This window comes from Citrobacter sp. Cpa228, from assembly GCF_030333085.1.
Classification (GTDB): domain Bacteria; phylum Pseudomonadota; class Gammaproteobacteria; order Enterobacterales; family Enterobacteriaceae; genus Citrobacter; species Citrobacter pasteurii.
Window position 1 is genome coordinate 57672 of sequence record NZ_JAOWGQ010000056.1, and the last position, 57671, is coordinate 115342.

Genomic DNA, 57671 nt, shown 5'->3' on the forward strand with positions numbered 1-57671 from the left:
TCACATTCCAGCTGCGCGTAAATCAATCCACGATCGCGTATTTCATACGGATCCTCAGGATTAAACTGCAGTAATGCTTCGCTGGCTCGCAGCGCCAGTTCCATTTGCCGCTCTTCCATCAGTGATGATTTCAGCGTGTCGAGCAGTTTGCGGATCACTTCCGCGTTATCCGCTTCATCCAGGTCCTCGTTAAATAACTCCGCAACCGGGCTGATATTCCCCTTCAACCACACTTCCAGCGTGTGTTCATTTAATGTTTCGCCATTGAACGGATTGATTAGCCACATTTCGCCATCGAGCGATTCAATACGCAGGATGAGTTGTGTCGGGAAAATCACCGGTACCAACGGCAGTTCCAGTCGGTTGGCAATCCACAATAAGATCGCCCCCAGCGACACAGCGCTGCCCTGACGGTTTTTCAGAACCTGGTCAAGCCATAGTGCATCAGAAAGACGATAGACGCCGTGGGTGTCCGTAAAACCCCATTCGCCGTAAAAAAGTGCCAGCAGTTTTTCCAGTTGCTCATCCTGAGACAGGAGCTGGCTAATTTCTTCTTGCGCCAGACCAACCAGACGTTCCAGTTCGTCATAGACAGTTTGTGTTGGAAAATCCAGACGGATAGACTCCGACGCCAGGATCATCCCATCACACAACGGCGCTTTATTAAATTCGAAATCAGCTAACGACCTCATGACTTACCCCAGTAACGGTATTTTTGTGGTGGCGAGTTTAATGATGATGTACAGCACCACCAGCGCCAGCGGAAATGCGATTAATCGCGCCTGCTGGCTGCGCGCCCGACGGTAATCGAGCGCAATAAAACCCAAAACGATGTAAATGATAACCCCAAACAGCTTTTCAGTCAGCCATGTCCCCTGTTCGGTGAATGGCAGGATGTGCGTTTTAGCGATCAACGCCACGCCGCTGAGAAGTAAAACGGTATCAATGATCGGTGGCAGAATACGCGTCCAGCGCGATGATGCAAGGCGCGTATTGGTAGAACGCCACCAAAAACGCAACGTGAGTAGCCCGACAGAAAGCGCGATGCTAACGAGATGAATAGTAAGTAGTGTGCTGAACGAATTCATGATGGGATGCGCCCAAGCGTAATCCGCTCGTTGCCGCCATAGTCACGACAGGTTTCAACCGCCTGGTAACCTGCGCGGGTAAACGCGTCGCGTACCGCCTCACCCTGCTGCCAGCCATGTTCCAGCAACAGATAACCGCCGGGCGTTAGCATGTGTCGAGACTGGTCAATGATATGCACGATATCCGCCATACCCTGCTCGCCCGCCACCAGTGCCGATAGCGGCTCAAAACGTACATCGCCCTGCGCCAGGTGCGGATCCTGCTCATCGATGTACGGCGGGTTACTAACGATCATCTCAAACTGCTGCCCCTGCAAAGCACTAAACCAGTCGCTTTGCAACACACGCACATTGTCGATGGCCAGATGCTGTTTGTTGCGGTTTGCCAGGTCTACAGCATCCGGCATGCGGTCAACCGCGGTCACCGTGCAATCCGGACGCTCAGACGCCAGCGCCAGCGCAATGGCGCCCGTACCGGTTCCCAAATCGAGAATACGACACGCAGAGGCAGGCAGACGAGCCAGCGCCTGCTCAACCAGACACTCGGTATCCGGGCGTGGAATAAGCGTAGCCGGAGACACAAACAGCGGCAGCGACCAGAACTCGCGCACGCCGGTCAGATGTGCCACCGGCTCACCCCGCTGACGGCGTTCCAGTAATGTATCGAGCCGTTGACGCTGCGCCTCAGTTAACACCGTTTCGCCGAACGCCAGAATATAGGTTCGCCCTTTGCCTGTGACGAACTCAAGTATGATCTCGGCGTCACGACGCGGGCTTTCGCTTGCCTGTAATTGGCTTATCGCTTCACGCAGCCAGTGCTGATAATCCATTAATCCTGCTCGGACAACGCCGCCAGTTGGTCGGCCTGGTATTCCTGGACAATTGGCTCAATAAGCATATCCAGTTTACCTTCCATCGCTTCATCCAGACGGTAGAGCGTCAGGTTAATGCGGTGATCGGTCACACGCCCCTGCGGGAAGTTATAGGTGCGGTTGCGATCGCTGCGATCGCCACTGCCCAACAGGTTGCGACGTTCAGAGGCTTCCGCCTGTTGACGCCTGGCCACTTCGGCGGCACGAATACGCGCCCCCAGCACCGACATCGCTTTCGCTTTGTTTTTATGCTGCGAACGTTCGTCCTGACACTCCACCACGATGCCGGTTGGCAAGTGGGTAATACGAATAGCGGAGTCGGTGGTGTTAACGTGCTGACCCCCAGCGCCGGATGAGCGGAAGGTATCAATACGCAGATCGGCTGGGTTGATATCCGGCAGTTCTGCTTCCGGCAGTTCCGGCATCACCGCGACCGTACAGGCAGAAGTATGGATACGTCCTTGAGATTCGGTCGCCGGTACGCGCTGTACGCGATGGCCGCCGGACTCGAATTTCAGTCGACCATACACGCCATCACCGCTGACTTTGGCAATAATTTCTTTGTAGCCACCATGTTCGCCTTCGTTGGCGCTCATGATCTCTACCCGCCAGCGACGCGATTCAGCGTAACGGCTGTACATGCGGAACAGATCGCCGGCAAACAGCGCCGCTTCATCACCACCGGTTCCCGCACGCACTTCGAGGAAGGCGTTACGTTCATCATCAGGATCGGTTGGCAGCAGCAGAACCTGCAGATGCTGTTCCAGTTGTTCACATTTTTCTTTTGCTTCGCGCAGTTCATCCTGCGCCATTTCACGCATTTCAGGATCGTCGAGCATCATCTGTGCCGTTTCGATATCGTCCTGAACCTGTTGCCAGTCCGTAAAACAACGGGAAACATCACTTAATTGCGCATATTCGCGCGACAATGCACGAAAGCGTTCCTGGTCTGCGATAGTTCCCGCATCACCGAGCAGCGCCTGAACTTCTTCATGGCGTTCATGCAGGGCTTCCAGTTTGGCAACGATAGAAGGCTTCATAGGCGTAAATGCACCCTGTAAAAAATGAGATTGGTGTACTGCTACTCCAGCCCGAGGCTGTCGCGCAGAATATTCAGGCGTTCACTGTCCCCGTCACGGGCGGCCTGTTGAAGTGATTTGGTTGGTGCGTGGATCAGGCGGTTAGTCAGCTTCCACGCCAGGTCCTGCATAATGGCTTGCGCATCACCGCCCTGTTCCAGAGCAGCCAACGCTTTGGCGGTCAGTTCATCACGGATTTGTTCAGACTGACTGCGATAATCGCGGATGGTCTCGCTTGCGCTTTGTGCTCGCAGCCAGGCCATAAACTCGCTGGTTTCCTGCGCAACGATGGTTTCCGCTTCCACGGCGGCCGCTTTGCGCTGCGCCAGGTTATGCGAAATGATGCTTTGCAGGTCGTCAACACTGTACAAATAGGCATTGGACAGTTTGCCCACTTCCGGTTCAACGTCGCGTGGTACCGCAATATCGACCAGCAGCATAGGCTGATTACGGCGATTTTTTAGCGCACGTTCGACCATCCCCTTGCCAATAATAGGCAGCGGGCTGGCGGTAGAGCTGATAATAATATCGGCATCCTGTAAGCGGGCATCAATATCGCTCAGCGAAATCACCTCGGCACCGACTTCATCGGCCAGCACCTGCGCACGCTCACGTGTGCGGTTAGCGATGATCATCTTCTTCACTTTGTGCTCACGCAGATGTCGCGCCACCAGCTCGATGGTCTCGCCAGCACCCACTAACAACACGGTTACCGTGGAAAGGGATTCAAAGATCTGCCGCGCCAGCGTACAGGCAGCAAAGGCGACTGAGACCGCGCTGGCACCGATATCCGTTTCTGTGCGTACACGTTTCGCAACGGAGAATGATTTCTGGAACATACGTTCCAGCGCACTGGCGTTCAGGTGGCCTTTTTGCGAGTCCGCAAAGGCTTTTTTCACCTGCCCCAGAATTTGTGGCTCGCCGAGCACCAGTGAATCCAGACCGCTGGCAACGCGCATCAGATGGCTGACAGCATCGTTATCCTGGTGCCAGTAGAGGCTACTGCGCAGATCTTCTTCGTTCAGATTGTGGTACTCACACAGCCAGCGAATCAGCGCTTCCTGCAGGTTATCCTGCTCTTCTACGCTGAGATACAGCTCTGTGCGGTTACACGTCGACAGCACTACCCCGCCCTGCACCATTGGCTGCGCAAGCAGGCTGTCCAGCGCCTGATCGAGCGTGTCCGGCGAAAACGTTACGCGTTCTCGCAGCGATACAGGTGCCGTTTTATGGTTAATACCAAGCGCTAAAAGGGTCATGTGTGCGGGAATAGTACCAGCGTTGATAAGGTTAGACTGCGTGCATCATACAGGATGCGTGCGGCCAATAAAAGAGACTGCCCCCTTTTGGAGTAATAGCTTACGGTTTAAATTAAGATAACGTGACCGTAGACGATATTCACGGTCGGCGCTAGCATTAAGGGTTATAACTGCAACCGCTGGCATGATTTTGCCGGATGGCGAAAAACGTGTCTTTTCCAACCTGCGGATTCAGTTTGTAGGCCTGATAAGCGCCGCGCCATCAGGCAATTAATGCACCGTATTACAAGGATTTGTCATCATTATGACCCTGCCTGATTTTCGCCTGATCCGTCTGTTGCCGCTGGCAAGCCTGGTTCTTACCGCCTGTACGCTCAACGCGCCGAAAGGTCCCGGTAAAAGCCCCGATTCTCCGCAATGGCGCCAGCACCAGCAGGAAGTGCGCGCACTGAACCAATATCAGACACGCGGTGCGTTTGCCTATATTTCCGACCAGCAGAAAGTGTATGCCCGCTTTTTCTGGCAGCAAACTGGCCAGGATCGCTATCGCCTTCTGCTGACCAATCCGTTGGGTAGTACCGAACTGGAACTGAACGCGCAACCGGGCAACGTCGAACTCGTCGATAACAAAGGGAAGCACTACACCGCTGACGACGCCGAAGAGATGATTGGCAAACTGACCGGCATGCCTATTCCATTGAACAGCCTGCGCCAGTGGATCCTGGGTCTGCCGGGAGACGCCACCGATTATAAACTCGACGACCAATATCGTCTGAGTGAAGTGAATTACAGTAAAGACGGTAAAAGCTGGAAAGTCGTGTACAGCGCCTATGACAGCAAAACGCAGCCAGCGATGCCGGCGAACATGGAACTGTCCGACGGCTCCCAGCGCATTAAGCTGAAAATGGATAACTGGATTGTGAAATGATGACCCACTGGCCCTCTCCGGCGAAACTGAATCTGTTTTTATACATCACCGGACAGCGTGCGGACGGTTATCACACGCTACAAACGCTGTTCCAGTTTCTCGATTATGGCGACGAGATTAGTATCAACGTACGCAGCGACGGTGAAATTCACCTGTTAACGCCCGTTGATGGTGTTGAGCATGAAGACAACCTGATTGTGCGCGCCGCACGCTTGCTCATGAAAACCGCCACGGAACGTGGTCGCCTGCCAGCCGGCAGCGGCGCAGACATCAGCATTCATAAGCGCCTGCCGATGGGCGGTGGTCTGGGCGGTGGCTCATCGAATGCCGCCACCGTTTTAGTGGCACTGAATCATCTGTGGCAGTGTGGGTTGTCTGTAGATGAACTGGCAATAATGGGTTTAACGCTGGGCGCCGACGTACCGGTATTCGTACGCGGTCACGCAGCCTTTGCTGAAGGCGTAGGAGAAATCCTGACGCCGGTCAATCCAGCAGAAAAATGGTACCTGGTCGCCCATCCTGGAGTCAGTATTCCAACGCCGGTGATTTTTAAAGATCCTGACCTCCCGCGCAACACGCCAAAAAGGTCAATAGAAACGTTACTAAAATGTGAATTCGGCAATGATTGCGAGGTTATCGCAAGAAAACGTTTTCGCGAGGTTGATGCGGCGCTTTCCTGGCTGTTAGAATACGCGCCGTCGCGCCTGACTGGTACAGGGGCTTGTGTCTTTGCTGAATTTGACACTGAGTTCCGTGCTCGCCAGGTGCTTGAGCAAGCCCCGGATTGGCTCAAAGGCTTTGTGGCGAAAGGTGTAAACCTCTCCCCATTGCACAGAGCGCTACTCTAAATCATTTGGGTTTCAGGAAGATGGCGAGATGACGAACCGCCAGACACATACAAAAATATGTGACTGGTGCGAGAAATTGATGCCAGCACATGAAACGTGACTGATGACGAGTAAGCCGGGCAAGCTGAGTTGCGGTGACAACGTCACCCCGTTCCAGACGTTGCATCGCGCTCTTTAATACACCGCCTGGAGAGGATACTGCCTGGCCCGCACAGTTTTCGGCAGATTCTTTCCACCAATGGACGCATGCCTGAGGTTCTTCTCGTGCCTGATATGAAGCTTTTTGCTGGTAACGCTACCCCGGAACTAGCACAACGTATTGCCAACCGCCTGTACACTTCACTCGGCGACGCCGCTGTAGGTCGCTTTAGCGACGGCGAAGTCAGCGTACAAATTAATGAAAATGTACGCGGTGGTGATATTTTCATCATCCAGTCCACTTGTGCCCCAACTAACGACAACCTGATGGAATTGGTCGTTATGGTTGATGCGCTGCGCCGTGCTTCCGCAGGCCGTATCACCGCCGTTATCCCTTACTTCGGCTATGCACGTCAGGATCGTCGCGTACGTTCTGCTCGTGTTCCGATTACCGCTAAAGTCGTCGCGGACTTCCTGTCCAGCGTTGGCGTTGACCGCGTCCTCACCGTTGACCTGCATGCTGAACAGATCCAGGGCTTCTTTGATGTGCCGGTTGATAACGTATTCGGTAGCCCGATTCTGTTAGAAGACATGCTGCAGCTGAATCTGGACAACCCGATTGTGGTTTCTCCGGATATCGGTGGCGTCGTGCGTGCCCGCGCTATCGCTAAACTGCTGAACGATACCGATATGGCTATCATCGATAAACGTCGCCCACGTGCGAACGTTTCTCAGGTGATGCACATCATTGGTGACGTTGCGGGCCGTGACTGCGTGCTGGTTGATGACATGATCGATACCGGCGGTACGCTGTGTAAAGCAGCTGAAGCGCTGAAAGAGCGTGGTGCTAAACGCGTATTTGCTTATGCAACTCACCCGATCTTCTCAGGTAATGCGGCAAACAACCTGCGCAATTCAGTAATTGATGAAGTCGTTGTCTGTGACACCATTCCACTGACCGACGAAATCAAAGCACTGCCAAACGTGCGTACGTTGACTCTGTCGGGTATGCTGGCCGAAGCGATTCGTCGTATCAGCAACGAAGAATCCATCTCTGCTATGTTCGAGCATTAATCGAGCCAGGCTCAAAAACCCGCTGCGGCGGGTTTTTTTATCTGTAATATTTATTTGTATGACTTTTGCCTCCTTCACCTGCCATTCAGTTGACAGATGATGCGCCCATGGATGAAACATTATTGTGAACAGATTATTTTCCTCACATGTGATGCCTTTCCGCGCCCTCATCGACGCTTGTTGGAAAGAAAAATATACCGCTTCTCGCTTTACCCGCGACCTGATCGCCGGGATAACGGTTGGGATAATTGCCATCCCACTGGCGATGGCGCTGGCAATCGGTAGTGGCGTTGCACCACAGTACGGCTTGTATACCTCAGCCGTGGCTGGGATTGTTATTGCCCTCACCGGGGGCTCACGCTTTAGCGTATCAGGCCCCACCGCCGCCTTCGTGGTGATTCTGTATCCGGTGTCGCAACAGTTTGGGCTGGCAGGTCTGCTGGTCGCCACGCTCATGTCCGGGATATTCCTGATCCTCTTCGGCCTCGCTCGCTTTGGCCGCCTGATCGAATATATTCCGGTGTCCGTTACGTTAGGTTTTACCTCAGGTATTGGTATCACCATCGGTACCATGCAGATTAAAGATTTTCTTGGCCTGCAGATGGCTCATGTGCCAGAGCACTATTTGCAGAAGGTTGGCGCGCTGTTTATGGCCCTGCCAACCATCAACGTGGGTGATGCCGCGATTGGCGTGGTAACGCTGGGGATCCTGATTGTCTGGCCGCGTCTGGGTATCCGATTACCGGGCCACCTTCCAGCACTACTGGCAGGCTGTGCGGTAATGGGTATCGTGAACCTGACTGGCGGCCATGTCGCCACCATCGGATCTCAGTTCCACTATATTCTGGCTGACGGCTCACAGGGCAATGGTATCCCACAGCTGCTGCCGCAGCTGGTTTTACCGTGGAATATGCCGGAGTCAAACTTTACCCTGAGCTGGAGCTCGTTACAGGCGCTGTTACCGGCAGCCTTCTCGATGGCAATGCTCGGGGCAATCGAATCTCTGCTGTGCGCCGTCGTCCTCGATGGGATGACCGGCACCAAGCATAAAGCCAATAGCGAACTGATTGGTCAGGGTCTGGGTAATATTGTCGCCCCATTCTTTGGTGGTATTACCGCCACCGCCGCGATTGCCCGTTCAGCAGCTAACGTTCGTGCCGGCGCAACGTCGCCAATTTCTGCGGTCATTCACGCGATTCTGGTGATCCTCGCCCTGCTGGTTCTGGCACCGCTGCTCTCCTGGCTACCCCTTTCGGCGATGGCTGCCCTGCTACTGATGGTGGCATGGAACATGAGCGAAGCGCATAAAGTTGTGGATCTGCTGCGCCACGCGCCAAAAGACGACATCATCGTCATGCTGATGTGTATGTCTTTGACGGTGCTGTTCGATATGGTTATCGCCATCAGCGTCGGTATTGTTCTCGCTTCGCTGCTGTTTATGCGCCGTATTGCACGCATGACGCGTCTGGCTCCGGTCAACGTAGACGTACCAAACGATGTACTGGTACTACGCGTTATTGGCCCGCTTTTCTTTGCCGCAGCAGAGGGACTCTTTACCGATCTCGAATCTCGCCTTGAAGGCAAACGCATTGTGGTGCTGAAGTGGGACGCAGTACCGGTGCTGGATGCCGGCGGTCTGGACGCCTTCCAGCGTTTTGTTAAACGCCTGCCGGAGGGTTGTGAGCTGCGTATCAGTAATCTGGAGTTCCAGCCGCTACGCACCATGGCGCGCGCGGGTATCCAACCCATTCCTGGTCGTCTGGCGTTCTTCCCGAACCGTGATGCCGCGCTGGCAGATATTTAATCATACTATGTTACCGGCTTGCGCAGGCTTGCCGGTAACACTTCTCTTCTGTAAACGCGTCTGAGTTGCTATTATCCAGTTTCCCTTGTTCTGATGATATCTGCAACGATGAACGCTGATACTGCATTTATATTCCGTGAAATAACTGAGGCTGATATTTCGTCCGTTCAGTCGTTTATTATCCACCATTTAAATCTCTATTTTAACGCTAACCGACCAGCACCTGAACCGCATGCAGATGTATTAAATCTGCGCTCACACTACCTCCATCAACCGCGAAATCTGTTGCTCGGCGCATGGAATAACCGACAGCAACTTATCGCTACGCTGGCGGTTTGCCAGTACGATGACCGAATACCGGCACTGCGTGGACGCTATCAATTATCCTCAACCGCGGAAATTTGTCGCTGCTACGTCGCACAGGAATATCGTCGGCAAGGCATAGGCAGTCAACTTGTTCTGCTGGCGGAACAATTTTGCGACCAGCAACAATATAAAACACGCTATCTGCACACCCACCATTTTTTACCTGGTGGCTATCAATTCTGGTTGCGAAATCACTTTACCGTCTATTTTGATGAAGGTGGCGAGCAGCAAATCGTGCACATGGAAAAACATCAATAAAATGTGACGCCGCGCAAATAATTAAATATCACAGTAAATTTCGCTATTAATCGTGGTCAGCCCGGCAAAGAAAACATTAATTGATCAACATCAAACAATTCTCATTTAGTTTATCGACTTTTGTGCTTTCCACATAATTAATGTCACAAGCACAAAAGCAACAAATTGATTTTATTGAATTAAAAACAAAAAGCGGCATCAACCCTACTTATTCAAGCGGTTGACGGAGCTATTCGATACCGATAAAGTCCCCACCGACAGTATTTCAGAATCTATTTATCATTTTGAAACGGAATATGGTGCGGATTATTTTAATCTTATGCCATAGCTGCCCCCGCAACTGTAAGCGGAAACTGAATATCACTGTGTCGTGGATTATCCACGACAGGTCACTGTAAAGAACGCATTTATGGGAAGGCCGATATTCAGATTGCCGCGAGCCAGGAGACCTGCTGTCAAGGTTGTATACATTGAGTGGACGGGATGGTCCATGGGGTGATTTATTTGACGAATGAGTAATATAATTTCTGAACAAATTGGCAACAATATGTTTTATTTTCATATTATCTTGCCCGCAGTTCACGATTAGATGTCATCTATCGTCATGTGCCTGTCCCGAATTTATGGAACGAAATGAACCATGACCAGACGTTCAGATTCTGGCATGAACGGGACAACGCTAATGCACGCAAAATTAACCTCTGCTTATTGCAAACTTTCACTTCTGGCACTGACTGGCGCAGCACTCTTCCTGACCAGCAATATGGCTTCTGCGGCTAAAACAGAATATCCACTAACGATCAAAAACTGTGGTAGGGATATTACGTTTAATCATGCGCCAAAACGCGTGACTACCGTTGGACAAAACAGTACTGAAATCCTCTATTCCCTGGGTCTGGCCGATCGTGTTGTTGGGACATCACTGTGGTTTAGCCCGGTACCTGAACAATACAAAGCGGCGAATGACAAGATTGCGGTCATTGCGCAAAACATCCCGAGTTTCGAAGGGATTATTGCGAAAAAACCGGATCTGGTGGCCAGTCAGTTTGAATGGCAGATTGGCCCTGCGGGCACAGTTGCTTCTTACGAACAATTTAGCGAATTACACGTTCCGGTTTATACCGCCCCAGCCGACTGCGCTAAAGACAACGAAGACGGCGGTGACGGCGTGCGTAAGAGCATGTTTGATATCGCCATGGTCTATCAGGAAATTGCCGACCTGGCGAAAATTTTTGATGTACAGGACAAAGGCGATGAGCTGATTGCCAGCCTGAAAGCACGTGAAGCCGCCGCGAAAGCTAAGATTGCCGGTATGGACAACCACGTATCTGCCGTCTTTTGGTTCTCCAGCGCCGACCTGCAGCTTGACCCTTATGTCGCCGGGAAATTTGGTCCCGCGGCGTGGATAGCGCAATCTCTTGGGGTGAAAAATGTCATTGATTCCGCTGAAGAGTGGCCAACGGTAGGTTGGGAAACCATTGCCAAAGCCAACCCATCGGTCATCGTCCTCGGCGAAATGGGCCGTCGCCGCTTCCCGGCCGATGACTGGAAAGTCAAAATGGAATACCTCACGTCCGATCCTGTTACCCGCCTGATCCCGGCAGTGAAAGAAAACCACCTGCCGGTGATCGACGTGCAGACCATGAACGCGGGTATCAGAACCATTGACGGGCTGGAAAAACTCGCCGATGCGCTGGTGCAATATGGTCTGGCGCACCCTCAGACGACTCACTAACTCTCGTCGCGCGTTATGCCTTATGCGGGCATAGCGCCCTTTCGTATTCCGGGAAGTCGTAAACAATGAGCGAATTACGCAGGACGCGTCATGCCATGAGCCAACTTGCCAGCCGGACGCTGTTCCACACGCTGTGGGTCAGCATGGTGATGTGCGGCGTCCTTCTGGCGGGCATTTCAATCGGTGAGACGGTTATCCCGTGGCGGCATGTCAGCCATACGCTGGCAAACCGCTTGTTTGATACACAGTATGCGGTGGATGCGCTTGATGCCGGGATTATCTGGAACTACCGCCTGACCCGTGCGCTGGTTTCCGCCTGCTGCGGAGCCTGTCTGGCGGTTTCAGGCGTGGTTCTCCAGTCGTTGCTGCGCAATGCGCTGGCCGAACCTTACCTGCTGGGTATTTCTGCCGGAGCCTCAACGGGCGCGGTGCTCATCGCCCTGACCGGACTTGGCGCAGGGATCATTTCCATGTCGCTTGGCGCGTTTATTGGCGCGCTGACGGCATTTCTGTTTGTCGCGCTATTGGCGATGGCGGCAAGGGGCAAAAGCGGCTCGGCCACCACGCAAATCATTCTCGCCGGGATTGCCAGTTCGCAGCTCTTCAATGCCATTACCTCGCTCATCATTACGCGTTCAGCCAATGCCGAACAGGCTAGAGGCATCATGTTCTGGCTGCTGGGCAATCTCAGTGGGGTACGCTGGCCGGATGTCGTGCTGGCAATCCCTACTGCGCTGATAGGCATCATCGTTTGCTTTTGCTATGCCCGCCACCTGGATGCTTTCTCGTTTGGCGCGGAATCGGCGGCATCGCTGGGCATTCCCGTAAAACGCACCCGTGGCGTACTGATTGCCGCCGTGACAGGGATGACGGCCATCATGGTGTCAATCGTCGGCGCTATTGGCTTTGTCGGACTGGTCATTCCCCATGCTGCGCGATTACTGGTGGGAAATCAGCACCATCGCCTATTGCCCGTTAGCGCACTTATTGGCGCCATTTTCCTCATCGTCGCGGATGTTATTTCACGCACCTTACTTCCAGGACAGGTCTTGCCGATCGGCGTGATTACCGCACTGGTCGGCGCACCTGCATTTGCCATCATTTTGATACGAGGGAATCCGGGGAAATGACCGCTAATCCTGTGGTAAACGCCCAGCATCTGTACTGGGAAGTCAAAGGCAAAGCCATCGTCAATGATGTCTCTTTTCAGGTCTCACGCGGCGAGTTTGTCGGCATTATCGGCCCCAATGGTTCCGGGAAAACGTCGCTGATTTCGCTCCTGGCAGGTTTACTGAAACCGTCTTCCGGGCACGTTACGCTAAACCATCAGGATATTCGTCGTTATTCACGCCGCCATCTGGCGCAAAAGGTGGCACTGGTTGAACAACAGGCTGAAACCAGCGAGCGTCTTACCGCCATTCAGGCGGTTTCGCTTGGTCGCACGCCATGGCTGAGCCTGCTGTCACCGTGGTCGAGGAAAGACGACGATATTGTGCAGACGATGCTGGAGAAAGTCTCCCTACAAAACATGCAGCATCGCTGCTGGCATACCTTCTCCGGCGGAGAGCGTCAACGTCTGCACATCGCCAGAGCGCTGGCACAACAGCCGCAGGTACTGCTGATGGATGAGCCGACAAACCATCTTGATATCCAGCATCAGATTGGCCTGCTCAATCTGGTTAAACGTGAAAAACTCACCGTCATCGCCGCCCTACACGACCTGAATCATGCGGCGATGTTCTGCGATCGCATCATGGTGATGAAAGCCGGACAGCTGGCGATGCAGGGGCGTCCTGCCGCCATTTTTACCCGTGAAAATCTTAATAGCTGGTTTGGGATCGATGCGATTGTCGAACACGCCCCCGACGAAGCGAACTGTTTTATCCGTTACCAACGCCCCGCGTAAACACCGAAAGGAACCGCAATGAAACGTGTTAAGCAAAGTTTACAAATCTTATGCCTGTTAGCCTTCACCTCGACGGCTTTTGCACAAACCTACGAAGTGCTGATGAAAAACCGCGGTACAGGCGGCCCGATGGTTTATGAGCCGGACTATCTGGCGATCCAGCCAGGTGATAGCGTGAAGTTTATCCGCAAACATAAGAGCCACAATGCCGCGTCGATTGCCGAACTCTCTCCCGCCGGATATCCCGGTTTTATCGGCAAAATCGATGAAGAGATTGAAGTGAAATACGACAATGCAGGTTTCTACGGCATCAAATGTTCACCGCACTACGCACAGGGCATGATCATGCTGATTAAAGTCGGCGATGCCGTGTTACCCGACAGCTACCGCGCGTTCAAAGCCCCTGGTCTTGCCGATAAGCGTTTTCAGGAAATTTATACCCGCATCGATAAACAGTAACGCCGTCATAAAGGGAGAATAACGGTGGTGGATAAAAAAACGCTTAGCGAAACAATCCAAACTCAGCGACGCGATTGCCTGTGCAAGCTGACAAAATTTGTCGGCGCAGCGGGCGTGACCGCCGCCGTCTGGCCACTCATTTCCGCGCTGGGTCCGGATGATAAAACTGTGGCGGAAAATGAACCCGTTGATGTCTCCCTCGCTGGCGTAACCGCAGGCCAGACGGTGAAGCGTATCTGGCAGGGAAAACTGATCCTGATTCGCCACCGCACGGCGGAGGAGATCGCCGCGGCGCGGCAAGCTGATCTGCGTCTACTGGCCGATCCACAGGCGGATAGCGAGCGGGTGGCAGCGGCACATCCACAGTGGCTGGTTGTACAAGGTTACTGCCCCCACGCGGGTTGTGTACCCAATGCCAACCCCAACGGACAGGGCTGGGTTTGCCCGTGTCATGGTTCCGAGTTTGATACCTCCGGGCGCGTGACGCGAGGCCCGGCCACGGCGAATCTGGCCATCCCTGACTTTAGCGTGTCGGCTGACGGCCTGAGTCTGCGTATTGGTACGAAGGATGCCTGAGATGAAATCCGCTTATCCGTCCCCCCCGTGGTATCACCTGCAGTTTCGTCTTCCTGTCCCCCGCTCAGTCGCTGGCGTGTGGATTTTTGCTATCGGTCTCATATTGCTGGTCATGCTGGGCGTGCAAATGCTCTCCGGTATCGTGCTGGCTATGTTCTATGTGCCTACAGCAGGATCCGCTTTTGACTCTATTGTTCATATTCTGCGCGCGGTCAGACACGGTGAGTTGGTGCGCAATCTGCATGCTATTGGCGCATCGCTTTTTTTCTTCGCCTGTTATCTGCATATTTTCCGGGCAATGTATTACAACGTCTACCGCAAACCCTATCTGAAGATGTGGGCAATCAGCGTGACGCTGTATGTGCTATTGATGATCACCGCGTTTCTCGGCTATAGCCTGATTTGGGGGCAAAAAAGCTACTGGGCCGCTACGGTCATCACCAGTTTCGCCCGCGCGGTACCGTTTATTGGCGATACGCTATATACCTTTTTGGTCGGTGGCTATATGCCCGGCACACCGACATTAGGCCGTTTTTATGTCCTTCACTTTATCATCCCCTTCGCCATTGTCGCGGTTACGATATGGCACGTCCGTACCGTCCAGTCGGCTTTTGCCCACGCGCGGAAGAAAACATTTTCGCCCAAAGAGTCTCAGCGTGTGTTGTTCGATTTTCGCATCACCGAAAACGATGCTATCAAACTCACCCTCTTTTTAATGCTGTTCGCCTGGTTTCTGTTTTTCGCGCCGCACTATCTCAGCAGCGCCGATAACTTTATCCCGGCAGACCCGACACTCACACCGGCTATCGTCGCGCCTGAATGGTACTTCCTGCCTTTTTTCTCCATTCTGCGCTGCTTCCCCAATGAACTGGCAGGCATCACTGCGATGTGCGCGGCGGTACTGATTTTCTATTTTCTCCCCTGGCTGGATACGTCACACGCACGGTTTCGTAATAACAGTCGGCTGGTTAAAGCCATTTTTTGGTTTTGGGTCGCCAATGCGCTCTTTCTGGGTTGGTTGGGCTCAAAAGCATTGGTCGGGCCGGACTTAGTTGATGGTTTTAGCGATGACGATGGCTGGACACGCGCGGCGTCTCAGCTTTCAACACTTATTTATTTTGCATGGTTTCTGCTTGTGCTGCCGTGCCGACGTTTACTGGAACGACAGGGCTGACATCATGGCGCGATTTTTAACCACTGTAACTCTGACTCTGGCTCTTTTCTTGAGCAACGCGATTGGCGCACAGCTACCCACCGCGCAGACATGGTCGTTTAGCGGCGTGAGCGGTAAACACGATAGCGAACAACTGCGACGCGGGCTGCAGGTCTATGAAGAGAAATGCCGGGCCTGCCACGGTATGAAATATCTCACTTTCAAAACGTTAACTAAAGCTGGAGGGCCGCAACTCAGTGAGGCGGAGGCCAAAACACTGGCCAGCGGCTACGTCTTCGCGACAATTGAAGACGACGGTCAACCCGGCGAACGGGAAGGCAATCTGAACGATGTTTTCGCGTCACCTTATCTGAATGAACAGGAAGCAAAATACCTTAATAATGGCGCGCTGCCGGTTGACCTGAGCTATATCGTTCGAGCGCGAACCTACGACCGCGGGTTTCCGCGATTTTTACTGGATGCGTTCACCCCCTACACCGAGCAAGGCGCTGATTACGTTTATGCGCTGCTGACCGGGTATGCAACCGATGACCCGGAGATGAAAACCAACCGTTTTTTCCCAGGCGGGATAATTAATATGCCTAAACCGCTGGCTGACAATGACATCACCTGGGCTATGCAAACGCATGCTCCCCAAACAGAAGAGCAGTACGCACGAGATGTCACCGCGTTTCTGGCGTGGGCCGCTGACCCGCTGCTTGAGAGCAGAAAACACCAGGGAGCGATCGTGATGGGATATCTGGCGAGTATGCTGGCGCTATTAGCACTGTTACAGCGCATGCGATCCCGCTCGCGCAGCAACGAGAAAAACTAACGACCAGTCAGCGAAACGCTGGCTGGTCTGCAGGTTATGTCAGCACTTAGCTGTGGCGTTGGCTATTATTACGACGGCAACGTTTGTCGTAATGGCGAACCCACCAGTAGCGGTCACTGATTTGTTCATGTCCGCCGACGCGGGCACCCGCCAGCCAGAGGACGCCACCAACAAAAATACTGAGCACGGCACCATGTGCGAAAAACTGTGGCAGATTAAATTGCGGTAACTGGTTTAAAATAGAGTAACCAACACCACCAACCATCACCACCAACCCTAAAGCCATGAGCACGTTACCGAGTAACGAAGCGTTTTTGCGTTTCATGTGTCACCTCCGGAACTTTGGGTTGTTACAGGGAATACCCCTAATCCTTATGTGTAAAGTATAGACAACACTGCCATTCGCAAGTGCGCCTGTGATCACAAATACAAACACCAACGCAACAAAACTTTACAAATAAGCTACTGAACACCCTCAATTTCCAATAGTCCATTCCTGCAATTATTCAGTTTTCGGTGCGACCCACGCAGTTTTTTGTCAAGCGCGTCGGCAAACAGTAAACTACACGCCGGTTATAGACACACTCAGGACAAATAACGTGGCGATTAAATTGATTGTCGGCCTGGCGAACCCCGGCGCAGAGTATGCGGCAACGCGACATAATGCAGGCGCATGGTACGTCGATTTACTGGCAGAGAGACTCCGTGCCCCGCTGCGCGATGAGCCGAAATTCTTCGGTTACACCTCCAGAGTCACGCTCGAAGGTGAAGATGTCCGCCTGCTGGTACCGACCACATTTATGAATCTGAGCGGCAAAGCCGTTGGCGCGATGGCCAGCTTTTATCGCATTAACCCTGATGAAATTCTGGTCGCCCACGATGAATTAGATCTGCCGCCCGGCGTCGCCAAATTTAAGCTCGGCGGCGGTCATGGCGGACATAACGGCCTGAAAGACATCATCAGCAAGTTAGGCAATAACCCTAATTTTCATCGTTTACGCGTTGGAATCGGCCATCCGGGCGATAAAAATAAAGTTGTCGGTTTTGTTTTAGGCAAACCGCCTGTTTCAGAACAGAAGTTAATTGATGAAGCCATTGACGAAGCGGCACGTTGTACCGAGATTTTATTCAAAGATGGACTCACCAAGGCAACGAGCCGGTTACACACCTTTAAAGCGCAATAAGCAGCGATGTGCGGCATTTTTCTCGCGTGCTGTGTATAATAGGCAAAGTTATTTACATTTCTACAATCTGTTTTCCATAACAGGTTGAATATCAAAAGATTAAGGTGATTTAAACATGGGATTCAAATGCGGTATCGTCGGTTTGCCAAACGTAGGCAAATCCACCCTGTTCAACGCGCTCACAAAAGCGGGTATTGAAGCGGCAAACTTCCCGTTCTGTACTATCGAGCCGAACACGGGTGTTGTTCCGATGCCCGATCCTCGTCTGGATCAACTGGCCGAAATCGTCAAACCGCAGCGTATCCTGCCAACCACAATGGAATTTGTGGATATCGCAGGCCTGGTAAAAGGCGCATCCAAAGGCGAAGGCCTGGGTAACCAGTTCCTGACCAACATTCGTGAAACCGAAGCTATCGGTCACGTTGTTCGCTGCTTCGAAAACGACAACATTATCCACGTTAACAACAAAGTGGATCCGGCTGACGATATCGACGTTATCAACACCGAACTGGCACTGTCCGATCTCGACACCTGCGAGCGTGCTATCCACCGCGTACAGAAGAAAGCCAAAGGCGGTGATAAAGACGCGAAAGCAGAACTGGCTGCACTGGAAAAATGCCTGCCGCAGTTGGAAAACGCCGGTATGCTGCGAGCGCTGAAAAACCTGACCGATGAAGACAAAGCAGCCATCAAATACCTGAGCTTCCTGACGCTGAAGCCAACCATGTATATCGCCAACGTGAACGAAGACGGTTTTGAAAACAATCCGTACCTCGATAAAGTTCGCGAAATCGCCGACGCTGAAGGATCTGTCGTGGTTGCCGTTTGTGCCGCTGTTGAAGCTGACATCGCTGAACTCGACGATGCTGATCGTGACGAATTTATGGCTGAACTGGGTCTGGAAGAGCCTGGCCTGAACCGCGTTATCCGCGCAGGCTACGAACTGCTGAACCTGCAGACCTACTTCACCGCGGGTGTGAAAGAAGTCCGTGCATGGACCATCCCTGTCGGCGCAACCGCTCCGCAGGCAGCCGGTAAGATCCACACCGACTTTGAGAAAGGCTTTATCCGCGCACAAACTATCGCGTTTGAAGACTTCATCACCTATAAAGGTGAGCAAGGCGCGAAAGAAGCCGGCAAGATGCGTGCAGAAGGTAAAGATTACATCGTTAAAGATGGCGATGTGATGAACTTCCTGTTCAACGTCTAAATAAAATGTGTTGTCTCATGAGGTTTCGCTAAATCTCATGAGAAAAGTAAAACTCTATAAAATCCACGCAATTGCGTGGATTTTTCATTTCACAATGTCTCAATTCATCTCGTAACAACGCTGTAGAAAATGAGTACATGGATGAGTACAACATTCTTCCATCTTCATTTTAAGTGAGTACAATAACGGTATAATAAATAAACAAGGCCCCGTTATGCTCAACGATACGCAATGCCGCACTGCCAAGCCGAAAGAAAAGCTCTATCGACTTAATGATTTCAACGGTCTCTACCTCGAAGTGAAACCCAATGGCAAAAAGGCATGGCGCTATCGGTTTAAACTCAACGGTAAATCCAGCATGTTTGCGCTGGGTGAGTACCCGACGGTCAAACTTGCCGAAGCCCGCGAGAAATGCGAGCAAGCGCGTAAGCAAGTCGCAGATGGAGTTAGCCCGACACAGGCTCGTCAGTTAGATAAGATCCGCAAGGTCAACGACGCATCCAACACCTTTGAGCTGATCGCCAAAGAGTGGTTGCAGATGAAAGACTGGGCCGAAATCACCCCGCACCACATTCTTAAAATTCTTCAGGAAACGGCTAAGCGCGGCGCTCCGACCGTTGCCGATGAAGCCCGCCGCACCATTTCATCCGTTTTTGAACTGGCGGTGGCGACGCTCAGAGCAGATAGCGATCCTGTCTGGCCAATGCGTAAGACTCTTCCGGCCAATAAGACACAGCACAAACAAGCACTGAATCCTCAGCAAATCGGAAAGTTATTAAGCTGTTTTGACAATAGTCGTGGCTCGTACCAAGTTAACTATTGCATGTGGCTTATGTGGTGGACATTGGCGCGTCCTGCAGAAACCACCGAAGCAGAATGGTCAGAATTCGATCTTGATAACGCCCTGTGGACTATTCCAGCAGCACGGATGAAAGCCCGAAGAGAACACGCTATTCCCCTGCCCTCTCAAGCTGTCAAAACTCTTAGAACGCTACAAGGATTAACCGGACATCGGCAGCACCTTTTCCCGGGCAGGGATAATCCGAAAGGTCCAATGACATCACATTCCCTGCGCCAGCTACTTAAAAGCTTCGGCTGGAGTGGTACTTATAGCCCACATGCAACCCGAACCACAGGGAGTACCCGCTTAAACGAAATGGGCTATCAGCCTGATGCTATTGAGGCCCAACTTGCACACGCTGATACCAACAATGTTCGTCGCACATATAACCATGCAACTTACCTTGATGAGCGTAAAGTGATGATGCAGGAATGGGCTGATAAACTTGATGAATGGGTAAGCAGTACTGATGTTTCGTAAACGATGATGCATTAGTTGTATTAGCTCAGACCTGATCTGACAGTTACCGGTTATTTATACAGATGTCTGTCAGATTACATCTGGCTTAAATTTTTCTCAGCCCAGATGTGTTTTCCATCAAGTAATGTTTCCATTGGCGCCCGGCCACAGCGCATTTTCCCCTGATGGGTTCGCTCATGATTATAGTGAGCCAGCCATTCATCAAGATCCGACTGTAATGCTTCGAGTTCACCATACAGCTTTTTACGGAATGCTACCTGATAAAATTACTGCAATATCGTCCTGTGGAACCGTTCGCAGATGCCGTTCGCCTGCGGCGACATCGCTTTGGTCTTCGTGTGGTCAATATCATTTATTGCCAGATAAAGCTGGTAATCTTGCTGCTCTACTTTTCCATAGTACTCTGTGCCTCTGTCGGTCAGTATTCTCAGCATAGGCAGTCCCTGAGACGCGTAGAACGGCGGTACACGGTCATTCAGCAGATCTGCCGCCGTAATCGGCGTTTTGGTGACATACAGCTTGCAGTGAGCGACCTTCGAGTACGTGTCAACGAACGTCTGCTGATAGATACGTCCGACACCTTTCAGATTTCCCACGTAGAACGTGTCCTGAGAGCCCAGATAACCCGGACGAGCGGTTTAAATTTCGCCACAGGCCTCGTCATCACTGGCTTTACGTTCCAGTGCGGCGATCTGGCCGTCAGTCAGCTCGATACCTTCACGGGCCACTTTTTCTTCCAGTGCTTTCAGACGCTTTTTGAGGTTTTCAAGATTGTGGCGCAGCTAGACAGAACGAACGCCGCTTCCTGAGATAAAAACACCCTGTTTACGCAGTTCATTGCTGGTTCATTGTTGACCATGAGCCGGGATATCGACAGCATAATTAACAACCGCGCACTCGGTGGCGTCGTCAGTGCGATTCTTGAGATTAGGAGCACGGCGACTACGATTTATCAGCGAACCCACTCCGCCCTCATCAGCCAGTTCGCGATAGTGATAAAAGGTATCACGAGAGACACCCATGATTTTACAGGCTTTAGATACGTTGCTGAGTTCTTCAGCCAGATTGAGCAAACCTGTTTTGTGTTTGATGACGGGATTGGTAATATGAAGCATGAGAGTTACCTCGTGTTTTGCATAAGGATTCGACACCCATATCAAAACCGGTAACTCTCAACCTTTCAAGGCCATGTGTAAGATCAAGTCGCGACTAATACACATAATGTGCATTTATCGAATCCATCAATTAAATACACGCAACCCTTGCAAGATAAAGAAAATAACAATAAAAACCGCAAAACCAGATTTAGCCTTTATCTTATTCGTGCTTAAATCTAATGTTCCAGTAAATGCTGCCGCACTATAACCACCTAATAATGAAATCAGAACGCAATAAAGATTATATATACGCGCACTTGGTTCATTTATATTTGATATAAGAATAGCCAAAAAAATTACACTCAAAATTGCTAGCACTATAGATATTATTCTTTCAGTTGATTTAGTCATTCTAAATTTATGTTTCTCCTTGAATCCTGTAATAGTAATCCCTGCATCCGATAAAACCTCAGTCACTTCAGCAACTTGTTTTTTTGGCAAGTAAATGATTATTAGTCTCTGCATGCTTGCAAAAGCTTTCTCAGATGGAAGATATTTAATTTCTGGGGCAATCTTGTTAGATATTTTACAGAACGCAGCTAAAGCATAAAATGCATCTTTGCTCGTATCCGCAAACCATTTTCCAACCTCATGATTGTCAGTATCATGCAATGAACAGGCATTTGCACACACGAAGTCCATCTCATTGAATAATGATAATATTTTTTCCTTTGTGCTTTCTAGTAACTCCTTGCTTGTATGACAAGAATCTAACTCGGATAGTGAATTACAGGCATCTTCAAACCTATCTTGTATTCTACTTTTATAAGTTTCATATTTATCATTCTCCATGTGAGGAACCTACTTTTTTTTGTCAGATTCTATTTTTTTGTCAATTGACTTTAATAAGCTAAACATTTTACTGAAATCGAGCCCTTCTGTACCAACACTCAATTTTTTCTGGTCAAAATCGGATTGACTAACACCAATGTCAATTAATAATAAGTATATCTCTTTGTTTATATCATTTAATTTACAGACACTATCATCATCACTTCCCGTTAACAGATAATCTTCTCTTAGTTGAGTGAGCCTAGAATAAATGTTATTTTGATCTAATTTTTCAATAAGTAAACTCGCTTGTTGTTCACTAAAGGCATTTTTACTTAGATTAAATTCATCTTCAATTATTTGACGAAATAAAAGATTATCGTAGGAGGCGCAGAACTCTTTGAAACTTTTCATTTACTTATTCCTATCAAGTAAAGGGTATGTGTTTAAACTACGCCCCGAACTACGGGAGTAGTCCCATCTTAACTATCTTATTCCCACTCTGTTTAAATTTCTACCGCTTGCGGTTCGGAGTTTTGTGCCCCCCGAACGTCACCCCGGTTTCCCGAAACTTCCCTTTCTATATCATATCATTGAAGCTATTTCCTTTTACCGAAAATTTCTCCAGAACGTGACTGCAATGTCTTCAACACATCTAACATATCGTCGCCGTTTATTGAGCGCTTGGATTTTTTCTCTGTTGGTTTTCTGCGCTGCCGCGAAGGGCTATCACCAGCTGGGATCGCCTGAGAACGGTTGTTATCGCGCTTATCCTGAACCAGTTTGATAAATTCGAGTGTACGTCTGAGGCGCTTGTTGTCGATGATAGCTCCTTGGTCGATTTCAGAAAGGTGATCATGAGTAGAGTAGGGAAGATCTGTCCCGTTAAGCCGGAGCTCTTTTCGCCCATCAGGATAGTGACAGACTTCAATATATTTCCCAATAGCCCTTCGACTTAACTATTTATTTTCAATATGATACAGAGCTTTGCCATATTGCACTATCAGGGATTTTGAAACACGACGTAGTTCTCGCCACGTTAAAGATTCTGCCTGATCATCATCATTTTCAAGTGGTCTATGGACATCAAAGTCGGCCATGGCGCTTTAACAAAGCATTGGTTGTAGTCACCCATAAACTATTCAGCAAAGGCGTTGGCAGCTTCTACAGAAGAAATGCTCTTGATTCTAATCTCTTTCACAAGCCGATCCCGCAGCGAAAATGGGCACGTTCGACACGGTCTTTGGCAGAGCTTATTTTCTGCGTAGATGGTCTGGATATTCAGTTCATGCATTGCACGGTCAACTAGGTGTAACAATCACCACCTTTTCGTTGAATGTAAAGCACTCGATAAACCACCACGCACGCATCAGCTGCGCGAGCACGAACGGCTGCGCGCGCTAGGCTTTACAGTGGTGGTGCTGGATAGCAAAGTCCTAACATGAATTACAGATTAGGCAAAGCTCGATTATTAAAGTTATCAATTATTTGCAACGCTGCAGTTTGTCCACCAGCCAGCAAACCTGCTTTACCCAGCAGATATTTCGGGAATTTAGTTGGCAAATAGACCGCACGGAGCCAATGCCTAAAGGCAGCCAATGCATTATCAGGGTATGCATAGATCATTTGGGGATTACTTGCAGATTGGTTGAATTCTTCTGGGTAATAGTGCTGACAGCGCTGCCTAGGACCAATAGTTGCGTCGTAATTGGAAGAGGACCAATAGCGAGCCCAGTGCTGACCTACACTGATATCAGGTACAGTATATTGATTCACGGCCAACCCCGCATGGATAAGGTCCACCATCAAACCGGCAATTTCATTGAATACAATGAAATAACCGGCAGGAACCGAATTTGCCCCATGCATGATTGAAACGCGAGAGTGATAATGGCGCCAAGGATCATCAGGTATGTAACCAAGTGCGGTATAGATGTAACCACGCATACCCGCACGAGATAACTCACGGAAAAACTGAAGCGCAGTGGGTGTTGAAGAACTTTGCGACACAAACGCGTAGAACTCCAAAATAGCCATACATACTACTTCAGGGTACGCATAATGAACGGAACCATCTTTATGGATTGGGATGTAAAGTGTCGGCTCATTATATTGCTCACGTTGTAAATATGAGCTGATAAACTCCATACGCCCTCGAGCGAAAACTCCGTGACGGAAGCTCTCTTCCCACTCCCGGGAAATATCTGCGATATTGCTACGATGCACCCCACAAATTCTGGCCAATCCGTTTTGCGTAAGGTAGGAGATACCGTTCTGTAAAATCCCCATTTCTATTTCGTTAAAAACACCCTCTGTACTAATACCTAAATCCAGTACTTGTTGGGGTGCGGGTTGCTGACCACTGAATTCGCTCATCTTATTGTTTATCCTTACATTTAACCCAGTGGGTTACGTTCACCGTGAGTAATAAAAATTGCCAGGCCAACTGGTGCGACCTCTAACTAGCAAAAAATTGCGAGATCATAATGCCTCAGAATTTTATCCCGCGCCCCTACCAGAATCAATTCATCAACAACGAAATCGATACTCTTGCAACATCTGGGCCGGTAACCGACCCGTAAAGCTGCCGAGTATTTCAGCGAGCAGCAAATAGATGATAAACCTCGAGAACCAGGCGTCAGTTCGTAGAATTCTGACCTGATTATTGATGAATATCGGTACACAGGCTCTGTAACTTCCAGCAGAGTTTACCGACAGGAGACCAGGTGTGCCGAAACAATCGCAATCACCCAATCACGTTTCCATAGCGCCAAATGTTTTCATCATGGTTAGCCTGCCAGTGCTGAGTAGTGTTGATCATCCATTTTCAGCAACTATGCGAGTTAACGCATCTACATACCTTCCCGATATCCTCTTTGAACGATTTCAGCGAAAAGCTCATCAACAAACCTTGTTGCGATTATGGGTATTCAGCGACAGAATGGTCATCACAATCGATCCGCATTTCAACAGATTGCGATCACTTATAACGTAAGGTTAAGAGGCTTATGAATACCGATTTGATGCCCAATTTCTGGAAGCTGTCACATGGCTGGAAGGAGTTCTCATTCCTGGATATGGTCGAATGTATTGATGAAAAGCTCGTCTACATTCACCGCACGACCGCTGGTAAAGGACAGTCTTCCGTCAGCCAAGCAGAGGAGTTTGTAAACGCTCCGATTGGCGATTACTTCTACCTGACTCACGGTAATCAGGGTGTATACCTGCTTGGTCAGTTCACTGGCCCGGTTAACTACTTCACTAAACACAGCGATGGCTGGATGGACAGACCATTCCGGCTGATCCACAAAGCCAATGCCAGAGAGGCGTATTATGGCGTCGAGAAATGGTGGACACCTAATCACAACTCTACCTTTGTTAAGGTTCCGCACCACGAATATGACTTATTTGAAGAGCTGATATTGACGCCCTATTTCGATATCAACCTGAAAGATTTTTAACTTAAAAAGCGAGCAAATATGAAGGGAGTTTTAGAGAAATGTACTGTGGAAGACTTTAACTACATATCAGCCACTCTGGATAGCTATGTATCTTTCACAAACGATACGCGCAGAAAAACACTATTATCTGCATATCAAAACAACCCAGCATTGCATGCTGAATTAATATCACTTATTGACACACAAATAAAATACTTCGGTTCTTCCGATTTGGCTTATCTGAAAAGGCATTTAATTAATGGGGAAGGTTCTATTCCAGCCACGGAGATCATTGATGATGTATGCAAAAAACTAAAGGTCAATGTTAAAGTCGGCGGCTCGATAGAATCAAAACTTGAAAAGCTGGTGCTCTCCGTTGTTGAGAAGGAATTATTAAGCAAGACGCCAGAAGAATTATCAAAATGTTTCAATGAGCTGGGAGTAGGTGATATTGACAGAGAGGAGATAATCTCCCATATCAAAAAGAATGGCAAAGTGGCAATTTTGCCTATTGTATTTCAGATCCTTGGTCCCAAAATTGCACTTGGGATCGTAGAAACCATTATCGTCAGTCTCATCGCTCAGATGATTGGAAGGGAGGCGGCGAAACAACTTGTCAAAGAGTTACTCAAGCGTAACCCATGGATTAATAGCTTAGGCCCCATTCTATGGGCTATATCTGGAGCATGGATTGCTTATGATCTGCAAGGTCCAGCCTATCGCAAAACCGTGCCAATTTGCCTGTATCTGGGGCTCGTAGCTTTGCGTGATGGCGAAGAAATGCTTTGAGGTAAAAAAGGAGTGGTTATAAGCCACTCCTTTAAGCCCTTATCATATTGTAAAATTATTCTTCAATAAGCTTATCAAGCTTTTTGCAGATAAAACAGTAGCGACGACCAACTTGCTTACGCTTATAGACAATCTGAATAGTACTGTACTCCTTATTCGCTTCGGATAATAATACCCCTTGCTTTGTTAATAGCATCAGGATGCCTTTGCGCTGAGATTTCGGCAAGCAGTTATGTAACAGATCCTTATCAACTGCATATACGGCCCGACCTTTAACTTTGTGGATAATGACCGGTGACTTTTTAATCGCCGTTTGGGTTACGCGATCATTTCCAATCAGATTTAAAAGATCACCCTTTTTGCAAAAATCAATAATTGCATTCAACGAGTTACCCATTAGGGGTTTGGTTATTTCAGGTTCAGACAAAACTGCCTTAAGAGAATCCTGGTAGCAGGTTGAGATCCCTTTCATGATCTCCTGCTTTGTAAAGGGCAAAACACCATATTTCACAGCAATGGAACCTGCTACATAAGCGATTGCAAAACGTTTGGCGATACGCACCTGAATGCCGGAGTTACGATCTACCTTGTGCTTATCCAGAAAGAACTCAATCCCTTTTTCAAGCTTCCGCTTCACGTTTTCACGATCGTCCTGAATATCAGCCACCAGGCGCTTGAGAAAGGCAGGTTTGGCACTGCCATAATAGCGGTGAGTTGCATCCTTGATCGCATGAACAAGTTCGTTACTGGAATTGACATCATCTGGTAGTGATTCGAAGATCCCCATTTCAGCACCAGCATCTGCATTAACGTCGATTACACGCACATTTTCGCCTTCAAGGCGCTCAACGTTCCCGAAAGCAGCAAGTTGTTGAAGACTGCACTCACCCGTACTGAAAATACTTACCTGCCATTCAGCAACTTTGTTCTCATACATTGCAGAGCGTGTTTTCCCTTTCCCTCCGGAAAGCGTATACACACGGTTTTGCATAATCTTAGCAGCTGCCAGTACGTCTTTATCTAACAGCTTCGACTCATCGAGAACTAGGTAGCTGTCGTTATGGGCCACGGCAATCTCCTCAAGCCCTTTATCCGTATTGTTCCACAGTACGACAACATCTTTAGGTGATCCTGCTAATGATGCCAGCATGTAGGCACTGGACGTTTTTCCTATACTACTCATCCCCCACAAATGAAACCCACCCCCTTCCATACCTGAAAGCTTAAGGAGAAAACCTGAAAATCCGCAGCACAGAGCCAACATAATACGCGAGCTATATAGTGCATATGGAGCGACATTCATTTTCCATAATTTTAATGTCTCCTGTTTATCCTCGACTGGTAAATGATTTTTAGCACCAGGATGCAGTACAGGCTTATCCCCTTTAACTTTGCCAATAACTATATCGTTAACACGCAAATAAACATCACCATAAAAACCTGGCTTATAGCACAGTGTGATTATCTTATCGGTTTCCTTAATTACTTCTTGATGAGCTTGAATCCAGTATTCTTTAGTCACATTGGGATTATGCCCGCACGTTAATAACGTTTTTTTTAACTCCAACACACTGACAAGTGCCTTGGCTGGTACAAGCACACGGGTCGACTCCATCTCTTGAAAATCAGTGATTTTAATAAGTCGGTATGCAACTGGACACAATTCTGAAATTTTTGTACGAGCCAACAATGTAACAAATAGCTTTTCTTTTTTATTATTCAATATCTCTTTATATTCTTTCATTTATAGTTCCTTATCGTATTTAAAGATCACATCATAGTTGCAGTAATAAACATCAGAATTAAGGCGTGAGAGTTCCCTTGTATGATTTCTCACACAACACTATTATTTTATTTAAAATTGCACAAATAGTTTACAGCTGGCACATATCGCTAATAGATCATGACATTATTTTAATATCAAATGGTCACCATACTTCCTTACCTTATACATAAAAGTCAATCCGGCTATACCAATAAAATCTAGCTTAATCAGAGAATCAACATATTGTTTACGCAATAGACGGTATTTTTTAGTCCAGCGCTTCCTTTTCCTTTCCTTACTCCCCTGTATATGATAATCATCATACTGAATTGATTCGACTCGCCACCAGATAGCTTTAAAACGGTAACTCACCTGTCGCATTGGATTTTTTAATTTACTCACGAGCATAGGACGGTTTATTACATTCTTTCGTGCATTCATGTTTCTCTTATTTTTCATCCTGACACGTAGACTTTTAATAGCCTGTTTGTCATTTGGAATGATGAGATGGAAATGTGGCATCCACTTATTAGCTTCACGATGAAAATCCAATTCAAACCCACCAATCACCATTTCATCAAAGCCACATTCATTTAGCCAGCGACGAAGTCGTGCTATTAATGTATTGGGTTGCCATTGAAGTAGTTGACTGTCACTAAGTGCATCCTGATAGAATATTAAGGTTAAGCCTCGCCAATTCTTCCGTTTCTTACATAAGCGAAGTACCTCCCCAATCATTTCCAGCCGGTGTAGTCTGAAGCATTCCGGACATGCCGCGCTCCCACAAGGCCCACCGAGCCAACAGTTTTCAAGCTTTATTGCTAATTTTAGATACTCCCTTTTATCCAGACGCCTCCCTATAGTTCGTAATGACTTTATACGCTTTAATCTTTCTTCGTAGACATCTTCGATAGCTTCGAATTTAGGCACCTGTCTTTTAATTTCTTTTGCGAACGCCTCGAGCTGAGGATTAACAGGGGGCTGCATCACCGCTTCGTTTATCTTCACTGACGGAATTTTCATGTAAGCGTTCCATCGTTGATAGGCTTACGACTAGAAATCCATCCCTCTATGTCTTCTTCAAGCCAGCCGACACTACGACCTTCCGGTGACAAGCGGAGCTGCGAGGGAAAGTGCCCCTTGGAAATTAAGCGATAAAGAGACGATCTTGAAATGCTACAACGGTGCAAAACATCATTAATTTTTAATACTCGTTTTATTGCCATGATTCCTCCTGAAATGTGATGGGAGTATCCTAAACCATGGTTTTTACGGGGTTCCGTAGGTAAAAAGTGAGAATTGAGTTACCCATGCCAAAGCAATCGATTGCATTTTTAGCTTCAACATTTAGATCTAAAACGGGGCCTAAGAACATAAAAAGATTAACTGATTGATTTTTATAAATAAATATTTATAATTTTTTTCTAAAGCCGCTTGGTGCCTGATGCAGAGTATTCAGACAACATGAATAAAGCATAAATCACCTTAAAAATTCACAAATCATCTTTAAAATGGATATTTTAATGACAGAGAAGCATTTAATACCAGTTTACCCTGAGCTGGGTGCGGATTCACTCAGAAAGCTGACAATGATTGCGTCACAGCATTATCCGGGCTGGGCAAAAGAAGAAAAAAGGAGTGGTGAACCGCTGAATATGACCATGAGTTACTGTATTGAGGTAGCCTATAACCTGCTGGAAAAGTCCCGCACAACCCTTCCACTTTATGATGCTTTACCCCCACCCAAAACGGTCAAAGCCCAGATCCTCTACGACATTTATCAACGCGTCACGACTCTAAAAGGCAACGGCAGCTCCACAGCACAGATGGTGTTGTACCTAAACCAGGCGCAATTTCCGACCCCAGATGACCTGTTCGCAGACAAACCACTGACGGCAGCAGCCAGAAAGCCATCACGCTGGGATAACCGCGATATTGATACAATTATCACCCGAGATGGACAGCCCACCGATCTGCTGAGAGAACACCTGCAGGCACTGAATAAACGCGGGCAACGCAAAAGAGCACCAGGAGCAAAAAGCGTACGTTAGTTTCGTTAGGCAACCAGTACAGGACTAGCTGTTTTGAACATCACCAGCACCGTAAACTCTGTGACGCTTTGGCTTTCATACCCTCACCACGATAGTCATAGCGCGTCGTCGTGGATATGTCGCTGTGGCCTGCCAATTGGCGCACGGTGTTGATATCCACGCCCTGCTCCAGTAAACGGGTGATGAAGGTGCGCCGCATATCATGAGGGGTGAAACCTGCTATGCCTGATGCGTGCTGTAACTGCTCCAGGATACCCGTTACCCCGGTTGTTGTCAGCGGCTGACCGGCGACCTTACCGCTGCGCTGGATTCGGCTGAACAGTGCGCTGTCAGCTTCGTTTGCGCTGATTTTCAGCCATGTACGGATAGCCTTATCCACTGCATCCGCCACGTGAATTTCACGGTATTTACGCCCCTTCCCTTGCCTGACCGTCAGGATGCCATTGTCATAGTCCCGGCGCTCAAGTTTAACCAGTTCCCCGGCCCGCAGGCCTGTTCCGCAAAGCGTCAGCACAATAGCGACATCACGGCAGCGCCGTACCGGTTGCGGATGCTGTTTTGCTGCCTGAATCAGTGCCCGAATGTCCTGCTTGTCCAGCGCCCTTCCCTTACGCTGGATATCACCGCTCACGCGCTTCACTGAGCGGATACGGGCCAGCGTTTCAGCATTCATACTATTGAGGTTAAAGGCCGTCTGCGCCACACCCCGCAGTGCTGACAGCGCCATGTTGACCGTTGATACGGCGTAACCGTTATCCAGCATTGCCGCGCGCACTTTGGCGACGGCGGCGTAGTTAAGTTGTTCCCACGGATAATCTGCTGCATCCGCACCGCCTTTAAGTATGCTGGCGCTGCGGCTCAACAGGCTGGTGATACCCCGCCGCCCGGAAGGGGCCAGACCGCCAATATACGCATCGAACACGGTGGTTTGCACCACCGGCACGACCTGACGCAACGCAGCCCTGCTCATGCGCCTAACCCGCAATAACGTACATTAAACCAGGTAACTTTCAGCATCACACCAGCCCTCGCTCAGCCATTGACACCGTTTCAGTCCCGGCCACGATAAAATGATCAAGTAACCGCACATCCAGCATTTCCAGTAGCTCCTGAAGCTTTTTGGTCAACTTAATACCGCAATGGCTGGGTTCCGGCTCGCCGCTGGGGTGATTATGGACAAGGATGACTGCGGCGGCGTTATGTTTCAGCACACGCTTGATAACTTCGCGGGGGTGAACGCTGACCGAGTTTAATGTGCCCCTGAACAGTATTTCACGATACAGCAGCTGATTCTGGTTATTGAGCAGGATGATGCCAAACTCTTCATGTTCAAGCGGTGCCAGCTCAACCATTACGTACCGTCGAACATCATCAGGGGAACAGAGCTGAACGCCACGCTGGTAGTACCGGCTGATAATGTCACGCGCCTGGTCAAGGATACGGGTTTCACGCTGGGTAAACATGGTCATGTCAGAACTCCCGTTCAATGAAGTAAATGGCGTCTGGAAACAGCTGGCGGCGGGTTACGCCAGTACGCAGGGAGAAAGCTTTACGGGGCATGGTAGTTCGCCCGTTACTGTCGAAGAAGCAGAGCGTTTCTTCATCTATTTTAACCAGAAGGGACCAGTGAAACTGGTCGCTGAGCATAATCAGGCGGCAATGGTCAGTGACGTCAAGAAACCGCTGCATTTCCCTGAAAAGCCGCCCATCTGTTAATCCCCGCTTCCCGGCAAAGGGTCTGGTGATTTGAACCGGGAACTGGCGGCTGTAGTGCCCTTTCTGCAACACCTGCGCTATCAGCCAGTCTAAACGGTCTTCTTCAATCCCTTCAGTCAGCCATTCATGCAAAGGCCAGCGCTGCTGATAAGTCTGAATAAGCCGGTTCATTAACGGGCGTCGTTTCACCCTGCCGTCAAACAGCCAGATCAGCATGTTAACCATGCAATAAGCACCGCAAAGACAGTCCAGTTCGCCCTGTTGAGACGCACGTATCCCTCTGTCAGTTCTCACAGATAATTCTCCATGTCAGTAGTGATGGTTAGTGCAGAGAGATTAGCTTTCCCACAGGACGGTAATGGTGTAGATGTTCATGGCGTGATACTGAATAAAACTGGATTGCCAGAGTTCAAACAACTCCCTTCCGGCGTTAACAGGCAGGTCCCCCCTGTACGCCAGAAAGACATATTGCTGACTCCAGCTAAAATCAATTTCCTTTTCAAGTTCAGGGTATACCGCCCCCATATAACTGAAGTCGGTGATGTAATCGAAATACCATTCATCATTGCGTGAAATAATCCGAATTTCGACAGGATGGTAACCGCCCTTTTCAGCGCTGTAACTCAGGTCTTTAAATAACAGACTGACAGCGGTAATTCTGGTTTTATGCGGCGGTGGATTTCCCGCTTCATTTAATATGATATTTATTAATTCCTGATCGACGGGCATAGCTAGCCCTTTCTGATGGACAATATTCATCAGTGATTTTCCTTTTCAACATATTCTGATAAGACGTTATGTTTGCACCCGCACAGGTGGGGTTTAATCACCTAATAAATGGTAAGTGCATGACAACGTACTGACTGGGTGAAAATATAGTTCACCAACAATATTATTATATCAAAAATATATTTTCAATGCAAATAGTAACGCCAAGAAACTAATATGTAGTTCAGAAATGAAATAACTGACAATAGGTTTCTATTCATTATTAAGTGATGGCATACTTTCCATTCTGCCATGTCAGACAGATCAGGATTCCGGGGTGGTTCCTTCTGTCTGGCATGGCGGAAAACTGACGCTATCACACCTTCCCGTTCAGCTTTTCAAAGAGGCGCTTACGCTCATCTTCGGGCAGCTTCATGATTTGTACCGCCAGTTCAGAAACATTGGGCCCCTGAGACATCAGATCGTCCTTTACCAGCCTGAGGGCCTGCTCCATCAGTTGCGCCCGCGAAGCTGGCGACATATTGCGATACAACTGTATCCAGAGGCTAAGCTGGCGATCGCTGTCGGTGAGAGTAAACGCTTCACCCTTAGCCCTGTTTCTCTCATCATCAAGCGACATTGTGGCTGCACTGATATGGTAAACCACACCTTTCCCGGCAGTCCTTTTACGACGTATTTCCGGGTGCAGAGATGCCAGCTTTTCCAGGCGCATCCTAGCGCCACGCGCAGTGCCCGGCATCCCCTCAATATGAGTGAATTCCTCTGCTGTCAGCCAGTCTTTAGCCTCTTCAACAGAAGCTTCAGGATGGGTCGGTATAGCCGATACTGATCTCTTACTGCTCATATAAATTTCACCAGATATCAATGCGTTAATATGAAAACCTACAAATAGATACCAAAAGAACTTGAAAGGTATCTTTTATTCGCATTTAATATCCATGTACTGATTCCATGGAGTTAATACTGTGCGTAACTCAACAGCATCGCAGAAAAAGCAAAGCAAAGGAAGTTCAGGGAACTGGCATCGTGCCGATATTGTGGCAGCACTTCACAAGCGAGGGTTAACGTTGGCGTCACTGTCACGCAGTCACGGCCTTGCGCCACGGACATTAAATAACGCCTTAGACCGTCATTATCCCAGAGCTGAGCGCATTATTGCCGGGGCTCTGGATACGACACCGGAAACATTGTGGCCGGAAAGGTATGCTCTTAAAAATGGACCTAATAGCAGGTAAAGGATGCAACCATGGCAACCACCATCACTGAAATAACGGAATGCTTTGAGTATTTTTTCAGTTCTCTTTATCGCAGGGAGTTCGTCAAAACCCTGCGTCTGAACGAATGTAGCGAGCGGGAATTACTGCCTCTGGTACGTTGCTATTTGCTGGGTTGGTTTGCAGATAACGTTTCACCGGAAGTAAAAAGCAAGCTGCCAGGAACTGTATCCGGGCACGGTTACATTGATTTTGTCATTGATGATGTAGCCGTTGAGTTTGCAGTACGTAAACCAACTGCGGCACGTTCCAATGTCTCCGCAACTGTAAATAGCACTGAAGTTAAAAAGTTGATGAAGCATGACGGCAAAGCCTTGCTTGTGCTGTTTGACTTCTCTGACACGCCCTATTCAGAAGAACAGATTGAATCCTTCCGCAACTGGCCCTCTCTCGGTCGAGGGAATCATCGCAAGTCCGCATTCAACGTCGTTTATTTCTTTGTGGAAAAACGCAGACCGCTGGCACTGGGGAAAATCACCAAAAACATCCGTATCACTTAACAGGGAATTAATTAATGAACAGAAAACTGTTGGCTTTATTGATGGTAGCCGTAACGCTACCTGTTGCAGCAGCACAGTACGTAAAACCCGGAGCGGTTCTAACCCTGAATCCGGGAAAGGGCAATGCTGAATTCAACATTAATGCCTCAACGGGGGATGGTTCGGGCGTATGCAATATGGAGGGGACAGCACAGCAAATAGCTGCCGGAGAAAAACAGAAGCGTCGCTGGGTCTGGAAAGACAATGCAAGCCAGTGTGTTGCAGTAATTAGTGAACTGAATAACGGCAAGGCCAGCGTTATGACTCGTGGTTGCGAAGATTGCTGTGGGGCTTCCGCGACAGGCGCAATGGATGGTCAGTTTAATAAGAAATAAAAGTATCGTTAATTAATGAAGGAACTATAAATGAAAGGAACAATACTTCTGGTATTAATAGCTGCTGGTTTGTTGGCTGGCTGTGGTGAGAAAACGCCAAAATGTAGTAGTGATGACGCAAAAAATCTGGTCGTGAATATTGCCAGAAAGACAATCGAGAAAGGCATGACATTGGATAAGGATGTGCGTATCTCAGTTGAAAATGTCAGGACAATAAGCCATGAATCAGGCCTTGACGTTTATCAGTGTGCTGCTGATTTAACGTTTACAAAGCCAGGTCTACAAAACTCTTTGCCAATCACCTACCGGATTCAGAAAACTGATGAAGATAAAGGTCAGTTCTATATAAACGTATCAGGTTTATAATAATCTTAGCTTATATCAGGATTCCTTTTTGGTGAAGCAATTCATGTTTAACCCCAAAAGGAATCTTCATGAAAAAGATAATAACATTTACCATTACAGCTATTATCACACTAGTTGGTTAGTTATATACAATTTAACTAAACCAGAAAAAGAACTTCCTGCTAATGGACCATTCATCATAAGTCTAACCAGACAGATACATGTAGAGTCAGCACAATCGCAACTGCTGTCGATACTAAACGAGATTTAACCGATGTAACGTGTAATGTACAATTGTAGTCGATAGTGTCGTCATTATTCAGGTCAGGAAGATGTCACACCATGGATGCCCCCGCAACTGTTCGAAGAAGAAGGCTTAGTGTGCCTCGTGTCAGAAGCATGGAAGACAGCATCATAATTCGCCCATCATCGCCGTTCACCGCATCGGGAACCGCCGCACGCATATTTTCATCGAAGTCAATCGAGCCACGGTCAAACACTTTATGGTGAATCGCAAACAGCGCCAGACCGTTGGGTACTTCGATAGAGGCACGATAATGTCCTGCAGTCGCTGTTCCGCCGGGCCTTGCAACAACCCGGTAAAAAACTCATCGTTCTGCATCTCAAAGGCTGTAATGAAAATGGCTGTGACTGTTGTTCGGCAAATACTGCCGTTTACAGGAGCACCATCATGAATACCTGCGCTCGTTACGGGAAAAATATGCGCAGCCAGTTCGAACTCCATCAGAAGACAAAGCGCAGAAGCCTTGATTAATCGTCAGCAGGATATCAGCATCATTGCCGACAGAATTCCCGCACTGGCCGTACACCGAGGAGAATGGGAATATGCCATGATGCTGACGATTTCGTTTAGTGCCAACGTTGCCGTCATGTCACTGAAAGCATCCTCGTCCGCCAGAGGCTGGAGTTGTCCGGAAATGAATAACTGATGTTTACTGACAGCACTACACACTGACAGATTACGTCAGTCGCAGTTGGTATGTTACCTAAATTCAGATTCATACTGAGGGATCGCTCAATGGCGAAAGGCTCCTGGAATGCCGCACCGCTTGCAATCATCATAGCGATTCACACTTCGTCGTTTTTTCTCGTTCTCTCTTTTGGGTATTACTATGATACCATCATAAAAACAGGTAGTTATACCAGAAGTCAGCATTCTTTAGAATGCATGAAAGATCCCCAAATAAGGTGTTTAATTGCCCCATTTAGGAATCTAACAAATTGTTATACGTAATTCCAGTGCATGCTAATGCCAGCTCTATATAACGAACCATCAATCACACGGATGGATTGAATGAAGTGGTCAGTTTTACCTTCGCTTCACGACCCCGTGAACTGATTTAGGGGGAGAATATTGAGAATTCAATGTAGTGGAAACACAAAGCGCCAGTTCTAGTGTACAGACTGGCAAAAAAACAAAATGACTGGATCAATACGGATATGACTGATAACACACAGAAAAAAAACAAAGAGACGAACGAAATCATCATCGACTTGTTCGCCCCCAATCTTCCGGGCAGCACCAAAGAAGGCGATTTAATCCAGAAAGCATTACGTGATCAGCTGGTTGAAAGTATTCGAAGATCAATTTCGCTCCCCAAATCCAACGATACGTCAGGGGTTTCCCGATTTATTGATGAATCAGGCCGCAATGTGTTCTTTGTGGATGGTACTCGTGGTGCCGGTAAAACCACTTTTATCAATAGCGTGGTAAAATCCCTGAACAGTGACGAAAATGATGCCATTATCACCATTAAGTGCCTTCCGACTATTGACCCCACTAAACTGCCGCGTCATGAACCCATTCTGGTTACGGTGACAGCCCGTCTGAACAAAATGGTGTCCGACGAGTTAAAAGGATGCTGGTCGTCGAATGACCATAAAAAACAAAAGGAACATTGGCAGAGTCACCTTGGACAGCTCCAGCGTGGTTTACATCTGCTTACCGACAAGGAATACAAGCCGGAATATTTCAGTGACGCTTTGAAACTGGACACCCAACTTGATTACTCCATCGGTGGTCAGGATTTATCAGAGATATTTGACCGGCTAGTTGAACGTGCGTGTGAAATTCTAGGCTGCAAGGCCATTTTGATCTCGTTTGATGATATCGATACTCAGTTTGATACGGGTTGGGACGTACTTGAATCTATTCGCAAATTCTTTAATAGCCAGAAATTGGTGGTGGTGGCTACAGGTGACTTGCGCCTTTATTCCCAGTTGATTCGCGGCAAGCAATATGAAAACTACGGCAAGACTTTGCTCGACCAGGAAAAAGAGAGTGCCCGCTTAGACGAACGAAGCTATATGGTGGAGCACCTTGAACAACAGTATTTGTTGAAACTATTCCCTGTTCAGAAACGTATGCAGTTGAAAACAATGCTACAACTAGTCGGCGAAAAGGAAGGGGACGGTGAAGAAAATATTAAGGTTAAGACTGAACTTAATATGAGCGATAAAGATGCTATAGAAGTTCGTAATGCTATTGGAAGTGCTGTTATGGAAGGGCTGAATCTGCGAGAAGGCTCGGATGCAGATATGTACGTGAATGAACTACTGAAACAGCCAGTTCGTTTATTAATGCAGGTACTACAAGATTTCTATACCAAAAAATATTATGTCAAATATAATAAAAATGAAGGTGAACCATCAATTCCGCATTTACTAAGAAATTCTTTGTATGGAGCGATGCTTAGTAGCATTTATCGTGTGGGCTTAAATTATGAACAACATCGTTTTGGCATGGATTCACTATGCAAGGATATATTTACCTATGTAAAACGGGATCGTGATTTTAATACTGGATTTTACTTGCGGCCTCAGTCTGAGAGTGAAGCGTTAAGAAACTGTTCTGTTTACTTAGCTTCTCAGGTAAGTGAAAACTCTCAAGGAAGTCTGTCTAAATTCCTACAAATTCTTTTGATTGGTTGTGGCTCCGTCAGCATATTCAACCAATTTGTGGCCGGGCTGGAGCATGCTGGCAATGATAGTGACAAATATGAACAGCTTGTTAGTGAATATCTAGCCTATATGTCTGTGGGTAGAAATGAAAGTGCGTCCCATTGGGCTAACCGATGTTGCGCTGTGGTTGCAAACAACCCCAATGATGAAAAGGTTGGCATTTTTCTTGGCATGGTACAGTTAAACCGTAAATCACGCCGAAACATGCCTAAGGGATACAAAACATTTAACATTGATACTGAGAACGGCTTAGCAAAAGCTGCAATGGCAGCTTCATTGAGTTCAGTTGCTTCAAGTAATCTCATGGATTTCAGTAGTATTTTTAATCTGATTGGTGCTATTGCTGATATCTCTGCATGCCATAGTGGAAATGCTGCCTTTGCTAATGCGTTTAATAAAGCTATAGCACAGCCAACATGTATCGTTCCTCCATGGAGTGATGCTGCTGCTCGTGCAGAAATGAAAGGATCGAATAAAAGCACTGATAATGTTATTCCATCTTCAGATTTTGAAACTGATACTAATGATGACCTAAAAGGAGATGCAGATAGTCAAGAAGTCCAGGCGCAATTTCCTGGTGCTATAAAAAGCCTTGAGAATTGGCTTGGAAAAGTGGAACTAATTGAGCCATCAATCCGCCCATCAGGGCTATTGATTGGTAAAGTATGGACTCGGTTCTATTTCAATCTGAATAATGTGGTGGACCAACATAAAATCAGAATCGATAACAACTCACATACTGGACGAAAAGCCAGTCAATCAAATGCTGCAAAGATTATGCGTTTTAATGTATTAGCTTTTCTACATGCAGTTTTAGTTGAAGAAAGTTTATATCACTCTGTAAATCAGGAAGAATATCTTGGTGAAGGTTTAAGATTAAATCCAGTTACTTCGGTTGATGAATTTGAGAAAAAGCTAAAATCGATAAAAAATTATCTGCAACAAAACAATGAATCATGGAGTGAGAATCATCCTTTATTTTACTTGTTGATTAACTGCCCTATTCTCCACCCATTCATCTTTCCTTTGGGTGGGGTTAATGGGTCGAAAAAACCCTATGCAAAAGAGGAAAGTTTTCGCAAACTTATTTCAGAAATAATCGATTCTGATATAACCAATAGTGATTTGTTATCTGAAAATGAATTTAGCGATTTATTTAAAAATGATGAACCAAATGAAAATATTGATCTGAAAAATTTCGGTAAAACAATAATATCACTTAATGCGGCCACAATCGCAGGAGCAAATTACACTAACTCTAGATCAGACGATGGAAGTAGTACCGCTTCTTCGAATGATAATGCTGGCGAAAAATGATGACCTCCGTATAAGGATTAGAAATGGAAAGATTTCTTCTTAATTCAACAGCATTGTTGCATCGTCTGAGTGTAACTGCATTAAATGAGGAATCACTTGATGACAGGGTGGAGACATCCGTGTTCCTTGCTCAATACGAACAAACGCGTAGTTTGCCTGATCATGTAGCTAAATCGGCTTGGTCATCGTTGATACAGAAACTTAAACAGCGAAACATGAAACTCGGCCCAATTGCTGCTTTACGCTTGATCGCTGAAAAATTTGTTAAAAACGAGAAAGATGGCCCCAAAACCGATCTTACTTTGTTCTCGGAATGGCAAACTCTCATGAGCCGAGTCTCGTGCCTGCCGGTTATGGCATGTCATCAGGTATATAACCCTGAGCCTGCCAGCCGGGAATATCGTTTTCGCTGGCCTTTGTACCCTTATCACCCGGCAGTTGAGGACTACATTACCCGTGAACGCCTGCACGAAACTCACCAACATCTGAATGGCAGTACCAGTGCGGAAGAGTGTTGGCTTGATGCACTCAAGCACCCTGAAGTAACCGTCAGAGATTTCGAGAAGGGATGGGATTCTCAAGAGACGAAACAACTCTGTGCCCAGATTGATCCCTCCCTGACGCCGGCCGTATTCAGGGACCGTTTGCAGATCGCCTGCAATATTCGAGAAATTCTTTGTCGGGTAGCTCAGGGCATGGAATTGCCTGAGTGGATGACGTCATTGCAGCACCCTCTGCAGTTGGCGGATAACACAGTTCTGCATCAGGACAAGGAGTATGGGTTTGCGACGGTTTGGCCAACAGACGACAAATACAGTCAGGAGTCTGAATTTTGCTGGCTAACTGGGTTGTTGGAAAAATGGCGGTATGGTGCGCCAGAAGGATTGGAACGACTGCTTTGGATTTACCTGCTGATTCAGAATCAGTATTTAACCCTGCTGGTTCAGCGAGACGATTTTTTCGGTTTTGATCAATTCCAGAAATACACCATGACGGAGTTGAGAGAAGAAACCGAGAAATCTTATTTGTCTCGTTTCAAACATGCACATGGTACCGGCATGTATTCTCAGGTGCGCTATCTGGAAGGACGTTTTGCCCCGAAGAGCGATCTCAGCAAAATGCAAAAACTGCTCTTTAGCGTTTTGCGTGGGTACTGGGAGTACCTTAAAGGTCAAATGACCGTTGACTGGGAGCATTCCCAGCCACTAAATATCACTCAGGTGCTCGATAATCTTGAGCAGGTTAAGCCTGACAGTAAATGTGCCGAGCTGGCGCTGGTGCCGCACTTCATCAAGAAAAAGTCCAAAAAGGATGAAGTCTATCCCTACGCGTTGCTATTCAAGGATTTGAAGAATCAAGCAGCTATCCTGATGGACATGCTAAAGTATGAACCGCGTCTGACACGCTGGATTCGAGGAGTTGATGCCGCTGCTAATGAGATGCACGCGCCACCAGAGTTGTTTGGCCCCTTGTTCCGAGTGCTAGCCAAATCCGGAATTGCTCATTTTACCTATCATGTTGGCGAGGACTTTCCGCATCTGATCAGTGGTATTCGATCAATTGATGATGCCTTGAGGTTTTTGCCGCTGCGTAATGGCGACCGTCTTGGTCACTGCACGGCTATTGGTATCACGCCTGACATCTGGAAACGCTCTTTACCATCGTTTTTGTCCATGACTAAAGAGACGCGATTGCTCGATTTGGTGTTTATCTGGCGGGAACTTCGAAGTCATCCGGAACTGCTTTGTTGCGCCAGTGATGCTGAGATTAAAGCGGTTCGTTTGGCCCAAGAGGTGTTTGAACTGGAAGAAGAAATCTCGATTACCACCCTTGACCAGGTGTTTGAGTTGCGGGGGGTGTTGGCTGAATCCGAAGGTCTGCTGGGTGAATTGGATGGGCCGTTAAAACCCCAATCCCTCTGGTTGGAAGAGTTCGAACATGCTAGAGAGTTGGCTAAAAATGCAGGAATGAAAAGGCCACTAAAGTTGTATAAGCAATGGCTTACATCTGACAATGTGCGAAAGCAGCGTGCAGAATATGTTGAAGTTGCTCTAGAATATTTGCCGAATGAGGCGGTTGTTGCATTACAACAAGCTGTGATGGCAAAAATGGCAGGCCGAAACATTGCGATTGAATGCCCTCCGACCAGCAACACCCGTATCAGTCAGTATCGAGATGTCAGCGAACATCATATCTTTCGCTGGATGGGCTTGCCGAATGAGGTGATTAACGGTGATGTCCCTATGTCTATTTGTCTAGGATCTGATGATCCGGGGATCTTCGCAGCGGATTTGAAATCCGAGTGCTATCATCTGTTCGTTGTGTTAACTCGAAAGTTCGGTTTGTCTCCAGCGGAGGCTTTGGGAAAGGTTGCGGAGGTGAACGAGAATGGACGAATTTATCGCTTTCACGATATCAGGTAGCGCTCATACATCGAGGGTTTGGAGATATACCACTTTGTCAAAACTATTTCTGTCTATCAAACAAGACAATACTTATTAGTAGTAGATAAATGATCAATATACATACAAACCAATGGTCAGGCTAATAATAAAACTTTAAAAACAAAAAATATCCAAAACTATAAATACTGGATCAGAAGATCCAGCATTTATACCATTACCCTTCTTTTACTATCGGCAACACATCAGCACCAACCGCCGCGCTTTACGCATTTTCTCCAACGCACCAAGTTTCTCAATTTTACATAGAACGTTCATCAGTTCTAGATGTTTTGTAAATAGACCTATTTTAGTTCCACGAACCTTTTGAGATTTCCGTGAATTCGTGGGGGCGGATTCCAGCAGTTGTTTCGCTTCATCTTGGTTTTGTGCGCAGTCAACTTATCTTGACTGGTATGAATCCATTCAATCACCTGTGAGGTAGACAGGACAAGCTAGCCATTGCCCCCAGAACGGTCGTTGCCATGTTGCATTTATTTAGTAGCTTCAACGTCAATCTTGCTACTGGAGATCACTGCCTCCCCCTTCACCACCCAGTCATAGACGGTCTGGCGGCTTACACCAAAGTGATGGGCATAAGCTGCATTAGTTAACAACAGATACATGCTATAAAAATTAGTATACCCAACTACATTATAAGTTTCCTTAAGAAGCGTATTTCTACTCTTTATTAATAAATTCATCTGGAAGTGATAAATGGAGACTGTAGCGCACCGGGTTCTCTTTCACTGGATTTTTATTAAAAACTATTTCATATTTTGGGAATATAGGGAAAGCCAACGTCACACATGACAAAAATACTTCTTCGAAGAATGTAATCAGAAACCAAAGTATTTCATTTGCTTCTTCATAAACACACTTAAATCCCTGTCCTTTTAACCCCCATTTGGGAGGATTTAATTCGTTTCCATTTTCAAATTTAAAGTTATTAACTATCAATGGAGTATCAGTTGTGGCGGCGTGTTCCTGAGCATTTCTAAGGCTATATATATGCTCACACATCGGCAAGTGCTCGTTTAGAACATTAATTAGCATTGTCGCATCCTGGTGATTTGCCTTTACATCCTGTAACAACCTATCAATTCGCCCATGCTTGCTCTTTAATGGTAAGAAAAAACTCACCATCACAGAAACTTCCTGAATGCATCGCTTAGCTGAAATTAAAAAATCCGTTGCGTATCCATCAAGACCTTTTAGCTGAGGGAAGTAAGCATGAGCCTTGCCGTTCATGACATTTTCATTATCAATAAATTTATTGATTTCAATATTTGAATTATCTATTAAAGACTGCAAAGACAGCAAATAATTCAACAGAACATTTTTAATGTCTCTGGCCTTACCAATGATTTGGATGCGGTTACTATCTTCATTGGAGTAAAGTTGCCGTAAAAATTCATCAGTTAGAATTACTGTATTAGCAACCAAGGGGTTAGATGCTCCAAAATCAGAAACTTTAGTGTATATCCAAGGCACATTTTGATGTTCTCTCTCAGGATCAATACTATCTGGAGTCATGAGTTTATATGTAGATTCTTCTGTGTAAACCTCCATAAACTCACCAAAATTTATCATGGAAATTATTTCGCCCTTCTCTCCTTCAGGCAAACCAAACGAACCAGGTTCATCGCGTGAATTCATAACCCCTCCATAAACACAATACTTTTAATTATAGCATCAGCAAAAGCGCCAGTTCATGAGGCTTTTCGCACAATTAGTTACAAGGAGCTCTTTTTCACTCCCTCAATCTCCGCCTGACACACATCATCATTTGCAAATGAGTATTGGAGGTAGGCATATCCTTTTGAAGTGCTATTGTAAGCCCCCCCCTTTTAGTTCCACGCAATTTTGAGATCCCAACATAAGGACATGAAATATCAACGAATAGGGAGAACTTTCAATATTTCCGAGGGCTAACAGGGGCTATCTGCTCCTGCTCGATCCAAGGTAGATTCTTAATTTGGAGTTTCGCTAGATCTCTATAAAGCGCTAAAATAGCTGGATAGTGCTTTGCTGACTCCAGCGCCTGCATTAATTCGACTACAGGTTTATCAACGAGCTCATCATCAGCCTGAGTCAATGCTTCAGCCCCCACCCCCATCAGATATGGCTGAATATCAATATCAAGTCGCTTCGCCAAAAATGCAAGAATACGATAGCCACCGGCATCTCGATCACCCCAATGGTAAATCGGTATCTCCATACGCAGTTCAGCGATAATGATCTCTATTACATGTACCCAAGAGCGCGGTGGGAAGCCGGCGGTGTAAATAATCACACCCAAATCATCAATTTCGCGCACATACCGCTCGAAACTAGAACGATTTTCAATGAAAAGCACATAGGGTGGCCGTTGTCCCCACACAATGCCTTTGACTTCATCCGGGGAAACACCGATTCCGTAGTGGAGTGCAGATAAATCGATAATCCCCCTGCAATGCAACAACCCATTGGCTTTGAAACGCATTGGTATTGGGTATTTACTAATCCCAAAATACTCCAGCAGCTTAACCCCATCGTCAAGCAAATCCACAACATCATCGTCAATATGCGGCAACATCAACTTTCGAATAAGACCGGAAAAGCTCTTACATTCTAACTTCTTGGAGTTGCCATACAACATGGCACTGAGGGTCCGAATATCGGGAACATTCTCAGAGACAGGTAGTTGGACGATCCACTCAATAACTTTCATTGCATCAAAAAGTCGGTCTGCCTGGTTGCGATTCACACCACAAAACGTCTTGTTGCTCGACCATTCCTTGGCAATCTCCAGCTTCGTATTATCCCACCAAGGTACATTGAACACCGTTGTCTCTAAATGCCGAAATGAAACTTTGATTTCATCAGCCTGTGGTATAACTCCCTGACTATCCATTAATCTGTAGCCATCAACGATCTCGATATACTCAATATGTTTAAACGCTCCCAGCGCGACTTTACGCTGATAGTGGATATTCAAGTATGCAATGGATTCCAACGTCTTATGCAGCGCCGTTTTGGTACTATTATTGAGGGCGAAGTACCAACGATAGGCGTGATCTGTGATACGTATCCTGCACTCAAGTTCCACACCTTCTGGTTTATCTATCTTCTTGATCAATTGATTGATGAACTTCTCAACATAAGAGTTCATATCATTCAACCATCTCGGCTTTAGCTTTCAATTCAGCAGCGCGTTCAGCCACAAGCTCTGGATGGTAAACTGGATTACGTTGGTCTATAAGCTCCTGCCCTGCCTCGAAAATCTGCGTGTGGTCAATCACCACATCTCTGTCCTCACGGCAAATGGTATAAATTTGCTCCATCTCTTTACCAATTTTCAGGGTCACTTCTGGCGGGGCAGCAATCAGTAATTGCAACCCGATTTCTTTAAGAAAGGCCACTGCTGCGCTCGCATTGCCACCATCCATGTTATTGAACGCTTCATCAAGGAGTACCAAAGACGCCCCTCGATCTGAATGACCACTAATCTTGTAAACGTTCATAAAACTCGCAGCCAGCGCAATATACGCTGGTGTTTGTTGCTCTCCGCCTGAACCTGTGCTTTGCATATCTGCCACGCTGCGCTCAGTCCCGGTGTCAGGGTTACGCATCTTCATGTCATAGGTGAAGAAACTGCGATAATCACTGATCTCATTAATTAGATCGTCACCACTGAGCAATGCCTCTTTCAACAGGTCTATAGCAGGATGTTCTGATACTGTTTCGAACATTGTCCCAACTAACTCGGTCTCTTCTCTATCTGCAGTCGTAATGTACTCGTAGACGGTGCGCAAGCTCTCTATCTCGCGAACCTTGAAGTGGAAGCTGTAGATGTGGTCGTGAAACGGGACTTTCTTAAGCAAGTTATTGAGTTGATTGAAGGTATATCTCATCTGCTCAAAGCGGCTTTGAAGCTCCCCTACTATGATGCCTCGAAAGTTTTTTTCCATCTGTTCAGCAGCTTCCCGGGCCGCCTGACGATGCACTAAAAGCTGTGCTGCCAGGATACGCTCAACCCATTCCGTACAATCTGCCTCAATAAAGTGGTACGCCTCTGTATTCACGTTATCAGTTTTTGCGGCTTCAAGAAGCGCCTGACGATTCGCTATATCCTCTGCAAAGTCTGTCGTGAATCTAACGACCTTGTAATACAGATCTCCACGTGTATTGAGCGCCTTCTCCCGTTCAACCTGAGCCTCATTCTGGGCTTTGTTTCGAATCAGGGAATAGCATCCTTCTTCGCCCCCAAACTTCTGCTCATAAGTTTGCCAGCATTCATCTGCTTTGGCGGTATTGTGTATAGGAGATTTTTCTGTTTCACTGCGGATTCGTTCTGCCTCGTCCCTATTTTTTGAGAGGCTTTCAATCTCGGTGTTCAAGCTATTTAACGTTGCAATAGCGTTCTTTTGTTCGGCCGTGGCATTGATGATCGCCGTATTACATGCTTCATAATTGTCGTCAGCCTGCGCCTTTGCGGCTTTGAGCTGTTCATCTTTTGATGTCAGCGGTTTCAACTGTTCCTGAGCGGCAGACAATGCTTTTTTATCTTGCATCAGGCGGATACTATTTTCCCGTACGGACGATGAGCCCTCCACAATAGATGTAGATAGCCCAGCCCAGTTGCGGTTAAGCCTGCTCAGCGTTTGTGCTGATCTCTCAACGCCAGAGAGCCGTTGTGCGAGCACATCCCGTTCATGCTCCAGGAGCTTAAGCTGCTCAGCTTTAGCCTGTTTCCCCATCAATAACCCGCGAATATGAGCGGTACCGCCCACCGTTCCACTACCGGTCGCAAGGCCTGATGCCATTAGCGCTTTGCGCTCTCTTCGTAGTTCATCGCGCGTTGCCGCCATCTTAGTTCTATCCAGAATGATGTTCATAAAACCACGAGCGATCGGATCGCTGGTTTCGATCAGCTTTGAAACCATTCTTTCAGTGGGCGCTTTGTTGGCGGCTAAAGCATGATCAGGGTTAATCATGCGTACTCGTTTGAGTTGCGGCTCTCGCTTCTGTGCAACTTCGTACACTTCCAATGCATGGTCAAAATCACGTACACTCACCACCAGTGCTTCGCGATTCGGACCCAAGTACGACTCCACTGCTTCTTGCCAGTCTCTATCAGCGATCTCACAGAGGTCACAGACGGGCATGGATTCTATTCTCTCTTGTTTGAGTAATTCGATGACCTTAGCCGTCGCCGGATTGATGTCCGAAAGTCCCTTTCTCAGCCGTTCAATACGCACCTGCAAGGCCTTACATTCATGCATGGTTTGTGTTAAGTCGTGGCTCACATTTTTATCAGCCACTTCTATACGTTCAGCTATCTCGTCCAGTAATTTTTTTGCGCTTTTAAGTTTATCGGTTACCTTAAGCGTATTCTCATGTTCCGATGCTGAGAGGCTCTCAATGCCTGCCCGATTGAGAATGTCCACGGATGTCGCCCAGTGCCGGGCTAATAGCTCGAAACTCTGGATACCCAGCGTGTCAGGAAATCGTTGACGGATAACTTCACGCACAGCATTTTGCAGTGAAAATATTCGGTTGGTAAGACTGTTTGTGGATTTAGAAACGGCGCTTTTTGCAGCATCAACGGCTCTACTCAGACTTGCAGCATCAGAATTTTGCCACGCGATCAGGGCATCATCACGACATTGTTTCAGCTCCGGCAGTCGTGGCTCTTCTCTGTCAATGGTGCGTTTAGCTGCTGTCTGGCGCTCTTGCGCAGCTATTTGAGCATCTTCTGTGCGGCCAAGTTCTTCATTGAGCCGAACAGTATCGGCCTCTTGCGAAACCCAAAGAGCATGGTGGGCATTGGCGTAATGCCGGGTAAGCTTCTTCGCTTCGGCAATCAGTAACTCGCGCGCATTTTTGTGGCTCTCGGCACGTGCGATTTCCGCCTCAATACGCTGGTGCTCAAGAAGATCTTCGCGCAATTGATAGGTTTCAATGAGGTCGGGAGGAAGAATGAAGTCCCTGATAAATGGATCAATCGGGCTGTCCATTTTCAGTTGTAACGCATTTGATAATGTCTTAACCAATAAATCAGGTTCAATTTTGGCGCTGCGCGTCTGATTAACCGACATCGCCTCAGCCATTTTTTCACGTATCGTCCGCGCACTGTCAAGCAACTCATAGCTCATCGCACCATGACGCTCTTTGGCATCCTGTTTCATGCGGTCAACAAAGTCACGCCATGGTAGAAAGGCGTCATCCCCGGACAGTAAATCAGCTTCAGTAATGTGGCGGCCTTTAATGATATGCCCGCGGGTCTCAATGTTTGGTGACTGACTGTTGGCATAAACAGACAGTCCAAAAGCGTAAGGACATTGATGATTATCGTACCAGTTTAAGAAAATGTAAGTATTGGCATTCTCACGTTGGCAACTCTTTGCATCGTTTTCTTTGAACTCGCCCAGCGCATAACTACGCGCAGAACGCCCAGAGGTTTTGGTTTCAGAGGCAGAGTTGTAGCGGGTTTTACGTTGATCCCCCCCCATCAGAACAAACTGGATCGCATCAAAAATCGTTGTTTTTCCCGCTCCGTTTTCGCCTGATACTAGCGTGGCTGGAGCATTGAGATGGATCGTCTCCAGTTCAAACAGATACCACTGCGCCAACACCACATTATGAAGAATATGTGCTTGTATGGGGTTATTCTGCACTGTCATCGTAGACCTCCAGTGTCTCAAGATCATCAGTTCCTTCGAAAACCGCTTCGCCAGACGCAGATTCAGGTGTGTAACTATCCATAAAGCGGTTAAGCATGCCCACATAGGTTTGATCGACCACACGGGTAATATTAGGGAGAACGGTCAACTCGTGGAGTTTGGTATCGGGGTCTTTAATTCCGAGTTCAATAATTCCCTTCTTCCTTAGGTTCTCCAGGGCATTATTGGTTTCTGTTATGGGGGGCATCTCCCCCCTGACATGTTCGTACTGATTAAGAAGCTCGACCGTTGGCGGTGTTACACACCCAAGCTCCGTACGTCCCATCGACGCTTCAGCGTCATACATTTTCCGTAGAATGAGCAGGAACAGCGTAGAGGTGATATCTAGTTGCTTACCAGAACCACGCGGTAAAATCCCCGCATAACCGAAGTTACGATCGTAGTACCACCCCATATCCAACCCATCAAAAAGCTTGTTAAAATAAGCCAGATTATCCTCACACAACTTGAAGTGCTCTTTTTGGCCGCGTTTTCCCTTCCATACCCATTGCTTCTGCAGTAGGTATGCTGCCGTGTTACGTAAGCTATCGGCATAGTCAGCAGATGTCTTGGCCTCGATATCTTTCAACTCTCTGAGCACAATTTCACTGGTCATGTGTGCGTTTCTCCATAGTGACGATCCGACGAATTATGATGCGACGACCGGCCATCTGTTTAAGGTCCGTCCACTCCCCTTCATCGAACTCAACGCAGTACATGGACTGCAGAGAAAAAAGTGGATGAGTTTTCGATATGCCTTGTGCCAAAAGGCGCAAATGAAGCGCTGCCATCATGTCATCAGCGGTATCGATCCTAAGATCATCCGTGGTCATCTGTACTCGCTCTCCAAGATTCGATTCAATGAAGTTGGCAACACGTGTAGGGTCGCATTTCTGGAAACTGATATGTTCTTGCTTGAGCTGGTTGTATGCCCGTTTTTCCCACAACGGTTTTGGCTGTCTGCGCACCGTCGGAACAGGCAGTATTGACTTTGCCTTGGGTGTGGCCAACCGGCAATCAGCAAGGAGTTCTTCACCTATCAACGGGCTAGGTAATGAGCCTAACAAGGCTTCACTCCCGATGCGCTCAAGCAGCGCCTGAATCTGTTGCCCCATATTACTTGGGGTATGCACGGTATACTTGATCTTCTCATACATCTGCCGGGTTATACGACGAGCATAGTCCTGCGTTTTCTTGAACAGTGGAGCAATTCCGTCAAACGCTTTGCTCAATCGATCTAGATCTGCTTCCACAAGCTGAACCGAAGGATTAGAAATATCATCACGCTTATAGGCTCTAGCGCATGCTTCCAGGCGCTCTGAGCTGAAACGGATATCGCTAACTAGCTTACGAATTTTACTGGCATGAAGGTTGGGGTTTCCTTTCAGGGAGAGTTTCTCAATATTGGGTAGAAAGAGTTCGGCCAAGTATTCTTCAAAGTAAAAAGTGAAATGGCCACTACCTTGGACGGAACCACCGCTAATTGCATGGTGGATTTCGCGGATATTGCCCACGAGAGCTCTGAGTCGATTTAAGAAATCCTCCATGTCATCAGCCGCTTTGCGCACTAACGATCCGTTGGTTGGGTCTTTAACCACTTCAGAAAGGTTCGAGCGTACCGCCAGACACACCACACCTAACGAGGGATGCTCAGCACTCATATTGCCAAGGAAGTTCAACAGCCTACGAGCATCTTGCGCCATCCAGACGACGTATCGATACCCGCTCTCCTGCTCTTCTCGAATCCACCCCGTATCTCGCAACCGGTTATAGACATAATGTTCCAGAGCGGGATTTCCTATCGTTGGCTCAACCGACGCTATCTCAAGGCTCAAATTCTTATTGGCGATATAGTCTCGTAGAAAGACCCGTACCTGTTGCGGCGTAGGTTCATCTACCAGTTGTGTCGGATCCAAGAAAGTATCGAGATCGACTAATAACGCAAGCATCGATCGTCCATTCTCGCCCGAGATCGGTTTAAACAGATTGGTATTGAGTGTGTTAAAGCTCACGGAATCGTCCTACGCTCTTTCGTTACTTTTTGAGTTCACCTGAAAGTACAATATAGCTATATGTATATTTTATACACCCCATTATTAAGTAATGGTAGTAGATATTTATACAGTGCCAACTTATACTTTCGGATGTCTGCACATTTAAGATATTAGAAGGGCCACTATATGCAGTACTCACAGTACATGAAACCCGCGATCGCATCAGACACGCAAACAGTCTCCGTAACGGATTTAGCCAGTAAGCGGCTAGAGACTGGGGCATACTCGCACCCTCAGTGGCTGCGTTTGTGTTACATTGAGCGTCAGTTGCTCTGGGAGCGTCGGCTAACAACGACCATGCTGATGGAAACCTTTGGTATCTCACGCCCTCAGGCTCAGAAAGATATAAAGCTTTACCAGCAACTCTCGCCTAAGGCGCTAAAGCCATATCAGTTGGGTATTCCCTACTATCAACCTACTGACGGGTTTGAGCCGGTGTTATTATCCAAGGCAGATTTGCAGTGGCAGGCCATTGAAGAGTTCGCGCCGCCCATAACTGCACACACCACTGAAATGCCCATGCTGTTACGCCATCATAATTTGCGTGTTCTGGCACGATTACTCTCGGCCATTGAGCACCAGCAGTCTATTGAAGCTGTAGTAGCAACAATGAATTCACCTAAAGGACGTAGCCGACGGCTAACACCCACGGCTATCGCGTTCGTTAATAACCGTTACCACGTACGCGCTTTTTGTTGGGATAATATGGCGTATCGCGATTTTCTCATTGGTCGTTTCAAAAACACCCCAAAAGTAGTTAAACCCTCGAAAAACACGCAGAACTGGGGCGATAATGCACCTGCCTTTGAACGTTGTAGAGGTGTCCCACCTAATCCTGATACTGAGTGGGAGCAGATGATCGAACTTGAGCTGAGGCCTAATCCACACCTCAGCCAAGATCAGCAGGCATTAATCGTGATCGATTATGAGTTGGATCAGGATGGAATCACCAAACGGTTCGCGCTTCGCAAACCGCTAATCGGTTATTTTCTGATCGACAATCGCATTCCTGCAAGTGAAGCTGAATACAATCTTGCTGTTAATGAAAATCCTAAGGCTTGGCCAGTATTTGCCTTCATAACTGACTCAAATAAACTTGCCCACGAACTCGGATTTGACCCAAGTTGATTTCTAGTAAGAAAAAGTTCTGTAGAATATTCGAAGTATCTCAGAGCTAAGTTGGCCGATCCGGGCCAAATGTCGGCTTTGGGTTATCAGGTTCAATCCACATTAATTTAACATCGTGACGAGGAAATAGACTCATCCTTTGTTTAACCACTCTCCTGGTGTTTTCCACTTCAACAACCGCTCAATTGCCGTATCGTCAGACAGGAACTGACGGGCAAGTTGCAGGCGTTCCATGACCTGTATCTTCTGCTGGTTATCAAGCATTGCTGCATCCATCTCTGCTTCGTAAAAAAACTGCTCCAGCCGTTTGTCTTCTGCCCACTGGGCAATAATGGATTTCAGCTCAGTACGACTGGCATTACGCGCTTCCTCCGCCTGCTCTATCCGCTTCTTTTCCGAGTATATGGCTTGTTCCCGCTCACGCTGAATGCGCCACTCCTCAGCTTCAATTCTGGCCTGTTCTAGTTGCTTTGAAATTAACGGAACAGCCTGTTGCATTGCCGAAATCATCTTAGGGATCTGACTAATTAATCCACATTGTTTTGTCTGCCGGAACTGAAGTAACCATTTTGCGGAAGTATAAGGTGAGTAAAGCTGCAACAGAAATCGCCCAGTAGGCAAGGTATGTTTCGATACGTGAAGAAAAGGTTCACTATTTCTTCCCCGTATCCATCTCCCCATCTGTTCGTCACGTACATAGCGATTCTTGACTTTTTTCGCTGGAACATACTCCGTCATTTCAGCAAGACTAAACGCAAAGTACATATCCTCAATACAAATAATACTTGGCGTATAAGGCCGCCATAGATTGCCCCTGCGATACCCACCCTCTTTCGAATCTTCCTTAATATCAATATCCGCACGATGTAACCTTTCTCCCGGTGCATCCAACGTAACCCGGTATCCCTTATTTCCCAGGGCATCAAAGAATCTACTCAGGAACTCTATCGCACTATCAAATCCCGTATCAGAAACGTTGAGATCCAATAATTTCTTTTTCGTAGGCTTGTAATAGCCATCTTCTGTAACCGAGGAGGCCGGCAGATACGTTTTAAGATCATTTATTAACCCATAGCCATTCCCTGTAACAGGAGCTTGCTTTCGGGTTACGGAAAGTACTGGTTTTGGTAACGCAGTGGTGGAAGGTTGCACTGGTGGGTTGCTATTCTCAAGCGCCTTCACCACCTTATCCTTTTTCAGAGCTGGTAGCTCGGGGATTGCAGGTGCAACCCCTTTCGCCAGCGCTTTCCAGTAACCCGCAAGCGGCCTGGGTATACGCATTTCACTGCATTGTTTCGCCAGTAAATCCGTACTAATGCCATACAGGGCAGCTATACGCTCCGCAGGCTCACGCCAGACCAAGTGATACAGCGCTTCCCGATCTTGGGGGAAAATATGTGCAGCATCCTGTGGATTAATATCTGACATCACATTACCCTTCTTTGGCTAAAATTATCAGAAATCTTTGCCTGCTGGTCATTGAAAGGACTCTGGCCGGGCTCTCCATCGATTGACGTATCAATCGCGTTCGAAATGCCCGTTACCAGCAAAAATCTCTCTGTCAAATAAGATATATTCCTGTGAAAGTGCTTACAACTACACTTCCACTTATTGAATACTCGACAATCCCATCAAAACAATTCATTGATAAAGAAAAGTCGTACCACACAATCCGGGTGAACAAGAATTGGCTGTAGCTGTGATAACTGGCCTCAGCTGGTAGCATCAGCCAAAGTGAGTACGAATATGAGTACAAGATTAGTTAATAAAAATAAAAATGTTAAATATCAATAATATAACAATAAAATTACGGTTCAACGTCTAAGTTGCTTCTGCTGTCTGATCAGGCTTTCCGGAGCTTTGTCAGATCAATGAACGCGAAAAAAATCCACGCTGCTGCGTGGATTTTTGTCAACGATAACGTCCTGCAGGCCTGGCGTAAACTCATGGCAAATTGTGCCGTCAGATAGCTGACGAGCTCACGCTTTATCGCTGGTTTTAAAGCTTTTTTTTCGATGACGTCTTTTAACGTGAGATTTTCCAGACTCAGGTCGGCAAACATTTGTTTCAAACGTCGATTCTCATCCTCAAGGTCTTTGATTTTTTTAATATCGGCCACTTCCATCCCGCCATACTTTGCCTTCCAGTTGTAATAGCTGGCCTCCGAAATAGCGGCCTCACGGCACACATCCTTGACGGTACGTCCGGCTTCGACGGACTTCAGAACGGCGATGATCTGGTGTTCAGTGAATCGGATCTTACGCATAGTGATCTCCCCAAGGGATATAATCAGTATGTTGGAAGATCTCTAAAAGTGAATGGGCCGTTTTACCGGGATGCTTACACCCCCACCACTCTTCACAAACTTGATTTGCTCAACAAGGTTTTTCTTGGATTTCAACTGAAATAGATGTGGATCAGTGTGCATGGAAAATATGGTTGACGCTTCTTAAAAAAAACTCAGAGTTCATTGCAAAGCATGTATGATAAAAAACTGAGCCTCCTTAAACACACTGACATGACCTGTCAGTTATGAGGGGTAATATTAGGGAAAATTACAGAGGGGCGTATGCATGAGCGGACACGAAATCATGGCACAAAGGATAACCACTATTGTGGCGGAACTGTATCAGCATGGTTTCGTATCACGACTGAAATTAATGGATGAATTCAACATCAGCGAACGTACACTGTATCGTGATCTTAATCGTCTTGGAGATCGCATAATCCATGACGGAAACGGCATTTATAGACTGGCCCCTGCTTACGTCAAGCCTATTTCTCTGAATAATTTACAAAGCCTTGTTAGAATCTTTGATATGGAGGATGTATTCCCTACAAAAAAAATATTATCACAGCCTGATTTCACCTCATTGAATATACGTTCATTACCAGGTGATCCTCAAGCGAAGCGTATGCTTGAATGCAATTATGGTTTGTTTGATAAAGCTATTCGTGAGAATCAAATTTGTGAGTTCCACTATAAAGAAAAACAGCGGAGCGTTGCACCCTATAAACTCATAAACACGAAGGGTGTTTGGTATCTGGGGGCTGTAGAGAACGGGAATGTCAAGGGATTCCAACTAGCTAAAATTCACTGGCTTAAACTGAAAAATGAATACTTCACACCAGAGCCTGGCATTATTCAATATTTTATCGAGGAAGATGATGTCTGGTTCTCTATGAATAAACAGATTGTGCATGTCAAAATCGCAGCTGATGTAAGCTATTATTTTCAACGTCGAAGAATACTTCCCGCACAAAAAACAATCAGCCAAGAATCTAACGGCGACTTAATCGTGCAAACGGAAATGGCGCATGAAAATCAATTATTTCCACTGTTACGCTACTGGTTACCAAATCTTATTATTATTTCTCCTGTTGAGATACAACGGCGTTTCTATCAAAAACTTAACCAGCAAATAACAGAGTTAAAAAAACAATGCAATGGAACTACTTTTGACAACCAGCAGCAGGAGTGAATTATGCTACATAACCCAGAAAAAAAAGAACCGTTATCTCCTTCTAATGTAGATAAGCAAAAACATAACAGAGAGCAAATTGAGCTCGAGCAGAACCGTGCTGCTATTGCCCTTGCACAGGATGAAATCGTTAAACGTTATGGGAGCGCTAGTGCTGAATTTATTAAAGGCCATCGAGGTGTTGATAATGAAACAGGGCATCGCTTTACTAAAGGTCTTGCAGACGTCGCTGCACATAAGGTAAATCCTGATTACGCCACACAGAATATTAAACAACAAGCTGGCTTCTCTGCCGAAATTGCAACTACCAGTCGTGATAACGCAGAAGCAATTATAAATGGCGATACTGCACGAACGTGGCGTAGCGATGATTTACCTGAGTTTGGCCGTAACCATAACGTTGTTGATCGTGTGATGATTCAGGATGGTGTGATTGTAGAAGGGTCTCAGAGCCAGATGAAATTTGTAGGTGACCGCGACCAACTTTTTAAAGATATCACAAAAGATGACGGTAAATTTTCCCGCTATCGAGGAGTTAAGCTAGAACTCCCTTCTGAACAATACAAAGGAGCAGCAGAACACTGCCGTAAGAAAGCCTCTGAACTACGCGAGCAGGCGGGTAAGGTTGAGGCTTCAGGAAAACATGATATTGCAGATAAGCTCCGCCGGGAAGCAGATAATTACGAGCAACTGGCTGACAATGTGATTGATAGCGGTTTAACAACAGAACAAGCCATTTTTTACCGTGAGCATCCTAAGATAGCAACAGCAATGGATATTACGCGTACCAGTCACAGAGCAGGTATCGAAGGGGCTAAAACAGGAGCTGTTGTTGGCGGTGCGATATCATTGGTTATCAATATTTTTAATGTCGCTCAGGAGAAGAAAGCACTGGGTGAAGCAATTGAAGACATCACTTTTGACAGCGCGAAAGCAGCGGTGATGGGCTACGGTACTGCATTTGCAGGATCAGCGATAAAAGCAGGTTTGCAGCAATCAGAGAAGCAGGCATTACGGGCGATAGCCGGAACAACAGCCCCGGTTCTGGCGGTCAATATTTGCCTATCGCTTGGCATATCTATTAAGCGTTACATTAATAATGAAATTAATGAAGCTGAACTGCTTGATGAGATAGGTGAAAAAGGTTCCGGTATGCTTTCTAGCGGAATGATGGCGGCGCTAGGACAAATTGCGATTCCTGTTCCGGTTGTAGGGGCGGCAATTGGCGGTATGATTGGTTACACGCTCTCATCTATGTTTTATCAAAGTGCTCTTGAGGCCGCACGTGAGGTGACACTTTCACGTGAGCGCCTGGCGCATATTAGTGCTATTGAGAGTGAAGCTCGAGCACAAATCAAGCAGCAACAAACATTGCTTGATGAGTTTACTGCTCGGGAAATCCCACAACTTTGTAAAGACACCCAACATTTCTTTAACATTATTTCACGTGGAACCGATAATATTGACGATCTGGCCTTTGCTGTTAATGATTTTGCCACTTTACTCGGTGCACAATTACAGTTTCAGACTATGCCTGAATTCGAAGAATTCATGGATTCAGACAAACCATTAGTGTTGTAAACAGTGAGGGAACACCATGCTAATTAGAATGCTGCCTGATGAGAAAAAGGTCCTACTCGTGGAGCTTGCCAGGCTTATAACGTTATCTGACAACCAATTAATATGGAATGGAAAATCGAAGGATGAACTAACATCCGACTCTGATCTAAATAGTCTAACAATTCAGAAGAATTCGCTGGAAACAGAGTTACTGGAACAAATGGAACAGAGCTTTTCAGGTGGATTTTTCGGAGACGTATTAGATGGATTATATGGTCATTCTACTGAACATCAATTAATTGAGAAACTGAAAACCTATCCACTTTCTCAAATTGATGCGCCCGAGACTCGTATTCAGGCGGCGACCTCAGTATTAAAACTACTGCTTAATGTTCAAAAAGTTGATAATCCCGCAACAGCAAAAATCATCATTTTCCAGCTTTTTTTAGTTGCTCTGCGAGATGGCCATATTTCCAGCATTGAATGGAACCTATTGAAAGAGATCCAGTTACACTTCAAGATCCCTGATTTTATTTTTAAAGATCTCCTGGATCGTGCCGAAGCCTTGAACATTGAAATGAGTAAAATACTCGCTCTCGTACTTGAATGAAGGAGTTATGATATGCCTATCCCTATTATTATCGGAGCAGTGGCCGCTGCCGCTGGAATTTATGGTATTGCTAAAGGTGTTGGTGGTGCCAAAGATCACAGCAATGCAAAAAACATTAATGAAAGTGCTCAAAATATGGTTGACGATATTAGTTCGCAAATCGAGTCAGGCCGCGAGCTAACAAATAACGTTATTGAAGACTATGGACAGCGCAAGCTTCGTGCGTATAACGGCGTTATTAATGATTTCATTGTTAATTTTGGACGCCTCAAAAATGTTGAACTAGCTAACAGTGCTGAACTGGAAAAACTCAACGCGGGCGATTTTACCAGTACTACCTTGTCAGCGCTGAAACAGGATTACCAGATTCTGAAAGATGCCGGTTT

At 47.2% G+C, this 57671-nt stretch carries 54 protein-coding genes, 6 pseudogenes and 1 riboswitch (2 of these 61 cut by a window edge); of the genes and pseudogenes, 31 read left to right on the forward strand and 29 right to left on the reverse strand.

Going from position 1 to position 57671, the window contains the following annotated elements; translation table 11 throughout:
• The 5 genes in view from sirB1 to hemA are tightly spaced (at most 41 nt apart) and all read right to left on the reverse strand, a layout consistent with a single transcriptional unit that may run on beyond the window.
• Positions 1 to 692: the 5' portion of an invasion regulator SirB1 gene (sirB1, locus tag OGX91_RS22085; protein ID WP_005126366.1), read on the reverse strand. It extends 118 nt beyond the left edge of the window; the window shows 692 of its 810 coding nt (coding positions 1–692); it begins with the start codon at positions 690 to 692; its stop codon lies beyond the left edge, outside the window.
• A gap of 3 nt (positions 693 to 695) precedes the next feature.
• Positions 696 to 1088, reverse strand: coding sequence for an invasion regulator SirB2 (gene sirB2 / locus OGX91_RS22090; protein ID WP_040233231.1), 393 nt, complete (start codon positions 1086 to 1088; stop codon positions 696 to 698).
• Entirely contained in the window at positions 1085 to 1918 is an 834-nt protein-coding gene (gene prmC, locus OGX91_RS22095) for a peptide chain release factor N(5)-glutamine methyltransferase (protein ID WP_005126364.1), read from the reverse strand. Before prmC ends, sirB2 begins: the two co-directional genes overlap by 4 nt.
• The gene (gene prfA / locus OGX91_RS22100; protein WP_005126363.1) at positions 1918 to 3000 is read right to left on the reverse strand and encodes a peptide chain release factor 1; all 1083 of its coding nucleotides are present in this window, start codon (positions 2998 to 3000) and stop codon (positions 1918 to 1920) included. Before prfA ends, prmC begins: the two co-directional genes overlap by 1 nt.
• Before the next feature lie 41 nt (positions 3001 to 3041).
• The gene (hemA, locus tag OGX91_RS22105) at positions 3042 to 4298 is read right to left on the reverse strand and encodes a glutamyl-tRNA reductase (RefSeq protein WP_040233235.1); all 1257 of its coding nucleotides are present in this window, start codon (positions 4296 to 4298) and stop codon (positions 3042 to 3044) included.
• 304 nt (positions 4299 to 4602) lie between these two features.
• Between hemA and lolB the strand changes: the two genes are divergently transcribed.
• The 12 genes from lolB (at position 4603) to OGX91_RS22165 (ending at position 16378) form a co-directional block, all read left to right on the forward strand.
• A complete protein-coding gene (lolB, locus tag OGX91_RS22110; RefSeq protein WP_005126359.1) occupies positions 4603 to 5226 on the forward strand; it encodes a lipoprotein insertase outer membrane protein LolB in 624 nt (207 codons plus the stop codon).
• Positions 5223 to 6074, forward strand: coding sequence for a 4-(cytidine 5'-diphospho)-2-C-methyl-D-erythritol kinase (gene ispE, locus OGX91_RS22115; protein WP_005126358.1), 852 nt, complete (start codon positions 5223 to 5225; stop codon positions 6072 to 6074). The genes lolB and ispE overlap by 4 nt, the downstream gene beginning before the upstream one ends.
• A 264-nt stretch (positions 6075 to 6338) precedes the next feature.
• The gene (gene prs, locus OGX91_RS22120; RefSeq protein ID WP_001518537.1) at positions 6339 to 7286 is read left to right on the forward strand and encodes a ribose-phosphate diphosphokinase; all 948 of its coding nucleotides are present in this window, start codon (positions 6339 to 6341) and stop codon (positions 7284 to 7286) included.
• A 124-nt stretch (positions 7287 to 7410) separates the two neighbouring features.
• Positions 7411 to 9090 (forward strand): C4-dicarboxylic acid transporter DauA, encoded by a 1680-nt coding sequence (gene dauA, locus OGX91_RS22125; protein WP_072041496.1) that lies wholly within the window; start codon positions 7411 to 7413, stop codon positions 9088 to 9090.
• 108 nt (positions 9091 to 9198) lie between these two features.
• Positions 9199 to 9714, forward strand: a complete 516-nt coding sequence (locus OGX91_RS22130) for a GNAT family N-acetyltransferase (protein WP_005126340.1) — start codon at positions 9199 to 9201, stop codon at positions 9712 to 9714.
• A gap of 241 nt (positions 9715 to 9955) precedes the next feature.
• Positions 9956 to 10185, forward strand: a riboswitch (cobalamin riboswitch).
• A gap of 211 nt (positions 10186 to 10396) precedes the next feature.
• Positions 10397 to 11449, forward strand: coding sequence for an ABC transporter substrate-binding protein (locus OGX91_RS22135; RefSeq protein ID WP_040233263.1), 1053 nt, complete (start codon positions 10397 to 10399; stop codon positions 11447 to 11449).
• A gap of 65 nt (positions 11450 to 11514) precedes the next feature.
• A complete protein-coding gene (locus OGX91_RS22140; RefSeq protein ID WP_155021143.1) occupies positions 11515 to 12579 on the forward strand; it encodes a FecCD family ABC transporter permease in 1065 nt (354 codons plus the stop codon).
• A complete protein-coding gene (locus tag OGX91_RS22145; protein WP_005122340.1) occupies positions 12576 to 13355 on the forward strand; it encodes an ABC transporter ATP-binding protein in 780 nt (259 codons plus the stop codon). Before OGX91_RS22140 ends, OGX91_RS22145 begins: the two co-directional genes overlap by 4 nt.
• 18 nt (positions 13356 to 13373) lie before the next feature.
• A complete protein-coding gene (locus OGX91_RS22150; protein WP_005122339.1) occupies positions 13374 to 13814 on the forward strand; it encodes a pseudoazurin in 441 nt (146 codons plus the stop codon).
• Between the two features lie 24 nt (positions 13815 to 13838).
• Positions 13839 to 14390, forward strand: a complete 552-nt coding sequence (gene petA / locus OGX91_RS22155) for a ubiquinol-cytochrome c reductase iron-sulfur subunit (RefSeq protein WP_005122337.1) — start codon at positions 13839 to 13841, stop codon at positions 14388 to 14390.
• Position 14391: 1 nt separating this feature from the next.
• Complete coding sequence (locus OGX91_RS22160) at positions 14392 to 15564, forward strand: cytochrome b (protein ID WP_149692014.1); 1173 nt, start codon at positions 14392 to 14394, stop codon at positions 15562 to 15564.
• A gap of 4 nt (positions 15565 to 15568) precedes the next feature.
• A complete protein-coding gene (locus tag OGX91_RS22165; RefSeq protein ID WP_286627317.1) occupies positions 15569 to 16378 on the forward strand; it encodes a cytochrome c1 in 810 nt (269 codons plus the stop codon).
• 46 nt (positions 16379 to 16424) lie between these two features.
• On the opposite strand, the gene ychH is transcribed toward OGX91_RS22165, so the two are convergent.
• Complete coding sequence (ychH, locus tag OGX91_RS22170; RefSeq protein WP_005122329.1) at positions 16425 to 16703, reverse strand: stress-induced protein YchH; 279 nt, start codon at positions 16701 to 16703, stop codon at positions 16425 to 16427.
• A gap of 274 nt (positions 16704 to 16977) precedes the next feature.
• Here ychH and pth point away from each other — a divergent pair, with 274 nt between their 5' ends.
• The 3 genes from pth (at position 16978) to OGX91_RS22185 (ending at position 20093) form a co-directional block, all read left to right on the forward strand.
• On the forward strand, positions 16978 to 17562 hold the full coding sequence (pth, locus tag OGX91_RS22175) for an aminoacyl-tRNA hydrolase (protein ID WP_003020814.1): 585 nt from the start codon (positions 16978 to 16980) through the stop codon (positions 17560 to 17562).
• A gap of 115 nt (positions 17563 to 17677) precedes the next feature.
• A complete protein-coding gene (gene ychF / locus OGX91_RS22180) occupies positions 17678 to 18772 on the forward strand; it encodes a redox-regulated ATPase YchF (protein ID WP_005122324.1) in 1095 nt (364 codons plus the stop codon).
• Positions 18773 to 18986: 214 nt separating this feature from the next.
• Positions 18987 to 20093 carry a tyrosine-type recombinase/integrase gene (locus tag OGX91_RS22185; protein WP_286627318.1) on the forward strand — a complete coding sequence of 369 codons (1107 nt, stop codon included), beginning with the start codon at positions 18987 to 18989 and terminating at the stop codon, positions 20091 to 20093.
• 74 nt (positions 20094 to 20167) lie between these two features.
• Here the strand turns inward: OGX91_RS22185 and OGX91_RS22190 are convergent.
• The 4 genes and pseudogenes from OGX91_RS22190 to OGX91_RS22205 form a co-directional block, all read right to left on the reverse strand.
• Positions 20168 to 21208, reverse strand: a pseudogene (locus OGX91_RS22190) (IS481 family transposase).
• Positions 21209 to 21334: 126 nt separating this feature from the next.
• Positions 21335 to 22042 carry a hypothetical protein gene (locus OGX91_RS22195; protein WP_286627319.1) on the reverse strand — a complete coding sequence of 236 codons (708 nt, stop codon included), beginning with the start codon at positions 22040 to 22042 and terminating at the stop codon, positions 21335 to 21337.
• 9 nt (positions 22043 to 22051) lie between these two features.
• Positions 22052 to 22435, reverse strand: coding sequence for a hypothetical protein (locus tag OGX91_RS22200; RefSeq protein ID WP_286627320.1), 384 nt, complete (start codon positions 22433 to 22435; stop codon positions 22052 to 22054).
• Positions 22436 to 22620: 185 nt separating this feature from the next.
• Positions 22621 to 23377: pseudogene (locus OGX91_RS22205) on the reverse strand (transposase family protein); the annotation flags it as partial.
• Between OGX91_RS22205 and OGX91_RS22210 the strand changes: the two are divergent.
• A pseudogene (locus tag OGX91_RS22210) lies at positions 23347 to 23466 on the forward strand (PDDEXK family nuclease); the annotation flags it as partial. The pseudogenes OGX91_RS22205 and OGX91_RS22210 overlap by 31 nt on opposite strands.
• Before the next feature lies 1 nt (position 23467).
• Here the strand turns inward: OGX91_RS22210 and OGX91_RS22215 are convergent.
• Positions 23468 to 24397 (reverse strand): BstA C-terminal domain-containing protein, encoded by a 930-nt coding sequence (locus tag OGX91_RS22215; RefSeq protein WP_286627321.1) that lies wholly within the window; start codon positions 24395 to 24397, stop codon positions 23468 to 23470.
• Positions 24398 to 25029: 632 nt separating this feature from the next.
• On the opposite strand from OGX91_RS22215, the gene OGX91_RS22220 reads away from it, so the two are divergent.
• Entirely contained in the window at positions 25030 to 25482 is a 453-nt protein-coding gene (locus OGX91_RS22220; protein ID WP_001543683.1) for a hypothetical protein, read from the forward strand.
• 45 nt (positions 25483 to 25527) lie between these two features.
• On the forward strand, positions 25528 to 26250 hold the full coding sequence (locus tag OGX91_RS22225; protein WP_286627322.1) for a hypothetical protein: 723 nt from the start codon (positions 25528 to 25530) through the stop codon (positions 26248 to 26250).
• Positions 26251 to 26305: 55 nt separating this feature from the next.
• On the opposite strand, the gene OGX91_RS22230 is transcribed toward OGX91_RS22225, so the two are convergent.
• The 3 genes from OGX91_RS22230 to OGX91_RS22240 form a co-directional block, all read right to left on the reverse strand.
• Positions 26306 to 27994 carry a DUF927 domain-containing protein gene (locus OGX91_RS22230; RefSeq protein ID WP_286627323.1) on the reverse strand — a complete coding sequence of 563 codons (1689 nt, stop codon included), beginning with the start codon at positions 27992 to 27994 and terminating at the stop codon, positions 26306 to 26308.
• Between the two features lie 165 nt (positions 27995 to 28159).
• The gene (locus OGX91_RS22235; protein ID WP_286627324.1) at positions 28160 to 29038 is read right to left on the reverse strand and encodes a hypothetical protein; all 879 of its coding nucleotides are present in this window, start codon (positions 29036 to 29038) and stop codon (positions 28160 to 28162) included.
• A complete protein-coding gene (locus OGX91_RS22240) occupies positions 29035 to 29241 on the reverse strand; it encodes a helix-turn-helix transcriptional regulator (protein ID WP_097419933.1) in 207 nt (68 codons plus the stop codon). The genes OGX91_RS22235 and OGX91_RS22240 overlap by 4 nt, the downstream gene beginning before the upstream one ends.
• Before the next feature lie 297 nt (positions 29242 to 29538).
• Here OGX91_RS22240 and OGX91_RS22245 point away from each other — a divergent pair, with 297 nt between their 5' ends.
• Positions 29539 to 30066 carry a hypothetical protein gene (locus OGX91_RS22245; RefSeq protein WP_181681542.1) on the forward strand — a complete coding sequence of 176 codons (528 nt, stop codon included), beginning with the start codon at positions 29539 to 29541 and terminating at the stop codon, positions 30064 to 30066.
• A 40-nt stretch (positions 30067 to 30106) separates the two neighbouring features.
• Here OGX91_RS22245 and OGX91_RS22250 read toward each other — a convergent pair whose 3' ends face one another.
• From OGX91_RS22250 to OGX91_RS22275, 6 genes are all read right to left on the reverse strand, one after another.
• A complete protein-coding gene (locus OGX91_RS22250) occupies positions 30107 to 31036 on the reverse strand; it encodes a tyrosine-type recombinase/integrase (RefSeq protein WP_286627325.1) in 930 nt (309 codons plus the stop codon).
• 46 nt (positions 31037 to 31082) lie between these two features.
• Positions 31083 to 31535, reverse strand: a complete 453-nt coding sequence (gene radC, locus OGX91_RS22255) for a RadC family protein (protein ID WP_286627326.1) — start codon at positions 31533 to 31535, stop codon at positions 31083 to 31085.
• Between the two features lies 1 nt (position 31536).
• Positions 31537 to 31998: a hypothetical protein gene (locus OGX91_RS22260; protein WP_197391234.1), complete on the reverse strand. Its 462-nt coding sequence runs from the start codon at positions 31996 to 31998 to the stop codon at positions 31537 to 31539.
• 120 nt (positions 31999 to 32118) lie between these two features.
• Positions 32119 to 32511, reverse strand: coding sequence for a DUF2787 family protein (locus OGX91_RS22265; RefSeq protein ID WP_286627434.1), 393 nt, complete (start codon positions 32509 to 32511; stop codon positions 32119 to 32121).
• Positions 32512 to 32866: 355 nt separating this feature from the next.
• Positions 32867 to 33355: a hypothetical protein gene (locus OGX91_RS22270; RefSeq protein ID WP_199946979.1), complete on the reverse strand. Its 489-nt coding sequence runs from the start codon at positions 33353 to 33355 to the stop codon at positions 32867 to 32869.
• A 113-nt stretch (positions 33356 to 33468) separates the two neighbouring features.
• Positions 33469 to 33621, reverse strand: a complete 153-nt coding sequence (locus OGX91_RS22275) for a hypothetical protein (protein WP_250365904.1) — start codon at positions 33619 to 33621, stop codon at positions 33469 to 33471.
• Here OGX91_RS22275 and OGX91_RS22280 point away from each other — a divergent pair.
• Genes OGX91_RS22280 through OGX91_RS22295 form a run of 4 tightly spaced genes read left to right on the forward strand, consistent with a single transcriptional unit; the run spans position 33549 to position 35025 of the window.
• Positions 33549 to 33746 carry a helix-turn-helix domain-containing protein gene (locus tag OGX91_RS22280; RefSeq protein ID WP_286627328.1) on the forward strand — a complete coding sequence of 66 codons (198 nt, stop codon included), beginning with the start codon at positions 33549 to 33551 and terminating at the stop codon, positions 33744 to 33746. The genes OGX91_RS22275 and OGX91_RS22280 overlap by 73 nt on opposite strands.
• A gap of 11 nt (positions 33747 to 33757) precedes the next feature.
• A complete protein-coding gene (locus OGX91_RS22285) occupies positions 33758 to 34285 on the forward strand; it encodes a hypothetical protein (RefSeq protein WP_000246193.1) in 528 nt (175 codons plus the stop codon).
• A gap of 14 nt (positions 34286 to 34299) precedes the next feature.
• The gene (locus OGX91_RS22290) at positions 34300 to 34659 is read left to right on the forward strand and encodes an acyl-CoA dehydrogenase (RefSeq protein ID WP_199946977.1); all 360 of its coding nucleotides are present in this window, start codon (positions 34300 to 34302) and stop codon (positions 34657 to 34659) included.
• 30 nt (positions 34660 to 34689) lie between these two features.
• On the forward strand, positions 34690 to 35025 hold the full coding sequence (locus OGX91_RS22295) for a hypothetical protein (RefSeq protein WP_199946976.1): 336 nt from the start codon (positions 34690 to 34692) through the stop codon (positions 35023 to 35025).
• 410 nt (positions 35026 to 35435) lie between these two features.
• Here the strand turns inward: OGX91_RS22295 and OGX91_RS22300 are convergent.
• Positions 35436 to 35546 (reverse strand): annotated as a pseudogene (locus tag OGX91_RS22300) (phosphorothioated DNA-binding restriction endonuclease); the annotation flags it as partial.
• A gap of 225 nt (positions 35547 to 35771) precedes the next feature.
• Between OGX91_RS22300 and OGX91_RS22305 the strand changes: the two are divergent.
• From OGX91_RS22305 to OGX91_RS22315, 3 genes are all read left to right on the forward strand, one after another.
• Positions 35772 to 35954, forward strand: a complete 183-nt coding sequence (locus OGX91_RS22305; protein WP_197391124.1) for a hypothetical protein — start codon at positions 35772 to 35774, stop codon at positions 35952 to 35954.
• Positions 35955 to 36465: 511 nt separating this feature from the next.
• Positions 36466 to 39303, forward strand: coding sequence for an archaeal ATPase (locus tag OGX91_RS22310; RefSeq protein WP_199946975.1), 2838 nt, complete (start codon positions 36466 to 36468; stop codon positions 39301 to 39303).
• Between the two features lie 23 nt (positions 39304 to 39326).
• Positions 39327 to 41726: an amidohydrolase family protein gene (locus OGX91_RS22315; RefSeq protein ID WP_199946974.1), complete on the forward strand. Its 2400-nt coding sequence runs from the start codon at positions 39327 to 39329 to the stop codon at positions 41724 to 41726.
• A gap of 234 nt (positions 41727 to 41960) precedes the next feature.
• Here the strand turns inward: OGX91_RS22315 and OGX91_RS24240 are convergent.
• The 6 genes and pseudogenes from OGX91_RS24240 to OGX91_RS22345 form a co-directional block, all read right to left on the reverse strand.
• Positions 41961 to 42038: pseudogene (locus tag OGX91_RS24240) on the reverse strand (hypothetical protein); the annotation flags it as partial.
• A 387-nt stretch (positions 42039 to 42425) separates the two neighbouring features.
• Positions 42426 to 43403 carry a hypothetical protein gene (locus OGX91_RS22325; protein ID WP_286627329.1) on the reverse strand — a complete coding sequence of 326 codons (978 nt, stop codon included), beginning with the start codon at positions 43401 to 43403 and terminating at the stop codon, positions 42426 to 42428.
• Positions 43404 to 43659: 256 nt separating this feature from the next.
• Complete coding sequence (locus OGX91_RS22330; protein WP_199946972.1) at positions 43660 to 44898, reverse strand: Wadjet anti-phage system protein JetD domain-containing protein; 1239 nt, start codon at positions 44896 to 44898, stop codon at positions 43660 to 43662.
• Between the two features lies 1 nt (position 44899).
• Positions 44900 to 48412: an SbcC/MukB-like Walker B domain-containing protein gene (locus tag OGX91_RS22335; RefSeq protein WP_199946971.1), complete on the reverse strand. Its 3513-nt coding sequence runs from the start codon at positions 48410 to 48412 to the stop codon at positions 44900 to 44902.
• Positions 48396 to 49067, reverse strand: coding sequence for a DUF4194 domain-containing protein (locus OGX91_RS22340; protein ID WP_137848790.1), 672 nt, complete (start codon positions 49065 to 49067; stop codon positions 48396 to 48398). Before OGX91_RS22340 ends, OGX91_RS22335 begins: the two co-directional genes overlap by 17 nt.
• Positions 49057 to 50463, reverse strand: a complete 1407-nt coding sequence (locus OGX91_RS22345) for a Wadjet anti-phage system protein JetA family protein (RefSeq protein ID WP_199946970.1) — start codon at positions 50461 to 50463, stop codon at positions 49057 to 49059. Before OGX91_RS22345 ends, OGX91_RS22340 begins: the two co-directional genes overlap by 11 nt.
• 186 nt (positions 50464 to 50649) lie before the next feature.
• Here OGX91_RS22345 and OGX91_RS22350 point away from each other — a divergent pair, with 186 nt between their 5' ends.
• Positions 50650 to 51633: a BrxR family helix-turn-helix transcriptional regulator gene (locus tag OGX91_RS22350; protein ID WP_482849013.1), complete on the forward strand. Its 984-nt coding sequence runs from the start codon at positions 50650 to 50652 to the stop codon at positions 51631 to 51633.
• Between the two features lie 132 nt (positions 51634 to 51765).
• Here the strand turns inward: OGX91_RS22350 and OGX91_RS22355 are convergent, their stop codons facing one another.
• The gene (locus OGX91_RS22355) at positions 51766 to 53061 is read right to left on the reverse strand and encodes an ATP synthase subunit B family protein (protein WP_199946969.1); all 1296 of its coding nucleotides are present in this window, start codon (positions 53059 to 53061) and stop codon (positions 51766 to 51768) included.
• 478 nt (positions 53062 to 53539) lie between these two features.
• Positions 53540 to 53899, reverse strand: a pseudogene (locus OGX91_RS22360) (transposase); the annotation flags it as partial.
• 307 nt (positions 53900 to 54206) lie between these two features.
• On the opposite strand from OGX91_RS22360, the gene OGX91_RS22365 reads away from it, so the two are divergent.
• The 4 genes in view from OGX91_RS22365 to OGX91_RS22380 are tightly spaced (at most 16 nt apart) and all read left to right on the forward strand, a layout consistent with a single transcriptional unit that may run on beyond the window.
• The gene (locus OGX91_RS22365; RefSeq protein ID WP_052463783.1) at positions 54207 to 55115 is read left to right on the forward strand and encodes a helix-turn-helix transcriptional regulator; all 909 of its coding nucleotides are present in this window, start codon (positions 54207 to 54209) and stop codon (positions 55113 to 55115) included.
• A 3-nt stretch (positions 55116 to 55118) separates the two neighbouring features.
• Entirely contained in the window at positions 55119 to 56696 is a 1578-nt protein-coding gene (locus OGX91_RS22370) for a hypothetical protein (protein WP_005122312.1), read from the forward strand.
• Positions 56697 to 56712: 16 nt separating this feature from the next.
• Positions 56713 to 57285, forward strand: coding sequence for a hypothetical protein (locus OGX91_RS22375; RefSeq protein ID WP_286627330.1), 573 nt, complete (start codon positions 56713 to 56715; stop codon positions 57283 to 57285).
• Between the two features lie 12 nt (positions 57286 to 57297).
• A protein-coding gene (locus OGX91_RS22380) for a hypothetical protein (RefSeq protein WP_005122305.1) crosses the window boundary here: on the forward strand, positions 57298 to 57671 show its beginning. The gene runs 655 nt beyond the window's last position; the window shows 374 of its 1029 coding nt (coding positions 1–374); the start codon lies at positions 57298 to 57300; its stop codon lies beyond the right edge, outside the window.

Coding starts and splice junctions, on each gene's coding strand:
- sirB2 (WP_040233231.1), bottom strand. CDS start 1,088: ATGAATTCGTTCAGCACACTACTTACTATTCATCTCGTTAGCATCGCG.
- prmC (WP_005126364.1), bottom strand. CDS start 1,918: ATGGATTATCAGCACTGGCTGCGTGAAGCGATAAGCCAATTACAGGCA.
- prfA (WP_005126363.1), bottom strand. CDS start 3,000: ATGAAGCCTTCTATCGTTGCCAAACTGGAAGCCCTGCATGAACGCCAT.
- hemA (WP_040233235.1), bottom strand. CDS start 4,298: ATGACCCTTTTAGCGCTTGGTATTAACCATAAAACGGCACCTGTATCG.
- lolB (WP_005126359.1), top strand. CDS start 4,603: ATGACCCTGCCTGATTTTCGCCTGATCCGTCTGTTGCCGCTGGCAAGC.
- ispE (WP_005126358.1), top strand. CDS start 5,223: ATGATGACCCACTGGCCCTCTCCGGCGAAACTGAATCTGTTTTTATAC.
- OGX91_RS22130 (WP_005126340.1), top strand. CDS start 9,199: ATGAACGCTGATACTGCATTTATATTCCGTGAAATAACTGAGGCTGAT.
- OGX91_RS22135 (WP_040233263.1), top strand. CDS start 10,397: ATGCACGCAAAATTAACCTCTGCTTATTGCAAACTTTCACTTCTGGCA.
- OGX91_RS22140 (WP_155021143.1), top strand. CDS start 11,515: ATGAGCGAATTACGCAGGACGCGTCATGCCATGAGCCAACTTGCCAGC.
- OGX91_RS22145 (WP_005122340.1), top strand. CDS start 12,576: ATGACCGCTAATCCTGTGGTAAACGCCCAGCATCTGTACTGGGAAGTC.
- OGX91_RS22150 (WP_005122339.1), top strand. CDS start 13,374: ATGAAACGTGTTAAGCAAAGTTTACAAATCTTATGCCTGTTAGCCTTC.
- OGX91_RS22160 (WP_149692014.1), top strand. CDS start 14,392: ATGAAATCCGCTTATCCGTCCCCCCCGTGGTATCACCTGCAGTTTCGT.
- OGX91_RS22165 (WP_286627317.1), top strand. CDS start 15,569: ATGGCGCGATTTTTAACCACTGTAACTCTGACTCTGGCTCTTTTCTTG.
- ychH (WP_005122329.1), bottom strand. CDS start 16,703: ATGAAACGCAAAAACGCTTCGTTACTCGGTAACGTGCTCATGGCTTTA.
- ychF (WP_005122324.1), top strand. CDS start 17,678: ATGGGATTCAAATGCGGTATCGTCGGTTTGCCAAACGTAGGCAAATCC.
- OGX91_RS22185 (WP_286627318.1), top strand. CDS start 18,987: ATGCTCAACGATACGCAATGCCGCACTGCCAAGCCGAAAGAAAAGCTC.
- OGX91_RS22195 (WP_286627319.1), bottom strand. CDS start 22,042: ATGGAGAATGATAAATATGAAACTTATAAAAGTAGAATACAAGATAGG.
- OGX91_RS22200 (WP_286627320.1), bottom strand. CDS start 22,435: ATGAAAAGTTTCAAAGAGTTCTGCGCCTCCTACGATAATCTTTTATTT.
- OGX91_RS22215 (WP_286627321.1), bottom strand. CDS start 24,397: ATGAGCGAATTCAGTGGTCAGCAACCCGCACCCCAACAAGTACTGGAT.
- OGX91_RS22220 (WP_001543683.1), top strand. CDS start 25,030: ATGAATACCGATTTGATGCCCAATTTCTGGAAGCTGTCACATGGCTGG.
- OGX91_RS22230 (WP_286627323.1), bottom strand. CDS start 27,994: ATGAAAGAATATAAAGAGATATTGAATAATAAAAAAGAAAAGCTATTT.
- OGX91_RS22235 (WP_286627324.1), bottom strand. CDS start 29,038: ATGAAAATTCCGTCAGTGAAGATAAACGAAGCGGTGATGCAGCCCCCT.
- OGX91_RS22240 (WP_097419933.1), bottom strand. CDS start 29,241: ATGGCAATAAAACGAGTATTAAAAATTAATGATGTTTTGCACCGTTGT.
- OGX91_RS22245 (WP_181681542.1), top strand. CDS start 29,539: ATGACAGAGAAGCATTTAATACCAGTTTACCCTGAGCTGGGTGCGGAT.
- OGX91_RS22250 (WP_286627325.1), bottom strand. CDS start 31,036: ATGAGCAGGGCTGCGTTGCGTCAGGTCGTGCCGGTGGTGCAAACCACC.
- radC (WP_286627326.1), bottom strand. CDS start 31,535: ATGACCATGTTTACCCAGCGTGAAACCCGTATCCTTGACCAGGCGCGT.
- OGX91_RS22260 (WP_197391234.1), bottom strand. CDS start 31,998: ATGCTGATCTGGCTGTTTGACGGCAGGGTGAAACGACGCCCGTTAATG.
- OGX91_RS22265 (WP_286627434.1), bottom strand. CDS start 32,511: ATGCCCGTCGATCAGGAATTAATAAATATCATATTAAATGAAGCGGGA.
- OGX91_RS22270 (WP_199946979.1), bottom strand. CDS start 33,355: ATGAGCAGTAAGAGATCAGTATCGGCTATACCGACCCATCCTGAAGCT.
- OGX91_RS22275 (WP_250365904.1), bottom strand. CDS start 33,621: ATGTCCGTGGCGCAAGGCCGTGACTGCGTGACAGTGACGCCAACGTTA.
- OGX91_RS22285 (WP_000246193.1), top strand. CDS start 33,758: ATGGCAACCACCATCACTGAAATAACGGAATGCTTTGAGTATTTTTTC.
- OGX91_RS22290 (WP_199946977.1), top strand. CDS start 34,300: ATGAACAGAAAACTGTTGGCTTTATTGATGGTAGCCGTAACGCTACCT.
- OGX91_RS22295 (WP_199946976.1), top strand. CDS start 34,690: ATGAAAGGAACAATACTTCTGGTATTAATAGCTGCTGGTTTGTTGGCT.
- OGX91_RS22310 (WP_199946975.1), top strand. CDS start 36,466: ATGACTGATAACACACAGAAAAAAAACAAAGAGACGAACGAAATCATC.
- OGX91_RS22315 (WP_199946974.1), top strand. CDS start 39,327: ATGGAAAGATTTCTTCTTAATTCAACAGCATTGTTGCATCGTCTGAGT.
- OGX91_RS22325 (WP_286627329.1), bottom strand. CDS start 43,403: ATGAATTCACGCGATGAACCTGGTTCGTTTGGTTTGCCTGAAGGAGAG.
- OGX91_RS22330 (WP_199946972.1), bottom strand. CDS start 44,898: ATGAACTCTTATGTTGAGAAGTTCATCAATCAATTGATCAAGAAGATA.
- OGX91_RS22335 (WP_199946971.1), bottom strand. CDS start 48,412: ATGACAGTGCAGAATAACCCCATACAAGCACATATTCTTCATAATGTG.
- OGX91_RS22340 (WP_137848790.1), bottom strand. CDS start 49,067: ATGACCAGTGAAATTGTGCTCAGAGAGTTGAAAGATATCGAGGCCAAG.
- OGX91_RS22350 (WP_482849013.1), top strand. CDS start 50,650: ATGAAACCCGCGATCGCATCAGACACGCAAACAGTCTCCGTAACGGAT.
- OGX91_RS22355 (WP_199946969.1), bottom strand. CDS start 53,061: ATGTCAGATATTAATCCACAGGATGCTGCACATATTTTCCCCCAAGAT.
- OGX91_RS22365 (WP_052463783.1), top strand. CDS start 54,207: ATGAGCGGACACGAAATCATGGCACAAAGGATAACCACTATTGTGGCG.
- OGX91_RS22370 (WP_005122312.1), top strand. CDS start 55,119: ATGCTACATAACCCAGAAAAAAAAGAACCGTTATCTCCTTCTAATGTA.
- OGX91_RS22375 (WP_286627330.1), top strand. CDS start 56,713: ATGCTAATTAGAATGCTGCCTGATGAGAAAAAGGTCCTACTCGTGGAG.